Origin of the sequence: Tepidimonas aquatica (assembly GCF_007556585.1) — a bacterium.
Classification (GTDB): domain Bacteria; phylum Pseudomonadota; class Gammaproteobacteria; order Burkholderiales; family Burkholderiaceae_C; genus Tepidimonas; species Tepidimonas aquatica.
Window position 1 is genome coordinate 57,672 of sequence record NZ_VJNA01000007.1, and the last position, 53,267, is coordinate 110,938.

General features: G+C 67.3%; 52 protein-coding genes and 3 pseudogenes (1 of these 55 only partly in view). 25 read left to right on the forward strand and 30 right to left on the reverse strand.

Going from position 1 to position 53,267, the window contains the following annotated elements; translation table 11 throughout:
- From cas1 to Taqua_RS03780, 3 genes are all read left to right on the forward strand, one after another.
- A protein-coding gene (gene cas1, locus Taqua_RS03770; protein ID WP_246094609.1) for a type II CRISPR-associated endonuclease Cas1 crosses the window boundary here: on the forward strand, positions 1-311 show its 3' end. The gene continues 592 nt to the left of window position 1, outside the view; 311 of the gene's 903 nt are visible here — the last part of the coding sequence; its start codon lies off the left edge, out of view; it ends in the stop codon at positions 309-311.
- Between the two features lie 23 nt (positions 312-334).
- Positions 335-643 carry a CRISPR-associated endonuclease Cas2 gene (gene cas2 / locus Taqua_RS03775; protein ID WP_144324872.1) on the forward strand — a complete coding sequence of 103 codons (309 nt, stop codon included), beginning with the start codon at positions 335-337 and terminating at the stop codon, positions 641-643.
- Positions 644-1,143: 500 nt separating this feature from the next.
- The gene (locus Taqua_RS03780; protein ID WP_144324874.1) at positions 1,144-1,917 is read left to right on the forward strand and encodes a class II aldolase/adducin family protein; all 774 of its coding nucleotides are present in this window, start codon (positions 1,144-1,146) and stop codon (positions 1,915-1,917) included.
- On the opposite strand, the gene Taqua_RS03785 is transcribed toward Taqua_RS03780, so the two are convergent.
- The 4 genes from Taqua_RS03785 to Taqua_RS03800 all read right to left on the reverse strand — a co-directional run bounded on the left by Taqua_RS03785 (position 1,895) and on the right by Taqua_RS03800 (position 6,178).
- A complete protein-coding gene (locus tag Taqua_RS03785) occupies positions 1,895-2,671 on the reverse strand; it encodes a nitrilase-related carbon-nitrogen hydrolase (protein ID WP_144324876.1) in 777 nt (258 codons plus the stop codon). The two genes, Taqua_RS03780 and Taqua_RS03785, sit on opposite strands and share 23 nt — an antisense overlap.
- Before the next feature lie 52 nt (positions 2,672-2,723).
- Positions 2,724-4,412 carry a flavin monoamine oxidase family protein gene (locus Taqua_RS03790; protein WP_281287762.1) on the reverse strand — a complete coding sequence of 563 codons (1,689 nt, stop codon included), beginning with the start codon at positions 4,410-4,412 and terminating at the stop codon, positions 2,724-2,726.
- A gap of 24 nt (positions 4,413-4,436) precedes the next feature.
- Positions 4,437-5,072 carry a LysE/ArgO family amino acid transporter gene (locus Taqua_RS03795; RefSeq protein WP_144324878.1) on the reverse strand — a complete coding sequence of 212 codons (636 nt, stop codon included), beginning with the start codon at positions 5,070-5,072 and terminating at the stop codon, positions 4,437-4,439.
- Positions 5,073-5,164: 92 nt separating this feature from the next.
- Positions 5,165-6,178 (reverse strand): helix-turn-helix domain-containing protein, encoded by a 1,014-nt coding sequence (locus Taqua_RS03800; RefSeq protein WP_185969547.1) that lies wholly within the window; start codon positions 6,176-6,178, stop codon positions 5,165-5,167.
- A 245-nt stretch (positions 6,179-6,423) separates the two neighbouring features.
- On the opposite strand from Taqua_RS03800, the gene eat reads away from it, so the two are divergent.
- From eat to Taqua_RS03885, 17 genes are all read left to right on the forward strand, one after another.
- Positions 6,424-7,896 (forward strand): ethanolamine permease, encoded by a 1,473-nt coding sequence (gene eat, locus Taqua_RS03805; RefSeq protein ID WP_144324882.1) that lies wholly within the window; start codon positions 6,424-6,426, stop codon positions 7,894-7,896.
- A 5-nt stretch (positions 7,897-7,901) separates the two neighbouring features.
- Complete coding sequence (locus Taqua_RS03810; protein ID WP_144324884.1) at positions 7,902-9,299, forward strand: ethanolamine ammonia-lyase subunit EutB; 1,398 nt, start codon at positions 7,902-7,904, stop codon at positions 9,297-9,299.
- Positions 9,296-10,117 carry an ethanolamine ammonia-lyase subunit EutC gene (gene eutC / locus Taqua_RS03815; RefSeq protein ID WP_144324886.1) on the forward strand — a complete coding sequence of 274 codons (822 nt, stop codon included), beginning with the start codon at positions 9,296-9,298 and terminating at the stop codon, positions 10,115-10,117. The genes Taqua_RS03810 and eutC overlap by 4 nt, the downstream gene beginning before the upstream one ends.
- Before the next feature lie 144 nt (positions 10,118-10,261).
- The gene (locus tag Taqua_RS03820) at positions 10,262-11,341 is read left to right on the forward strand and encodes an extracellular solute-binding protein (RefSeq protein ID WP_144324888.1); all 1,080 of its coding nucleotides are present in this window, start codon (positions 10,262-10,264) and stop codon (positions 11,339-11,341) included.
- Between the two features lie 6 nt (positions 11,342-11,347).
- Positions 11,348-12,460, forward strand: a complete 1,113-nt coding sequence (locus Taqua_RS03825) for an ABC transporter ATP-binding protein (protein WP_144324890.1) — start codon at positions 11,348-11,350, stop codon at positions 12,458-12,460.
- On the forward strand, positions 12,457-13,329 hold the full coding sequence (locus Taqua_RS03830; protein WP_144324892.1) for an ABC transporter permease: 873 nt from the start codon (positions 12,457-12,459) through the stop codon (positions 13,327-13,329). The genes Taqua_RS03825 and Taqua_RS03830 overlap by 4 nt, the downstream gene beginning before the upstream one ends.
- 89 nt (positions 13,330-13,418) lie before the next feature.
- A complete protein-coding gene (locus Taqua_RS03835) occupies positions 13,419-14,180 on the forward strand; it encodes an ABC transporter permease (protein ID WP_246094610.1) in 762 nt (253 codons plus the stop codon).
- 21 nt (positions 14,181-14,201) lie between these two features.
- Positions 14,202-15,125, forward strand: coding sequence for an HTH-type transcriptional regulator ArgP (gene argP / locus Taqua_RS03840; protein ID WP_144324897.1), 924 nt, complete (start codon positions 14,202-14,204; stop codon positions 15,123-15,125).
- Between the two features lie 48 nt (positions 15,126-15,173).
- Positions 15,174-15,554 (forward strand): DUF2237 family protein, encoded by a 381-nt coding sequence (locus tag Taqua_RS03845; protein WP_144324899.1) that lies wholly within the window; start codon positions 15,174-15,176, stop codon positions 15,552-15,554.
- A gap of 44 nt (positions 15,555-15,598) precedes the next feature.
- The gene (gene speB, locus Taqua_RS03850) at positions 15,599-16,582 is read left to right on the forward strand and encodes an agmatinase (protein ID WP_144324901.1); all 984 of its coding nucleotides are present in this window, start codon (positions 15,599-15,601) and stop codon (positions 16,580-16,582) included.
- Positions 16,583-16,616: 34 nt separating this feature from the next.
- Positions 16,617-18,290, forward strand: a complete 1,674-nt coding sequence (gene argS / locus Taqua_RS03855; RefSeq protein ID WP_144324903.1) for an arginine--tRNA ligase — start codon at positions 16,617-16,619, stop codon at positions 18,288-18,290.
- Between the two features lie 23 nt (positions 18,291-18,313).
- Complete coding sequence (locus Taqua_RS03860; RefSeq protein WP_144324905.1) at positions 18,314-18,955, forward strand: SPOR domain-containing protein; 642 nt, start codon at positions 18,314-18,316, stop codon at positions 18,953-18,955.
- A 69-nt stretch (positions 18,956-19,024) separates the two neighbouring features.
- Positions 19,025-19,654 carry a thiol:disulfide interchange protein DsbA/DsbL gene (locus Taqua_RS03865; RefSeq protein ID WP_144324907.1) on the forward strand — a complete coding sequence of 210 codons (630 nt, stop codon included), beginning with the start codon at positions 19,025-19,027 and terminating at the stop codon, positions 19,652-19,654.
- 53 nt (positions 19,655-19,707) lie between these two features.
- Positions 19,708-20,328, forward strand: a complete 621-nt coding sequence (gene lptA, locus Taqua_RS03870; RefSeq protein ID WP_342780895.1) for a lipopolysaccharide transport periplasmic protein LptA — start codon at positions 19,708-19,710, stop codon at positions 20,326-20,328.
- The gene (gene lptB, locus Taqua_RS03875; RefSeq protein ID WP_144324911.1) at positions 20,325-21,095 is read left to right on the forward strand and encodes an LPS export ABC transporter ATP-binding protein; all 771 of its coding nucleotides are present in this window, start codon (positions 20,325-20,327) and stop codon (positions 21,093-21,095) included. Before lptA ends, lptB begins: the two co-directional genes overlap by 4 nt.
- A 2-nt stretch (positions 21,096-21,097) precedes the next feature.
- Positions 21,098-22,681 (forward strand): RNA polymerase factor sigma-54, encoded by a 1,584-nt coding sequence (rpoN, locus tag Taqua_RS03880; protein WP_144324913.1) that lies wholly within the window; start codon positions 21,098-21,100, stop codon positions 22,679-22,681.
- Positions 22,682-22,687: 6 nt separating this feature from the next.
- Positions 22,688-23,890: a THUMP domain-containing class I SAM-dependent RNA methyltransferase gene (locus tag Taqua_RS03885; protein ID WP_144324915.1), complete on the forward strand. Its 1,203-nt coding sequence runs from the start codon at positions 22,688-22,690 to the stop codon at positions 23,888-23,890.
- A gap of 196 nt (positions 23,891-24,086) precedes the next feature.
- Here the strand turns inward: Taqua_RS03885 and pcaF are convergent, their stop codons facing one another.
- From pcaF to flhD, 16 genes are all read right to left on the reverse strand, one after another.
- Positions 24,087-25,289, reverse strand: coding sequence for a 3-oxoadipyl-CoA thiolase (pcaF, locus tag Taqua_RS03890; RefSeq protein WP_144324917.1), 1,203 nt, complete (start codon positions 25,287-25,289; stop codon positions 24,087-24,089).
- Positions 25,290-25,375: 86 nt separating this feature from the next.
- Positions 25,376-27,424 (reverse strand): phenylacetic acid degradation bifunctional protein PaaZ, encoded by a 2,049-nt coding sequence (gene paaZ / locus Taqua_RS03895; protein ID WP_185969548.1) that lies wholly within the window; start codon positions 27,422-27,424, stop codon positions 25,376-25,378.
- A 31-nt stretch (positions 27,425-27,455) separates the two neighbouring features.
- The gene (locus tag Taqua_RS03900; RefSeq protein ID WP_144324919.1) at positions 27,456-28,202 is read right to left on the reverse strand and encodes an ABC transporter ATP-binding protein; all 747 of its coding nucleotides are present in this window, start codon (positions 28,200-28,202) and stop codon (positions 27,456-27,458) included.
- Positions 28,199-30,073, reverse strand: coding sequence for a branched-chain amino acid ABC transporter ATP-binding protein/permease (locus Taqua_RS03905; protein WP_144324921.1), 1,875 nt, complete (start codon positions 30,071-30,073; stop codon positions 28,199-28,201). The genes Taqua_RS03900 and Taqua_RS03905 overlap by 4 nt, the downstream gene beginning before the upstream one ends.
- Positions 30,070-31,098, reverse strand: a complete 1,029-nt coding sequence (locus tag Taqua_RS03910) for a branched-chain amino acid ABC transporter permease (protein ID WP_144324923.1) — start codon at positions 31,096-31,098, stop codon at positions 30,070-30,072. Before Taqua_RS03910 ends, Taqua_RS03905 begins: the two co-directional genes overlap by 4 nt.
- Before the next feature lie 94 nt (positions 31,099-31,192).
- Positions 31,193-32,341 carry an ABC transporter substrate-binding protein gene (locus Taqua_RS03915; protein WP_144324925.1) on the reverse strand — a complete coding sequence of 383 codons (1,149 nt, stop codon included), beginning with the start codon at positions 32,339-32,341 and terminating at the stop codon, positions 31,193-31,195.
- 91 nt (positions 32,342-32,432) lie between these two features.
- Positions 32,433-33,530 carry a 1,2-phenylacetyl-CoA epoxidase subunit PaaE gene (gene paaE, locus Taqua_RS03920; RefSeq protein ID WP_132962323.1) on the reverse strand — a complete coding sequence of 366 codons (1,098 nt, stop codon included), beginning with the start codon at positions 33,528-33,530 and terminating at the stop codon, positions 32,433-32,435.
- Positions 33,531-33,552: 22 nt separating this feature from the next.
- Positions 33,553-34,101: a 1,2-phenylacetyl-CoA epoxidase subunit PaaD gene (gene paaD / locus Taqua_RS03925; RefSeq protein ID WP_144324927.1), complete on the reverse strand. Its 549-nt coding sequence runs from the start codon at positions 34,099-34,101 to the stop codon at positions 33,553-33,555.
- Between the two features lie 14 nt (positions 34,102-34,115).
- Positions 34,116-34,919: a 1,2-phenylacetyl-CoA epoxidase subunit PaaC gene (gene paaC, locus Taqua_RS03930; protein WP_144324929.1), complete on the reverse strand. Its 804-nt coding sequence runs from the start codon at positions 34,917-34,919 to the stop codon at positions 34,116-34,118.
- Positions 34,919-35,236, reverse strand: a complete 318-nt coding sequence (paaB, locus tag Taqua_RS03935) for a 1,2-phenylacetyl-CoA epoxidase subunit PaaB (protein ID WP_144324931.1) — start codon at positions 35,234-35,236, stop codon at positions 34,919-34,921. The genes paaC and paaB overlap by 1 nt, the downstream gene beginning before the upstream one ends.
- A gap of 52 nt (positions 35,237-35,288) precedes the next feature.
- Positions 35,289-36,296: a 1,2-phenylacetyl-CoA epoxidase subunit PaaA gene (gene paaA / locus Taqua_RS03940; RefSeq protein ID WP_144324933.1), complete on the reverse strand. Its 1,008-nt coding sequence runs from the start codon at positions 36,294-36,296 to the stop codon at positions 35,289-35,291.
- A gap of 18 nt (positions 36,297-36,314) precedes the next feature.
- The gene (gene paaK / locus Taqua_RS03945; protein ID WP_144324935.1) at positions 36,315-37,640 is read right to left on the reverse strand and encodes a phenylacetate--CoA ligase PaaK; all 1,326 of its coding nucleotides are present in this window, start codon (positions 37,638-37,640) and stop codon (positions 36,315-36,317) included.
- A gap of 29 nt (positions 37,641-37,669) precedes the next feature.
- Complete coding sequence (paaI, locus tag Taqua_RS03950) at positions 37,670-38,155, reverse strand: hydroxyphenylacetyl-CoA thioesterase PaaI (RefSeq protein ID WP_132962317.1); 486 nt, start codon at positions 38,153-38,155, stop codon at positions 37,670-37,672.
- A 95-nt stretch (positions 38,156-38,250) separates the two neighbouring features.
- Entirely contained in the window at positions 38,251-39,252 is a 1,002-nt protein-coding gene (gene paaX / locus Taqua_RS03955; protein WP_185969549.1) for a phenylacetic acid degradation operon negative regulatory protein PaaX, read from the reverse strand.
- A 42-nt stretch (positions 39,253-39,294) separates the two neighbouring features.
- Positions 39,295-39,852, reverse strand: coding sequence for a flagellar transcriptional regulator FlhC (flhC, locus tag Taqua_RS03960; RefSeq protein WP_144324937.1), 558 nt, complete (start codon positions 39,850-39,852; stop codon positions 39,295-39,297).
- A 69-nt stretch (positions 39,853-39,921) separates the two neighbouring features.
- Positions 39,922-40,287: a flagellar transcriptional regulator FlhD gene (gene flhD, locus Taqua_RS03965; protein WP_144324939.1), complete on the reverse strand. Its 366-nt coding sequence runs from the start codon at positions 40,285-40,287 to the stop codon at positions 39,922-39,924.
- A gap of 257 nt (positions 40,288-40,544) precedes the next feature.
- On the opposite strand from flhD, the gene Taqua_RS03970 reads away from it, so the two are divergent.
- Entirely contained in the window at positions 40,545-40,964 is a 420-nt protein-coding gene (locus Taqua_RS03970) for a type II toxin-antitoxin system RelE/ParE family toxin (protein ID WP_144324941.1), read from the forward strand.
- A gap of 1 nt (position 40,965) precedes the next feature.
- The gene (locus Taqua_RS03975) at positions 40,966-41,238 is read left to right on the forward strand and encodes a helix-turn-helix domain-containing protein (RefSeq protein ID WP_246094611.1); all 273 of its coding nucleotides are present in this window, start codon (positions 40,966-40,968) and stop codon (positions 41,236-41,238) included.
- Between the two features lie 60 nt (positions 41,239-41,298).
- Here Taqua_RS03975 and Taqua_RS03980 read toward each other — a convergent pair whose 3' ends face one another.
- Positions 41,299-41,862: a cob(I)yrinic acid a,c-diamide adenosyltransferase gene (locus Taqua_RS03980; RefSeq protein ID WP_144324945.1), complete on the reverse strand. Its 564-nt coding sequence runs from the start codon at positions 41,860-41,862 to the stop codon at positions 41,299-41,301.
- A gap of 68 nt (positions 41,863-41,930) precedes the next feature.
- On the opposite strand from Taqua_RS03980, the gene Taqua_RS03985 reads away from it, so the two are divergent.
- A complete protein-coding gene (locus tag Taqua_RS03985) occupies positions 41,931-43,352 on the forward strand; it encodes an FAD-binding oxidoreductase (RefSeq protein WP_144324947.1) in 1,422 nt (473 codons plus the stop codon).
- Positions 43,353-43,777: 425 nt separating this feature from the next.
- A complete protein-coding gene (locus Taqua_RS03990) occupies positions 43,778-44,584 on the forward strand; it encodes a GGDEF domain-containing protein (protein ID WP_144324949.1) in 807 nt (268 codons plus the stop codon).
- On the opposite strand, the gene Taqua_RS03995 is transcribed toward Taqua_RS03990, so the two are convergent.
- From Taqua_RS03995 to mnmG, 5 genes are all read right to left on the reverse strand, one after another.
- Positions 44,521-45,345: a class I SAM-dependent methyltransferase gene (locus Taqua_RS03995; protein ID WP_144324951.1), complete on the reverse strand. Its 825-nt coding sequence runs from the start codon at positions 45,343-45,345 to the stop codon at positions 44,521-44,523. The genes Taqua_RS03990 and Taqua_RS03995 overlap by 64 nt on opposite strands.
- Positions 45,346-45,351: 6 nt before the next feature.
- Positions 45,352-46,338 (reverse strand): ParB/RepB/Spo0J family partition protein, encoded by a 987-nt coding sequence (locus Taqua_RS04000; RefSeq protein WP_144324953.1) that lies wholly within the window; start codon positions 46,336-46,338, stop codon positions 45,352-45,354.
- A 4-nt stretch (positions 46,339-46,342) separates the two neighbouring features.
- Entirely contained in the window at positions 46,343-47,113 is a 771-nt protein-coding gene (locus tag Taqua_RS04005) for a ParA family protein (RefSeq protein ID WP_144324955.1), read from the reverse strand.
- Positions 47,114-47,177: 64 nt separating this feature from the next.
- Positions 47,178-47,867 carry a 16S rRNA (guanine(527)-N(7))-methyltransferase RsmG gene (rsmG, locus tag Taqua_RS04010; RefSeq protein ID WP_185969550.1) on the reverse strand — a complete coding sequence of 230 codons (690 nt, stop codon included), beginning with the start codon at positions 47,865-47,867 and terminating at the stop codon, positions 47,178-47,180.
- A 5-nt stretch (positions 47,868-47,872) separates the two neighbouring features.
- Positions 47,873-49,870 (reverse strand): tRNA uridine-5-carboxymethylaminomethyl(34) synthesis enzyme MnmG, encoded by a 1,998-nt coding sequence (gene mnmG / locus Taqua_RS04015; protein ID WP_144324957.1) that lies wholly within the window; start codon positions 49,868-49,870, stop codon positions 47,873-47,875.
- A 235-nt stretch (positions 49,871-50,105) separates the two neighbouring features.
- On the opposite strand from mnmG, the gene Taqua_RS04020 reads away from it, so the two are divergent.
- A complete protein-coding gene (locus Taqua_RS04020) occupies positions 50,106-50,315 on the forward strand; it encodes a YgaP family membrane protein (protein ID WP_144324959.1) in 210 nt (69 codons plus the stop codon).
- An 85-nt stretch (positions 50,316-50,400) separates the two neighbouring features.
- Here Taqua_RS04020 and Taqua_RS04025 read toward each other — a convergent pair whose 3' ends face one another.
- The 4 genes and pseudogenes from Taqua_RS04025 to Taqua_RS13450 form a co-directional block, all read right to left on the reverse strand.
- Positions 50,401-52,227 (reverse strand): putative bifunctional diguanylate cyclase/phosphodiesterase, encoded by a 1,827-nt coding sequence (locus tag Taqua_RS04025; protein ID WP_144324961.1) that lies wholly within the window; start codon positions 52,225-52,227, stop codon positions 50,401-50,403.
- A 12-nt stretch (positions 52,228-52,239) separates the two neighbouring features.
- Positions 52,240-52,617: pseudogene (locus Taqua_RS13695) on the reverse strand (methyl-accepting chemotaxis protein); the annotation flags it as partial.
- A gap of 3 nt (positions 52,618-52,620) precedes the next feature.
- Positions 52,621-52,875 (reverse strand): annotated as a pseudogene (locus tag Taqua_RS13700) (PAS domain-containing protein); the annotation flags it as partial.
- A gap of 260 nt (positions 52,876-53,135) precedes the next feature.
- Positions 53,136-53,267: pseudogene (locus tag Taqua_RS13450) on the reverse strand (IS481 family transposase); the annotation flags it as partial.

Consider the following 53,267-nt stretch of genomic DNA (forward strand, 5'->3'; position numbering starts at 1 on the left):
TCGGGCTGTTTCACGATAGCGAACAAAATGCCTTCAACCTGGCGGACGATTTGATCGAGCCGTTTCGGCCTCTTGTCGATCTGCATGTGGCGCAACACCCGGCGAGCACCACCGGAGATCTGACCCCAAGCGACAAAGAGGCCCTGGTGGCGCTGCTCAATGTGGATGTCGACATGCCTCAAGGGCAAATGTCCGTGCTGTCTGCCATCGAATATGCGGTCGAGGGCTTGGTCCGGGTCTATGAGGGCAAAGCCAAAGGTCTGGATCTACCCCGGCTGCTCGGCTTACAGCGTCACCGGCTGGAATACTGATGAGCGGCGAGACGAGGCGATACATGCGGCTGCTCGTCTTTTTCGACCTGCCCATGGTGACCAAGACCGAAAAGCGCGCCTACGTGCAGTTTCGTAGATTTTTGCTCAACGACGGCTACGACATGATCCAGTGGTCGGTGTATGGCAGGATACTGAATGGCATTGATGCAGAGAGCAAACACCTGGCACGCCTGATACAAAATCTGCCATCGCGCGGCTCGGTCCGGTGCATGACAGTAACGGAACGACAGTACGCCGGCATACGCTTGCTTGTTGGCAAGCCAGTTTCTCAAGAAAAAAACGTTACTGCCTCTCAGCTACTCCTTTTTTAGAAAAATTGAACAACGGCGCAAACTGGCTAAGTCACGCCCTGACAACGAGTTACGTGACGGGTATTGTAGCCATCCGGGGTGAGAGAGGGAGCTACAACAAGCGGGGCCGGGCCGTGCTGCCTTCTGGCATTGTAGCCATCCGGGGTGAGAGAGGGAGCTACAACCATCGACGGCACAAGCCGGGACAACGGCCGATTGTAGCCATCCGGGGTGAGAGAGGGAGCTACAACCGTCTCGCCGTAGCGGATGCGCTCGCGGCTATTGTAGCCATCCGGGGTGAGAGAGGGAGCTACAACAGATTTTCACCTGGCCGGACGATTGATGAATTTCAACCGTTTGCAGCACTCATTTTACCTTCGCACGCTTCAAACCATCGTTCTGCTTGTGATTTGCAATATGGCAACCACTTGCGCTGCCACAGAACAGCCGAATATCGGTCTACACGAAACGTGTCGCAAAGGCGATAGTCGATCGTTGTGCGTCGGCCTATCGTGGTGGACATGAACACCCCCCTCGCCATCCCCAGCCGCCAGGGCCAGGTCAGCGACGCCGAATGGCAGGTACGCATGGATTTGGCAGCCGCCTACCGGTTGGTGGCCGCCTTTCACTGGGACGACCTGGTTTTTACCCACATCACGGCGCGCGTACCGGGGACGGACGACCAGTTTTTGATCAACCCGTATGGCCTGCTGTTCGAGGAGATCACCGCGTCCAGCCTCATCAAGATCGACCTGCAGGGCAACAAGCTGGACGACAGCCCTTACCCGGTCAACCCGGCCGGCTTCACCATCCACAGCGCCATCCACGCGGCACGCCACGATGCGCAGTGCGTGCTGCATACGCACACGCTCAACGGCGTGGCGGTTTCGGCGCAAAAACAGGGGGTGCTGCCGCTGTCGCAGCAGTCGATCTTCGTGCTGGCCAGCCTGGCCTACCACGACTACGAAGGCGTGGCGCTGCGCGAGGACGAAAAGGCCCGGCTGGTGGCAGACCTGGGCGATGCGCATTTTTTGATGCTGCGCAACCACGGCCTGCTGACGCTGGGGCCGTCCGTAGCCGATGCCTTTCTGTCGATGTACCTGTTCGAAGCGGTGTGTGCGATTCAGGTGCGGGCGCAGGCGGGCGGCGGCGAGCTGATCCCCATCGACCCCGCCATCATCGGCACCGCCCAGGCCCAAGCCCGGCAGGTGACGCGCGGCCAGGGTGCGGGGGCGCTGACGTGGCCGGGCTTGTTGCGCCGGCTGGATCGGATCAATCCGGGCTATCGCCAATGAGCAGCGCCTCGCCGCGCCCCGCCGCAGCCACCACCCGCCCGTCCGCCGCCACCAGGCGGCTCAGCCCCCCATACCGCGTGTCGCCTTCCGCCCCGCAGGCGTTGGCGTAGGCGATGACCACGCGCGACTCGGCGGCCAAGCGCGGCAGCGTCAGGCACGGCGCGTCGTCGTAGGGCAGCATGTTGGCCGTGGGCACCAAAATCACGCGCGCCCCCTGCGCCGCTAGGGCGCGAACAGCGGCACGCTGCTCTACGTCGTAGCAGATCAACAGGCCGATGCGCCAGCCTTCCCAGTCAAACGGGGTACCCACTTCCTCGCCCGGCGAGAAGCGCTCGGCGTCTGCCGCGCCGAAAAGGTGCACTTTGCGGTGCACCCCCAGCCGCCGCCCGTCGGGGCCGATGGCTTGCGCTGCGTTGTAGGGTCGAGCGCCCGCGGGGTGCGACTCGGGCCAGCCATAGACGATGCCCAGGCGATGGCGCTGTGCGATGGCCGCGACCGCCTGCGCCCAGGGGCCGTCAGCCGGTTGCGCAAGCGCAGCCAACTGCGCGGGATCGATCATGTAGCCCGTCATCAACATTTCGGGCGTGACCAGCCAGTGCGCGCCGTGTTGCGCGGCTTGTGCTGCTGCGGCATCCAGGCACGCCAGTGCATGGCCGGCGTTTCCAGGCGAGGGGTGGGGCGTTTGCCAGAGGGCAATACGCAGCGATTGCGCTGGCCGCGCGTGGTCGTTCTCCGTTTGCATCCGTGCGTCCATGTCTGCAAGCGTAGCGCAACCTGTTTCCGGCAGATTCCCTCCGTGCACGGTGTCAATCCGGCAGCGCCACGGGCCCGATGTGGGGGTACCAATCGCCAGGGCCGGGGTTGTCCGGATGGCTGGCGCCCCCCAGGTGGCGCACGATGCCCCACACCGCGTTGAGGGCCGTTTGCACCGCGCCTTCCACCCACGCCGGCGTGAAGGAAATGTCGTCGCCCGCCAAGAAAATACCGCGCTCGCGCTCGGGCAGCGCGTCCTGCATGAAATGCCCGTACATCCGGTGGTTGTAGCGATAGTGGCCGGGTAGCGCCCCTTTGAAGGCGCCCAAAAAGTAGGGGTCGGCTTCCCACGAAATGGTGATCGGGTCACCGATGATATGGCTGGCGATGTCGACGTCGGGGTAGATCTTGCGCAGCGCGTCGAGCGCGAGTTGCACGCGCTTCGTGCTGTCGTAGGGCAGCATCTTGAGCGCGTCGCTCATCCACGCATACGACAAGCAGATGACGCCGGGCTTATCGGGCCCGTTGTCGAACAGATAGGTGCCGCGCGTGAGGCGGTCGGCGAGCGTCATGCCCATCACCGGCCAGCCGTTGGCGCGCAGGTCGTTCCAAAACGGGCGATCGACCATCACGAAGGTCTTGGACGACTGCATGTAGCGCGTGCGGTCCAGCGCCATCCAGAGTTTGTGCGAAAACAGCGACTCCTCGCACGCGATCTGTGTCGTGAGCAGCCAGCTCTGGCACGTGACCAACACCGCGTCGTAGCGGCGCGTCGTGCCCCAGGTGTCGGTCACTTCCAGCTGGCCGTTGCCCCCACGCTGGATGGCGCGCACTCCCGGGCGCGGTGCCCCGTGGTGCAGGCGGGCCAGCGTGGTGCCCTGCGGCCAGTGCTCGATGCGCGCCGGCGCGTGCTGCCAAAGGCCCATGGGCACCTGTTGCACACCGCCGACGATGTAGTGTTGGTTTTCGTCGCAACCGGTGAGCACGACGCGCAGGATTTCGAGCATGGAGTTGGGAAAGTCCGAATCCCACCCCCCGGTGCCAAAGCCCACCTGCCCAAACACCTCGCGGTGGTGAAAGCTCAAGCGACGAAACGCACTCGATTGCGCGACAAAGTCGTAGAACGTGCGGTCGTCCCAGCGCGGCACCAGCGCATCCCACAGCGCCTTGACCCGCTCCACGTCACGCTCGCGCATGGCGGTTTGCAGCGCGGTAAAACCCGCGCCCTCCTCCAGCGCGTCGGCCCAGGCTTGCGCCACCTCCTGGAACAGCGGTGGCAGATCCTGCAGCGTGCGCGCCCAGTGGGTCTGGCCCTCCAGATCGATAACGGTGCAGTTGGCCGCGGGCGTCAACGGGTTGGGGAACGGCCGGCTGCCCAACCCCAACAGATGGACGTAGTGGTAAAAACCCGTGGAGGACAGCGGGAAACGCATGCCGCCCAGCTCGGCAATCGCGCCCTGCCCGCCCTCGAAGGGCTGCGAGCGCAACCGCCCGCCCATGCGCGAGGCCTCGTACACCACGGGCTTGAGGCCCAGCTTCATCAGCTCATACGCCGCGGTCAGCCCCGCCATGCCGGCGCCGACGACGGCCACCTCGGTGCCGTAACGGCTAACCGGGACGCGGCCCAAACCGGCGTGGTGAGTGAGCCATTCGTCATAGGCGAAGGGAAAATCCGGGCCGAAGATCGTGATCGGTGCGTCGGGCGCGCGGCGCTGGGGCACGCGCAGGGTCATCGTGGACATGGGTCGTCTCCTCCTCAGATTCCATCATTCGAACAGGCTGATGAACAGGGCCGCTGCCGTGCCCCACATCATCAGGGCCACAAGGCCGTCGAGTGCGCGCCAGACCTTGAGCGAATTCAGCCGCCGCCCGAGCCAAAACGCCGCGCCGCCCAACAGCAAGAACCACACCACCGAGCCGGTCGCTGCCCCCAGGCCGAAGATGGGCTGCTGCGCGCCCCACGCCAACGACGCGGTACCGATGAGGACGGCCGTGTCCAGCCAGGCGTGCGGGTTGAGCCAGGAAAACGCCAGCGCGGCCCCGACGGCCTGCAGCGCACTGGTCGGCTGCGCGGCCGGCGTACCGATGGCGGGCACCTGGGGTGCCGCCGGCCCATACCAGAAGCGCCGCGCCGCTTGGTAACCATAGACGAGCAGGAACAAGATCCCCGCCCCGATCAACGCGCCGTGCAGCTTGTCCGACAAGCCGCCCAACTGCGCCAGGCCGGCCACGCCCAGGGCGATGAGCACGATGTCGGCCACCGCGCACGTGGCCACGGTCAGCCACAGGTGGCGCCGCTGCAAGCCGGTACGGATGACATGCGCATTTTGCGGGCCGATGGCCATGATGAGCGACAGGCTCATCACCAGGCCGGCGGTGAAGCTGGGGGCAGTCAAGATCATCGGCAGCACTCCTCTCGTTACACGCGAGTGTGCTCCCGACGCGCTACGGCATTAAGTATTTCAAAACGAACTTTACCTCATCAAGTTATTTTTTATTTGACCTCAAGCCACGCCGCGCGGGTTTGGGAGGGCGTCTCGCCGAAGAGCGTCTTGTACTCCCGTCCGAAGTGGCCCATGTGCCAAAAGCCCCAGCGAGCAGCGATCTCGGTGATGGTGTGCTGCGCCTCCAGCGGGCTTTGCAGGGCACGGCGGACAGCGTTGAGGCGGACCTCGCGCAGGTATGCAGCAGGGCTGATACCCATGACCTCGTGAAAACAGTTCTGCAACGTGCGCCGCGTCACGTGAAGAGCAGCGCACAGCGCTGTCAAATGGCTGAAGTCCTGCGGTCGCTCCAATATCAGCTCGCGCGCGCGCCGCACGAGAGTAAGGCGACGATGATGTCGCCCCACCATCACGGGCTGGACCTCTCGGGGTACCGCCAAGTCGCAGACAACCGTGAGCACCGCATGGTGTAACGCCTGGCGGCTGGCGTCGTGGCTCAAAACCTCTGGCGTACGTTCGACATTACTGAGCACCTCGCGCAGCAAACCGGTCAATCGCTGGCGCTGGGCAATGGTGAGGTGCTGCAACTGCATGCCAGACCATCCCGTGCTCGCAAACGACTGGCCGGTGCCGCACTCACCTCTCCCATCTCGCCAGTGCAGATGGCGCATCATGTCGCGGCCGTCCAAGACCACTCCGTAAAGGCCAACCCCTGCCGGCACGAAAAGGTCGAAAACCTGGTCATCGTTCGCCCACATCCACTGTTGGCTATCAACACTGCGGCCCATGTAGCGCAGACCCTGGGTATCCTCTGGCACGGGCATGCCAATCCACACCCCGCCCGACCAGGGGCGGCAATGCTGGGCCGTCGCGCAAGAAGCCCATTCTTCGAACACCTGCAGCCCAGGGGCGGCGACCTCCCGCACGACACCGCTGAAAACCCCGCGCGACACTTGCTCGTACTGCTGCTCCCAGGCGGACAGGTGGCTTGCATGCACATGCACGTCACTTGTGCGCTTGACACAAAACTGTGCAACCGAACTCGGCCCGGCCTCTTGGCTCACCCTGGCGTGCTCCATAGTGGTGCGATCTTTGGCAGATGAGCTCAAAGTATCAAGAACCATGCCAGACCCTGCGTAAGGGATAACCCTTAGCAACACTATCCCGTTTCGGAAAATTTTCGGCCACATCGTGTTTTTGCTCAAACGGGATACCGTCGTCGCGACTCCCTAGACCATGATCTGTCTCGGACGTCGTCGGGGACACTAGCAGATGCCCCCGCCCCCTTATTATCAATGTGAGGTTTGTCATGGCATCACCACATACACCGTCTGTCCATGTCTCGCGCGAGCTCAAACCCGTACTCGGCGTGTTTTCACTTTGGGGTATCGCCGTTGGCTTGGTTATATCGGGTGAGTACTTCGGGTGGAGTTACGGTTGGGCTACCGCGGGCACGCTGGGATTCTTGGTCGCCACCGCCTTCGTAGCCCTGATGTACACCACCTTCATTTTCAGTTTTACCGAGCTATCGACGGCCATCCCGCACGCGGGTGGTCCGTTTGCCTACGCCCGACGGGCATTTGGCCCCGCTGGTGGCTACATCGCTGGGTTTGCCACTCTGGTGGAGTTCGTATTCGCGCCGCCCGCGATCTCACTGGCTATCGGCGCCTATCTCAACGTGCAGTTTCCCGCGCTTGACCCCAAAATCGCTGCGGTAGCCGCTTACGTCGTCTTTATTACGCTCAATGCCATTGGCGTGGGGATCGCCGCCACCTTTGAGCTATTTGTTACCCTACTTGCGGTCATCGAGCTGCTGGTTTTTGCGGGCGTCGTGGCCCCTGGATGGTCGCTCACCAATTTTGTCGCCAACGGCTGGGCTGGCAGCGATAGATTCACCTGGGCGACAGTCGGCGGCATATTTGCAGCGATTCCTTTTGCGATTTGGTTTTTCCTTGCAATCGAAGGCGCGGCCATGGCAGCCGAAGAGGCCCGCGACCCCCAACGGACCATCCCGATTGCTTATATCGCGGGCATCCTGACGTTGGTGGCACTCGCCTTTCTGGTCATGATCATGGCCGGCGGCATTGGTGATTGGCGAACTCTATCAAACATCAACGATCCGTTGCCGCAAGCCATGAAAATCGTGGTTGGCGACAACAGCGCATGGCTGCACATGCTGGTTTGGATCGGCTTGTTCGGATTGATCGCTTCCTTTCACGGCATCATACTGGGATACTCGCGGCAAATATATGCCCTCGCGCGCGCTGGTTTTCTTCCACCGTTTTTCGCCAAGGTGCACCCTCGTTTTCGCACACCCGTTCGAGCCTTGATCGGTGGGGGTGTCGTGGGCATCTTAGCGGTATTCAGCGATGAATGGATCACGTTTGGTGGGCAGCCACTTACTGCGAACATCGTAACGATGGCGGTTTTGGGCGCCTTGGTTATGTATATCGTTTCTATGGCGAGCCTGTTCAAGTTGCGTTCGACCGAACCCGGATTGCATCGAACCTTTCGGGCACCATTTTATCCGATTTTCCCAGCGCTCGCCCTCGGCAGCGGAATCATTTGCCTAATCGCAGTGATTTATTACAACCCGGCCCTTTCACTGCTTTTTACTGTACTGGCGGCGGCTGGATATGTTTATTTCCGTTTTACTCAGAACCAACGCCTCAACGCCGCTTATGATGAAATGCTGGTCGGCACCAACGAACGTCTCGACACCGACAGCGCTGCCACCGACATTGGCGACATCGCTTTACCCAACGCCCAAAAGGTTCGGTGATCGTCATGCACTACCAGGTCGATCTTGCGGGTGTTCGCTATCGCTTCGCGTCCTTGCGCGAGGTCATGGCGAAGGCGAGCCCACCGAGATCTGGAGATCAACTGGCCGGCGTGGCAGCGACGAGCGAACAGGAGCGTATGGCGGCGCGCTGGGTGCTGTCTGAGGTGCCCCTGCGGCAATTTCTCGAAGAACCACTGATCCCCTATGAGTCGGATGAGGTCACCCGGCTGATCATCGATACACACGATGAATCAGCGTTCGAGCCCGTCTCGACACAAACGGTTGGTGAATTTCGGGATTGGCTGCTCAGCGAGGCGGCGACACCAGTGGCGCTAAAAAGGCTTGCACCTGGTCTTACGCCCGAGATGGTTGCCGCAGTTAGTAAGCTGATGCGCAATCAGGATTTAATGATCGTCGCGAAGCGCTGCTCCGTCGTCACCCGCTTCCGAAACACATTAGGGTTACCCGGACACCTGGCAGTGCGACTGCAGCCGAATCATCCGACCGATGATCCCGCGGGCATTTTGGCCAGCATCATCGACGGGTTGCTGCTTGGCGCCGGCGACGCCGTCATTGGCGTCAATCCCGTATCGGACAGCATCGCCGATTTGGTACGGTTGCAACACATGTTGGCAGAAGTCATCGAACGTGGCAACATCCCCACCCAGAGCTGCGTATTGACCCACGTCACCAACACCATGCAAGCAATACAGATGGGCGCTCCCGTGGACTTGGTGTTTCAGTCGATTGGCGGCACAGAGCAGACGAACCGCTCCTTTGGAATCGATCTGGCTCTGCTCGACGAGGCGCATTCCATGGCGCTGGCGCTGCGGCGCGGAACGGTGGGAGATAACGTCATGTATTTTGAGACCGGGCAAGGCAGCGCACTCTCTGCCAACGCCCATCATGGCGTCGATCAGCAAACGTGCGAAGCACGTGCGTATGCAGTAGCGCGGCGCTATCACCCACTGCTCGTCAACACGGTTGTTGGATTCATCGGGCCCGAATACCTCTTCGACGGCAAGCAAATCATTCGTGCCGGACTCGAGGATCATTTTTGTGGGAAATTACTCGGCCTCCCCATGGGCTGCGATATCTGTTATACCAACCACGCAGAGGCGGATCAAAACGACATGGACAACCTGCTCGTGTTGTTGGCTTGCGCTGGGGTCCATTTCATTATTGGCGTACCCGGGGCTGATGACGTGATGCTGAACTACCAAAGCACATCGTTCCACGATGCTCTGGCCGTGAGAGATTTACTGCAACTGCGGCGTGCCCCGGAATTCGACGAATGGCTACGCAACATGGGCGTCGTCGACGAGACCGGGCGCCTTTTGCCCGCGCGCGTCGCGCCTGCGCTTGCACAAACGTTGTGGACCTTGCCTCAACCCGACCGATGACAGCCCCCCCATCACGTCCCGAGCTCTCTTCGAGCATCGTCGCTACGGACACGCCGTGGGAGGTGCTCAAGCGTTTCACCCCTGCGCGTATCGCATTGGGGAGGTGCGGGTCCAGCCTACCCAGTCGGCAGGTCTTGGCGTTTGGGCTGGCGCATGCTCAAGCTCGGGATGCCATACACTTGCCCTTGGACGTCAAGGCACTGGCGGCTGCGCTCACCACAGACGGCTGGCCCGCGCCGCTGTGCGTGCACACCCGCGCGCCCGATCGCCAAAGCTACCTTTTGCGTCCCGATTGGGGACGCCGACTTGACGACGCGAGCGTGGGAGTCTTACAAGACGCTCGCCGCCGTACCGAGGCCTCGGACTTGGTGCTCGTGATAGGGGATGGGTTATCGGCGCTGGGCGTACAACGGTACACCCCCGCGCTACTGAGGGCAATACGCGACGCACTGGACCGCACTTGGCGAGTCGCGCCCTTGGTCATCGTCCAACAAGCGCGCGTTGCCGCCGGCGATGAAGTTGGCGAGTTGCTCGGCGCAGGGATGGTGGCGATGATCATCGGTGAACGTCCTGGTCTGAGCTCGCCCGACAGCGTAGGAATCTACCTCACCCTTCGGCCACGCGTGGGCTGCACCGATGCGCAGCGCAACTGTATCTCAAATATACGTGTCGGTGGTCAGGACGTCGTAACCGCCGCACGACGATTTGCCTGGCTGGCTCAAGAGGCGCGCCGGTTACAAACTACCGGCGTTGGATTGAAGGATCACAGCGGATTGCCACTGATAGGTGTCTTCAGCGAAGAGCCGCGGCGTGCATGACGAGCCGTTTGCGCCTGTGCTTGTCGCGCTCGATCGGACACGATTGCGCCCCGTCGTCACATAACTGTCACAACACTACTTTACCCTACATTATGTGATCACTTGCGTTCGGTTTTGCCGACTTCAACCGCTCAGGAGACCAACATGCCCAACAGACGCTCATCACTGAAACGCCTAGTATGGCTCGCCGCCATCTGCCTGTCACCCATGGCCGCATCGGCCAACGAAAAGGTCCTGCGCCTGCTCACTTGGGCCGACTACGCCCCCAAAGAAGTGGTCGAGCAATTCACCAGAGAAACGGGCATCAAGGTTGAGATTACACTATCCAACAATGAGGAGATGATTTCTAAGCTACGTGCAACAGGGGGGGCGGGATTCGATCTTGCCCAGCCAAGCCAGGATCGCGTTGCTGGCCCACAAGCGGAGTTCGGACTTTACAAACCGCTGGATCTATCCAAAATCCAGACGGATCGCTTCATTCCAGCCATGCTGGAGGCAACCAAAAAGAACACCACGGTTCAAGGTAAAGTTTATGCAGTTCCTCATATTTGGGGCACTGATGGCCTGGTGGTAAATACCAAACTTGCTCCGCAGGTAAAAGACTATGCCGACCTGTGCCAAGAAGCGTACAGCGGCAAGGTTTCAATGCGGCTCAAGCGCCCGACACTGATCGCGTTTGCGTTTGCTTCAGGCAGAGATCCATTTGCTCTTTACAGCGATCCCAAAGCATACTCGGTGCTCATGGATGAAGTCGGCAAAACCCTCATGGCGTGCAAAAAGCATGTCAAGTTTTACTGGGATAACAAGGACCAATTGCTGACTAGTATGCGCTCCGGAGAGCTGGTCGCTGCCATGATGTGGGATACTGGCGGCTGGGCCCTGAATCGTACCCAACCCGACATCCGATACCTTGCGCCCAAATCCGGCGCCCTCGGCTGGATCGACACGTACGCCATCCCCGCCAAGGGCCGCAATGACGAGGCTGCGTACGCTTGGATCAACTTTAACATGCGGCCTGAAATTGCCGCCAAAGTAGCGCGCTCGGCTGGTAATTTTACAGCTGCAAAGGGAGGTGACACCGACGTCGATCCGGTTCTAAAGCGGCAGTTCAACGAAAGTTTCCCGGAAGCTGCGTTGCAGAACATCAAGTGGTATCCAGCGGTCCCTGCCGGACTGGAGGATATCGAGGGACGTGTTCTTGACCGCATCAAAGCTGCGCGTTGAGGCGCCATGACAGAAAAAGATTCGAGGACCATCTGCGATCTCGAGGTACGCGCCGTAGGCAAGAAGTACGGCGCGTTTGTTGCTGTTCGAGACGTCAGCTTCACAGTGCCGAAGAGCGAGTTTTTCTCCATTCTGGGGCCCTCGGGTTGCGGAAAAACGACGCTGTTGCGAATGATCGCTGGCTTCGTCGAACCCGATACTGGTGACATTCTGATCAAAGGGCAGTCCATGCGTGGCGTAGCGCCGAATCGGCGACCTGCACACATGGTGTTTCAACATCTCGCGTTGTTTCCCATGATGAGCGTGGGAGAAAACGTCGCATACGGACTACGCCGGCGGGGTTTATCGGCAAGAGAAGCCCGCCAGCGCTCGGCTTCGATGCTCGCCCGGGTCGGATTACCGGGCAGCCAGGACAAGCGCGTTGATCAGCTCTCCGGCGGCCAAAAACAACGGGTGGCATTAGCCCGCGCACTGGTGCTCGAACCAGCGTTGTTGTTGCTCGATGAGCCATTGGGCGCACTCGATATGCAGTTGCGCGAATACATGAAACTGGAGCTCAAGCAATTGCAAGCGGAGGTGGGAACTACGTTCGTCTACATCACACACGATCAAAGCGAAGCACTGGTCATGTCTGATCAGGTGGCGGTCATGAGGCGCGGACAGTTCGAGCAAATTGGCACCCCACGACAACTGTATTTCGAACCCCGAACCGCATTCGTTGCCAGTTTCGTCGGCCACAACAATCGGCTGCGAGTCGAGGTCGTGCAGCAGCATGGTGATCTGGTGCTCTTGCAGCATCCCGAGGGCTGTCAGTCCTGGGCGCGAGCAATGCAGTCGCTGTATCCTGGGCAAGCGGCTTGGACGTTTGTGCGGCCGGAAGTGATCGAACTGCTGAACTCGCCTCCCGACGGGCGACCATTTTGGCCGGTTCAGGTTCAAATGGTTTGGTTCGACGGCAACAACACCACCGTCGAGGTACGGCACGAAAGTGTGGACGTGTCACTGCGAGTGGCGTTACCCATGACCGGTCAGTGGAACAATTTGAGGCCCGGGGCGTCCCTATTCGTCGCTTGGCGCCCAGAGAACGCGTGGGCTTTTGCTCGCGGAGGCGACGAATGACAAAGCCCGACTGGAGCGGATTGACAATCGGGCTGCTACTTGCCCCGGTGTTGTTGTGGTTGGTGGGGCTGCTCGTTTTGCCCCACATAGAATTGCTGATTCTATCGTTGCAGGCCCGCGTCGCCCCAGGAGAATACGTCTGGAGTCTGCAACAGTACGACACTTTTTTTTCCGAACCGTTATATTGGCACACATTTATTCGGACAGCGGTCATGTCGTTATTAGCGACAGTATTGACACTGTTACTGGCATTCCCGGTTGCATGGATGATCGCCAAAGAGGTTCGCCCCGATACGCGTGCGGGTCTCACGTTGCTCGTGCTCACTCCATTTTGGGTCAGCGAGCTGGTTCGAACCATAGGCTGGCTCATACTGCTGCATCCCAAGGGTGTCGTTGCCCAAGGTGTGCGTGCGCTAGGATTGACTGAACAACCTCCGGAACTGCTATACCGTGATATCACGATTTTACTGGGTTTGGTTTATGGCTCTTTACTGTTTATGGTGGTTCCACTCGTCAACAGTTTAGGAAATCTGGACGACAGCATAATTGAAGCGGCCTACGATCTGGGCGGCTCGCCAATCAATATCCTGTGGCAGATCGTTTTGCCGCATGCCGCACCGGGCATTACGGCAGGCTCTATCGTCGTGTTCATGTTGTGCTTGGGGAATTATCTAACGCCTACCTTGCTTGGCGGCAAAGATGCGCTGTGGTTTACCGAGCAGATTTATACCCAGTTCATCACCCGCTTCAACTGGAATCAGGGAGCTGCTTTTGGATTTTTGCTGCTTGCACTGTCGACCACCATGGTGTGGCTAGGCCTGCGCCTGACGGGGCAGCGTCTCAACTACGTCATGCAGACTCAAAAATGATCCCGACTCTCCCCGCCGCTTGGCGCTGGCGCTGGGCCTTGTCTGTTTACACAGCAGCATTCTTGATATTCCTATTGCTGCCACTGTGCGTGGTGGCCTTGTTTGCGTTTAATGATGCGTCGCACCCCAGCCCTCCATGGATGGGATGGACACTTGACTGGTTCATCGGACAAGGGGGCGAACGCGTCGGCCTCTTGAACGATCGAGAATTGCTGCGTGGGCTGGGAGTCAGCACCTGGGTAGCAACCTGGGTGTCGCTGCTATCCGTCATCGTCGGTACTTGCAACGCGTGGGTGCTGGAACGCGTGGCGCTGCCGGGCAAAGCTGCTTTGGGATTGTTGACCTTGGCACCTTTGGTCATACCGGGTGTCGTGCTAGGTATCTCTATACTTGCCCTCGCCAGCCGAATCGCCAACGCGCTGGAGGGATGGATGGGCTGGGAGATCGAATGGCTACGGCCCGGATTACCTTTAGTCATCCTGGGGCAATTTAGCTATATCACGACCATTGCAACACTGACCGTGGCCGCGCGCCTGCGGCGCATGGATCGCACATGGGAGGAAGCGGCGCACGATCTAGGAGCAACCCGGTGGGCGGTGTGGTGGACAATCACGTTTCCGTACTTACGCCCAGCCATGCTGGGGGCTGCTGCGATGGCGTTCGTGATGTCGTTCGAGAACTTCAACACCACGCTCATGCTGGTGGGCTCTGAGCCGCCGCTGACTATTTTGATGTACGGGCGCATGCGCGAAGGTTCTACCCCGGTGCTCAACGCGGTCAGCCTCCTATTGATGTTGGGCTCAGCGGCTGTGGCACTTCTTTCGTTTGGTCGCAGCCGAAGTAGCGCGTAAAGCCCCGTTCATCCGCATGACATGCTCGACGCTCGCCAACTGCAAGCCCTATCCGCCGTGGTCGAACACGGCAGTTTTTCCGCAGCGGCCAAGGCCCTGGCCCTGACGGTGGCGGCGGTGTCGCTGCGCGTTCGCGCGCTGGAGACCCAGCTGGGCCAGCGGTTGGTGGTGCGCGGCAAACAAGTGCGCGCCACCCCGGCTGGCCAGGCGTTGCTGGCGCACGTCAAGCAGGTGCAGCTGATGGAGGCCGACTTGCTGGAGCGGCTGCGCGGCAGCGACGACCAGCGCTGGCAAAGCGTGCCGGTGGCGATCAACGCCGACTCGGCAGCCGCGTGGTTCCTGCCCGGCGTGGCCGATCTACTGGCGCGCCAGCGTCTGTTGCTCGATCTGACCATCGACGACCAGGACCACACGCACGAGCTGCTCAAAAACGGCACCGTCATCGGCTGCGTGACCACACGCGCCGACCCCATGCGCGGCTGCGTCGCCGAACCGCTGGGCATCATGCGCTACCGCTGTGTCGCCGCACCGGCGGTGGTCGCGCGCGCCCGCACGCCGCAAGGGCGGTTGACGCCGCACCGGCTGCTGGCGCTGCCCGCCGTCATCTTCAACCGCAAAGACGCGCTGCAGGACGTGTGGCTGGAGCGCCACTTCGGGCTGCGGCAGGCACGCTACCCCCGCCACTTCACGCCAGCGGTGGACGCCTTCGAGCGCGTCATCGAGCTAGGCCTGGGCTGGGGCATGGTGCCCGAACTGCACTTGGCCCAACGCACGGGTAAACCCCCGCTGGAGGAGGTCATCCCCGACGCGGTGGTGGACGTGGCGCTTTACTGGCAGCACTGGGAGCGCGAGCCCCCCACCGCGCAGCGGCTCACCCGTGCAATCCGTGACGCGGCGCGCGCGGCGCTGCTGCCACTGCCCGCGCCCCATGAGACACAAGGTTGATGCCACCGCGCTACAGTGCAGGCTTGTCTCATCGACGACGCACCGACCATGGAACCGACCGCTCGCAATGTGCTGGGAGGGCCGCTGCGCGCCTGCTCCTACGACCCGCTGACGGGCTATTTTCGCGATGGCTGCTGCCACACCGGCCCGCACGATGCGGGCCGTCACGTCATCTGCGCCAAGGTGACGGCCGAGTTCCTGGCGTTTTCCCTGGAACGCGGCAACGACCTCGTCACCCCACGGCCCGAATGGCGCTTCGCCGGCCTGAAGCCGGGCGACCGCTGGTGCCTGTGCGCGCTGCGCTGGAAAGAGGCGCTGCAAGCGGGCGTGGCGCCGCCGGTCATCCTCGAAGCAACCCACGAAGCCGCGCTGCAGGTGGTCAGCCTGGCCGAGCTGCAGGCCCACGCCTGGCACCCGGCCGGCACCTGAAGGCGGCCCCGCGCAGGCGCCGCCGTTGCGCTAGCATGGCGGCGATGGAGACCTCACCGCCCCCCACCGAAGCGCCGCTGGCTGGCGATGGCGCGATCCGTCGCCCGGGCCTGCACGGCTCGTGGCCCGAGATGACCTACGCGGGCGTGCTCAGTTTCATGCGCCGCACCTACACGCGCGAGCTGGCCGGCGCCGACGTCGTCGTCAGCGGTGTACCGCTGGACATTGCCACCACCTACCGCCCCGGCGCGCGGTTGGGGCCAGCGGCCATCCGCGCCGCCAGCGTGCAGCTGGCCGAGCTCAAACCCTTCCCGTGGGGGTTCGACCCGTTCGAGACGCTGGCGGTCGTGGACGCGGGTGACTGCTGGCTCGACCCGCACCACCCGCACACCGTGCCGGGCGCCATCCGCGACCACGCGCGGCGCATCCTGGCCAGCGGCGCGCGCATGCTGACCTTCGGCGGCGACCACTTCATCACCTACCCGCTGCTGCAGGCCCACGCCGAGCGGCTGGGTCAGCCGCTGGCGTTGATCCACTTCGACGCCCACTGCGACACCTGGCCTGACGACAGCCCCGACGCGCTCAACCACGGCACGATGTTTTACAAGGCGGTGCGCGAAGGGCTGATCGACCCCGCGCACTCGGTGCAAATCGGCATCCGCACCTGGAACGACGACTTCATGGGCCTGCACGTCCTGGACGCGCCCACGGTGCACGCGCGCGGCGCCGACTGGACGCTGCGACAGGTGCTGGCCATCGTCGGCGATCGTCCAGCCTACGTGACCTTCGACATCGACTGCCTGGACCCCGCGCACGCGCCCGGCACGGGCACGCCGGTGGCCGGGGGGTTGAGCAGCGCGCAGGCGCTGCACATCGTGCGCGGGCTGGTGCCGCTGCATTTGGCGGGCATGGACGTGGTGGAAGTGGCCCCGCCGTACGACCACGCCGACATCACCGCGCTGGCCGCGGCCCACGTGGCGTGCGATCTGCTGTGCGTGCTGGCGGCGCAGCGCCGCGCGCGCGGCTGAACGCCCCACGAGGGGCGGCCTACAATCGGCCCCCATGCTGCACGTCCACAACGAACTGCTGGCGGCGCTGGCCGACACGCTTGACGCCCTGCACCCGGGCGCGGGCCAGCGCGCCGCCTTCGAACAACCCAAAGTCGCCGCGCACGGCGACCTGGCCATCACGGCCGCGCTGCAACTGGCCAAACCGCTGGGCACGCCACCGCGCGCGCTGGCGCAAACCCTGGTGCAGCGGCTGCAAGACACCCCCGCGTTCGCCCGCTGGGTGGCAGCGCTGGACATCGCCGGCCCAGGCTTCATCAACCTGCGCCTCAAGCCGCAGGCCAAACAGCAAACGGTGCGCGAGATTTTGCGCGAGGGCCCGCGCTGGGGCTGCCAGCCGCCCCGCGGCGAACGCGTCATCGTCGAATTCGTCTCGGCCAACCCCACCGGGCCGCTGCACGTGGGCCACGGGCGCCAAGCCGCGCTGGGCGACGCCATTTGCAACCTGCTGCAGACCCAGGGCTGGCAGGTGCACCGCGAGTTTTACTACAACGACGCTGGCGCACAAATCGACAACCTCACGCGCTCGGTACAGGCGCGCGCGCGCGGCCTCAAACCCGGCGACCCCGGCTGGCCCGAAGCGGCCTACAACGGAGACTACATCCAGGACGTTGCCGACGCGTTCCTGGCGCGCGCCACCGTGCAGGCGGCGGATCGCACCGTCACCGCCAGCGGCGACGCCGAGGACTGGGACGGCATCCGCGACTTTGCCGTGGCCTACCTGCGCCGCGAGCAGGACCTGGACCTCCAAGCGTTCGAGGTGCGCTTCGACCAGTACTACCTCGAGTCCAGCCTGTACAGCAGCGGGCGCGTGGCGCAGACGGTGCAGCGGCTCATCGAATCCGGCCACACCTACGAGGCCGACGGCGCGCTGTGGCTGCGCACCACCACCTGGGGCGACGACAAAGACCGCGTGATGCGCAAGTCCGACGGCAGCTACACCTACTTCGTGCCGGACGTGGCCTACCACGTCACCAAGTGGGAGCGCGGCTTTGCCAAAGCCGTCAACATCCAGGGCACCGACCACCACGGCACCATCGCGCGCGTGCGCGCCGGGCTGCAGGCGCTGGGCCTCGGCATCCCCCAGGGCTACCCCGACTACGTGCTGCACACCATGGTGCGCGTGGTGCGCGGCGGGCAAGAGGTCAAGATCAGCAAGCGCGCCGGCAGCTACGTGACGCTGCGCGACCTCATCGAGTGGACCAGCAAGGACGCGGTGCGCTTCTTTTTCCTCAGCCGCAAGCCCGACACCGAGTACACCTTCGACGTCGACCTGGCCATCCAGCAAAACAACGACAACCCGGTGTACTACGTGCAGTACGCGCACGCGCGCATCTGCTCGGTGCTGGCGCAGTGGGGCGGCGACGAAGCCACGCTGGCCGACGTGGCGCTGGACGCGCTGGCCAGCGCCCCCGCGCAGGCGCTGATGCTGGAGCTGGCGCGCTGGCCGCAGGTGATGGCGGCGGCCGCGACCGACTTTGCCCCGCACGACGTCACGTTCTACCTGCGCGAGCTGGCCGCCGCTTACCACCGCTACTACGATGCCGAGCGCATCCTGGTGGACGACGAGCCGACCCGCCTGGCCCGTCTGGCGCTGGTGGCGGCCACCGCGCAGGTGCTGCGCACCGGCCTAGGGCTGCTGGGCGTCAGCGCCCCGCGTTCGATGTGAGCCTTCGCAAGGAAACGACCGCCATGCCACGCGTCCCCCCGCGCCCCCACGTTCATGGCCCCCAACGCACCCGCGGCGGCACGCTGCTGGGGTTTTTCCTCGGCCTGCTGGTGGGCGTCGGGGCCGCTTTGGCGGTGGCCTTGTACGTGACCAAAGTGCCCATCCCGCTGGTGGACCGCGGCGTGCAGCGCAAGCCCATCCAGCCCGACACCGAAGCCGAGCGTCTGCGCGGCTGGAACCCCAACGCGGGGTTGAGCAACACCAAACCAGCGGCCAGCGCCCCGTCCGATGCGCCCACCGACACCCCCTCCGGCCCCGCTCGCGACAACGCCGGCGCGCCGGCGACCGACGCCACCCGCGACCCCATCGCCGAATTGATCCGCCAGCGCACCCAGGGTGACGGCGGCAGCGCCGCCGCGGCGGCCGACCCGTTTGTGTACTACGTGCAGGTGGGGGCGTTTCGCTCCGCCGACGAAGCCGAGGCGCAGCGCGCGCGGCTGGCGCTGCAGGGCTTCGATGCCAAGGTCAGCGAGCGCGAGCAGGGCGGCCAGCGCGTCTGGCGTGTGCGCCTGGGGCCGTTCAACACCAAGGTCGACGCCGAGCTGATGCAGGAAAAACTGCGCGGCAAGCAGTTCGAAACGGCGCTGGTGCGCGTGCAGCGCTAAAAGCGCGGCGGAACCTGCGCGCGCCCGGCGTGCTCCAACCCTACCATCGAAACGACCACCTCAACCACCATGCAGCGACGCGACTTTCACCGTTACACCCTGGCCGGCGCCGCGCTGACCGCCACCCCGCTCGTCTGGGCCCAGTCGGGCACCCTGCGCGAAGGCACCGACTACCGTACGCTGGGCAAACCGGTGCCGGTCGACACCGGCCCTGGGCAGGTCGAGGTGCTGGAGTTTTTCTCCTACAGCTGCATCCACTGCTACCGCTTCGAGCCGTTGATGACGGCCTGGATGCGCAAGCTGCCCAAAGAAATCGTCGTGCGGCGCGTGCCGGTGGGCTTCAACGCCGCCTTCGAGCCGCTGCAACGCCTGTATTACACGCTGGAGGCGCTGGGCCGTCTGGGGGACTTGCACGAGGCCGCGTTCAAGGCCTTTCACGACGAGCGCGTGCGCTTCAACGGTCTGGACGTGGCCGCCGACTGGGCCGCGCGCCGTGGCGTGGACCGCCAAGCGTTCACGCAGACCTGGCAGTCGTTTGGCGTCAGTGGCAAGGTCAAGCGTGCGCTGCAACTGCAAGATGCCTACGAGGTCGACGCCACCCCGTCGCTGGGCATCGCGGGGCGTTACCTGGTGCCCGGCCAGGCCGAGCGCACCCTCATCATCGCCGACGCCCTGATTGCGCGCGTGCGGCAGGCTTGATGGCGGCGGCGGGCATGGCACAATCGGTCGGCCACGACCGAGGAGCAAAAACCGTGCCCACCGTGCCCCCGCCACGCCGCTGGCTCGTGCTGCTGGCCCTGTGCGCCGCCTGCGGCGCCCGCGCCGAGCTGGCCGACCGCCAGGCCCCGATGAACATCGAAGCCGATGCGCTGCGCTACGACGAAGCGCGCCGCGTCAGCCTGTTCAGCGGCAACGTCGCCATCAGCAAAGGCACGATCCGCATCCGCGCCCAGCAGGTGGAAGTGCGCCAGGACGACCAAGGCCTGCAGCACGGCGTGGCGCTGGGCGCCCCGGGCCAGCGGGCGTTTTACCGCCAAAAGCGCGAAGGCGTCGACGAATGGATCGAGGGCGAGGCGCAGCGCATCGAGTACGACGGCGCCGCCGACCGCGTGACGCTGCGTGGCGACGCCGAGCTGCGCCGCTACCGTGGCACCGTGCTGGCCGACCGCAGCAGCGGCGCCGTCATCGTGTACGACAACCGCGCCCAGACCTTCAGCGTCGACGGTGCGCCCGCCGGCGGCGGTGGCAGCGGGGCGCGGGTGCGCGCCACCCTGACCCCGCGCAGCGCCGACGTGGCCGCGCAACAACCCGCGCCCAGCGGCGTCGTCCCGCCCGCGCTGCAACCCAGCACCGCGCCGGAGCGCCGCCCATGAGCAGCAGCCCGCCCAACCACGGCGCCGCATCGCTGCTGCGCGTGCAGGGCCTGCGCAAACGCTACCGCGCGCGCACCGTCGTGCACGACGTCTCGCTGCAGGTGCGCGCCGGCGAAGTGGTGGGGCTGCTGGGCCCCAACGGCGCCGGCAAAACGACGTCGTTTTACATGATCGTCGGGTTGGTGCGCGCCGACGCCGGGCAGATCTGGATCGACGACCAGCCGGTGCAGCACCTGCCCATCCACCGGCGCGCGCGTCTGGGGTTGGGCTACCTGCCGCAAGAAGCGTCGATTTTTCGCAAGCTGACGGTGGAGCAAAACGTGCGCGCGGTGCTGGAACTGCAGCGCGACGCCGACGGCCGTCCGCTGCCCGAGGCCGAGTTGCGCCAGCGGCTGGACACGTTGCTGGCGGAGCTGCACGTGGACCACCTGCGCGACGTGCCGGCGCCGGCCTTGTCCGGCGGCGAGCGCCGGCGGGTCGAAATCGCCCGCGCGCTGGCGGCGCAGCCACGCTTTATCCTGCTGGACGAGCCGTTTGCCGGCGTCGACCCGATCGCCGTCATCGACATCCAGCGCGTCATCGGGTTTCTCAAAGCGCGCGGCATCGGCGTGCTGATCACCGACCACAACGTGCGCGAAACGCTGGGCATCTGCGACCACGCCTACATCATCAGCGAAGGGCGGGTGCTGGCGCACGGCACGCCCGCGCACATCGTCGACCACGCCGACGTGCGCCGCGTGTACCTTGGCGAGCACTTCCGTTTGTAGCGATGGTGACGCGCGGCACCCTTGGGCTGCGCATGGCGCAGCAACTAACCCTGACACCGCAGCTGCAACAATCGCTGCGGTTGCTGCAGCTGTCGGCGCTGGAGCTGGCGCAGGAAGTCGAACAGATGCTGGCCGACAACCCGCTGCTGGAGCGGGCCGACGACGACGTGCACGACGCGGCGCCCTCCGACGACGCCGCGACCGAGGCGGCGGCGCCCTTGCAGGACGACGCCACCGAACCCGAGACCGCGGCGCTGCCGCACGACAGCGATGCCGGCGACCCGCTGGACAGCTACAGCGTCATCGAGGCCGACGTGCCGCTGGCCGAGGCCGACTGGAGCACGCAGCTGGACGACGACAGCGGCGGCTGGCGCGCTGACGACCCCGCCGACGCACCCGCGCCCAGCCCCCTTGCCACCGAGGCGGGACCAGGCCGCGACGGCCGTTGGGACGACGACGAGCTGCCCAGCGCCGCCGAGCGCACCCCCCAGCCCGAACGGCTGCAAGACCACCTGCACACGCAGGCGTTGGCGCTGCACCTGACGGCCGAGGAACGCGCCGCGCTGCATTTTTTGATCGAATCGCTCAACGACGACGGCTACCTCGACGAACCGCTGGAGGCGCTGGCGGCGGTGCTGCTGGCGCGCGGCGGCCACGACGACCCCGAGCAGGCCGACGCGCTGCTGGCGCTGCTACGGCGCGCGCTGGGTTGGCTGCAGGCGATGGACCCGCCGGGTGTGGGCGCGCGCGACTTGGCCGAATGCCTGCGGCTGCAACTGCGCCAGCAACCCGACGACCCCGCCACGCGCGCCGCGCTGGCGCTGTGCGCGCAACCGCTGGAGTGGATCGCACGCCGCGACCTGCGCCGCCTGGGCAGCGCCACCGGACTGCCCCCCGAGGCGGTGCGCGCCGGCCTGCAGCGTCTCGCGCAGCTGGAACCCAAGCCGGGGCGGCGCTTTGCCGACGTCGAGCGGCTGGCCATCGTGCCGGACGTGCTGGTCACCGTGCAGGGCACGCGCTTTGACGTGCAGCTCAACCCCGCGGTGCAGCCGCGCCTGCGCATCCACGACGCCTACGTGCGCGCGCTGCGTCAACACCGCCACGGCGACTTGCAGCAGCGCTTGCAAGAGGCGCGCTGGTTCATCAAAAACCTGCAGCAACGCGGTGAAACGCTGCTGCGCGTGGCGCGCGCCATCGTGCAGCAACAGCGCAGCTTCTTTTTGCACGGCGAAGTCGGCATGCGCCCGCTGGTGCTGCGCGACATCGCCACCGAGCTGGGCTTGCACGAATCCACCGTCAGCCGCGTCACCACCGCCAAATACATGGCCACGCCGCGCGGCACGTTCGAGCTGAAGTATTTCTTTGGCTCGGCGCTGGGCACCGACAGTGGCGACGGCGCCTCCAGCACCGCGGTGCGGGCCCTCATCCGCCAGATGATCGCCGACGAAGACCCGGCCCACCCCTTGAGCGACGCCCAAATCGCCGAGCGGCTCAAGGAGCACGGCATCGAATGCGCGCGGCGCACGGTGGCCAAATACCGCGAGGCGCTGCGCATCCCCACCGCCACGCTGCGCCGCGCGCGCTGAACCTGCATGTCCACCCTCAACCTGTACCTGAACGCCCCGGGCGGCGCCGCCGAGCTGCTGGCGCACGAGACCGCCACCCTGACCGGCCAGCCGCTGGCGGCGCTACACGTGCAGCGCAGCGGCGTGGCCCTGCGCGCCGACTGGGACGCGGTGATGCGGCTGAACCTGCACAGCCGCATCGCCCAGCGCGTGCTGGTGCAACTGGGCCAAGCCCCTTACCGCAGCGAAGACGACGTCTACGCCGCCGCCGCCAGCGTCCCCTGGGAAGACTGGTTCACGCCCCGCCACACGATCAAGGTCGAGGTCACCGCGCAGCGCAGCCCGCTGCGCAGCGTGCAGTTTGCCGCGCTGCGTGTCAAGGACGCGGTGTGCGATCGCCTGCGCCAGCGCTGCGGCGCGCGCCCCAGCGTCGACACCGCACGGCCCGATGTGCGGCTGCATCTGCACCTGCAGGCCGAGCAGCTGACCTTGCTGCTGGACACCTCGGGCGAGCCGCTGTTCAAGCGCGGCTGGCGCGAGGACAAAGGCGACGCGCCGCTGAAGGAAACGCTGGCCGCGGCGGTGCTGGCGGCCACGGGCTACACCGCGGCCTGCGCGTCGGGCGACCCGCCACCGTTGGTGGACCCATTTTGCGGCAGCGGCACGCTGCCGATCGAGGCGGCCCAGATCGCGCTGCGCATGGCGCCGGGGCGTGCGCGCCGTTTCGCCTTCGAGCGGCTGCTGCCGCACGACGCGGCGCGCTGGCAAGCGTTGCGCGAGGCCGCCCGCGCCGCCGAGCGCGCGTGGGACGGCGCGCTCGGCCCACTGGTGTGGGGCAGCGACGTGGCCTTCCGCATGGTGGATTTTGCACGCCGCAACGCCGCCCGCGCGGGCGTGGCCGACGCGGTGGCGCTGCGCGGCGGCGACGCGCTGCAGCGCCTGCCGCCCACCGCCACGCCGGGCCTGTTGGTGCTCAACCCGCCCTACGGCGAGCGCATCGGCGCCGCCGGCGTGGCCGGCGCGCTGGGCGCGGACGTGTTTTTCGAACGCCTGGCCGCGCAATGGAAGACGCATTGGGGCGGCTGGACCGCATGGATCCTCAGCGCCGACCGCGACCTGCCACGGCGGCTGCGCCTGCAGGCCAGCCGGCGCATCGTGCTGTTCAATGGCCCCATCGAGTGCCGGCTGATGCGGTTCGACCTTCAGGCCAAAAAAGCTAAAAATGATTGAGCACGAGATGACACTGCCAGAACTGTTGCCATCATACGACACCGCCTGTCCCCGAGTCAGGCAGCGCTGTCAGCTTGTGGTAAATTAATGGGTGAGGCCTACGCGCCTCCCCGCTTTTCCTCCCTGAGCGGGTGCCTTTGTGTGTGACAGCATAAGGCTTGAACCCCCGGCTGCAACCGCATCCGGGGGTCTTTTTTCACACGCGCTCCAGCACCAACGCGATGCCTTGACCAACCCCAATGCACATCGTGCACAGCGCGTAGCGCCCGCCGCTGCGGTGCAACTGGTTGACCGCCGTCGTCACCAGGCGGGCGCCGCTGGCCCCCAGCGGGTGCCCCAGCGCGATCGCCCCGCCGTTGGGGTTGACGCGCGGGTCGTCGTCGGGCAAACCCAGCAGGCGCAGCACCGCCAGCGCCTGCGCCGCGAAGGCCTCGTTGAGCTCGATGACGTCGATCTGATCCAGCGTCAGGCCCGTGAGCGCCAGCACCTTACGCGTGGCCGGCGCCGGGCCGATGCCCATGACGCGCGGCGGCACCCCCGCCACCGCCATGCCCACCACGCGCGCGCGCGGCGTCAAGCCGTGGCGGGCCGCCGCGGCCTCGCTGGCCAGCAGCAACGCGCAGGCGCCGTCGTTGACGCCGCTGGCGTTGCCCGCCGTCACGGTGCCGTCGGGTCGCACCACGCCTTTGAGCTTGGCCAGCGCCTCCAGGCTCGTGTCGCGCGGGTGCTCGTCGTGCGCCACCACGGTCGGCTCCCCCTTGCGCGCGGGGATCGTCACCGGCACGATTTCTTGTGCCAGCACCCCGGCTTGCTGCGCCGCCAGCGCCTTGCGCTGCGACGCCAGCGCAAAGCGGTCCTGATCCTCGCGCGCGATGCCGAACTCCGCGGCGACATTCTCCGCCGTCTCCGGCATCGAGTCGGTGCCGTGCAGAGCCTGCATGCGCGGGTTGACGAAGCGCCAGCCGATCGTCGTGTCGTAGACCGCATTCGTGCGGGCGAACGCCGTCTCGGCCTTCGGCATCACGAACGGCGCGCGGCTCATGCTCTCGACACCGCCGGCGATCATCAGTTCGGCCTCGCCGGCGCGGATGGCGCGCGCGGCGCTGCCCACCGCATCCAGGCCCGAACCGCACAAACGGTTGACGGTGGCGCCGGGCACCTCGACCGGCAGGCCCGCCAGCAACGCCGCCATGCGCGCGACGTTGCGGTTGTCTTCGCCAGCCTGGTTGGCGCAGCCGTAGATGACGTCGCCCAGCGCGCCCCAATCGACGCGCGGGTTGCGCGCCATCAGCGCCTCGATCGGCTTGGCGGCCAGGTCATCGGTGCGCACACTGGACAGCGCGCCGCCGTAGCGGCCAATGGGGGTGCGGATGGCATCGCAGATGAAGGCATGGGTCATGGCACGGATCTCGGCATGGGGACGGTGGATGGAAATCAACCCACGCCCGGGCATCGGCACCGCACGGCCCGGCGCGCGGGTGGCGTTCAGGCGCGTTTGGCCACCAGGGTCAGGATGTCGTAGCTGGCCACCAGCTCACCGTGCTGGTTGGTCACCTCCACATCCCAAGCGACAACGCCTTGGCCGCGGCCCTGGGCGTCGGTCTTGGCGCGGTCGATCTTGCGCTTGCAGGTCAGGCGCGCTTGGATCGTGTCGCCGATGGCCACCGGCTTGACGAAACGCAGCGTGTCCAGCCCGTAGTTGGCCAGCACCGGCCCGGGCGCGGGCGACACGAACAGGCCCGCCGCCGCCGACAACACGAAGTAGCCGTGCGCGATGCGGCGCCCAAACGGCGACTCCTTGGCGGCGATGTCGTCGAAGTGCATGTAGAAGTAGTCGCCCGAAATGCCGCCAAAGGCGACGATGTCGGCCTCGGTCACGGTGCGGCGGTGCGTCAGCAGGCTCTCACCGACGCGCAGGTCTTCAAAGTACCGGCGGAACGGGTGCACGTCGGTCTCGATGCGCGCGGCGCCGCGCACGTACTCGCCGCTGATGGCCGCCAGCATCGTCGGCGAACCCTGCACCGCCGTGCGCTGCAGGTAATGCTTGACGGCGCGCAGGCCGCCCAGCTCCTCGCCGCCACCGGCGCGCCCGGGGCCGCCGTGCTTGAGGTGCGGCAGCGGCGAGCCGTGGCCGGTGGACTCGGGAGCCGCCTCGCGGTCCAGCACCAACAACCGACCGTGCCAGGCCGCCACCAGCGGCACCGCCCGCGCCGCGGTCAGCGGGTCGCGCGTGACCAGCGTGGCCACCAGGCTGCCGCGCCCGCGCGCGGCCAGCGCCAGCGCCTCGTCCAGGTCGTCGTAGGGCAGCAGCGTGCTCACCGGGCCAAAGGCCTCGACCTCGTGCACAGCGTCGTGGGCGTACGGGTCACGCGCCAGCAGCAGCGTCGGCGGGAAAAAGGCGCCGTCGGCCGTGCCCTCACCCTGCGGCGCAAAGTCGGGGCCGCCGTCCCACACCACCTCGGCGCCGGCGCGCAGCAGCGCCACGCGCTCGGCCACGTCGCGCTGCTGCGCGCGCGACGCCAACGCGCCCATACGCACCTCGGGCAGCGCCGGATCCCCCACCACCACCTTGGCCAGCCGGGCGCGCAGCCGCTCGGCCACGGCGTCCAGGTGCCGGCGCGGCACCAGCGCACGGCGGATCGCGGTGCACTTTTGGCCCGCCTTGACCGTCATTTCGCGCACAACCTCCTTGACGTAGAGGTCGAACTCCTCGTCGTCGGGCGTGACGTCGGGAGCCAGGATGGCACTGTTGAGCGAATCGGCCTCGGCGTTGAACGGGATGCTGCGCTGCACCAGGTTGGGGTGGGCGCGCAGCCGCGCGGCGGTGTCGGCGCTGCCGGTGAAGGTGACAACGTCTGGCTCCTGCAAGCGGTCGAGCAAGTCGCCCGTGCCGCCGATGATGAGCTGCAGGCTGCCTTCGGGCAGCAGGCCGCTGGCGACGATCAGCCGCACCAGCGCTTCGGTCAGGTAGCTGGTGGCGGTGGCGGGTTTGCCAATGCAGGGCATCCCCGCCAAAAAGGTGGGGGCGAATTTTTCCAGCAGGCCCCACACGGGGAAATTGAAGGCGTTGATGTGCACCGCCACGCCCGCACGCGGCACCAGCACGTGCGTGCCGGCAAAATGGCCTTGCTTGCCCAGCGGCACCACCGGGCCTTCGTGCAGCAGGTTGCCGCTGGGCAGCTCGTTGCTGCCTAGGCCAGCATAGGCGAACAGCGTGCCGATGCCGCCTTCGATGTCGATCCAGCTGTCGTTGCGCGTGGCCCCCGTGTAGGCCGACCAGGCGTAGAGCTGCTCCTTGTGCTCCATCAGGTATTTGCCCAGCGCCTTGAGGCGCTGGGCACGCTGCTGGAAGTCCAGCGCCAGCAGCGCGCCTTGCGCGCCGCGGGCGTGCGCCAGGGCCTCGGCAAAGTCGAGGGTCTCGGCGTGGGTGGCGGCCACCGGGCGGCCGTTGATGGCGCTGGCCAGCGTCTGGGCCGGCTGCACCCCCTGCCAGCGGCCGCCAAGGTAGCTCTGCAAAACGGGGATGGTGCTCATGGGGTCTGAGGTGGAGGGTTGACAAGCAAGATCAGGCCGCCGCGGCCGCACGCTGGCCGCCGATGCCCAGGTAGGTCTCGACGATGCGGCGGTCGTGCAGCAAGTCGGCGGCAGCGCCGTGCAGCGCGATGGCGCCCATCTCCAGCACGTAGCCGCGGTCGGCGATGTTGAGCGCCGCGCGCGCGTTTTGTTCGATCAGCAGCACCGACACGCCCAGCTCGCGCAGCCGTGCCACCGTGTGCAGCACCTCGCGCACGATCAGCGGCGCCAGCCCCAGCGAGGGCTCGTCCAGCATCAGCAGGCGCGGCTTGGCCATCAGCGCGCGGCCGATGGCCAGCATCTGGCGTTCGCCGCCCGACAACGTCGCGGCCAACTGCGCGCGGCGCTCGCGCAGGCGCGGGAAGATGGCAAACACCTCCTCCATGCGCTGGCGCTGCGTGCGGTCGCCCCGGCGCCAGCGGGCAAAGCCCCCCAGCAGCAGGTTGTCCTCGACCGACATCTCGCCAAACAGCTCGCGCTTTTCGGGCACCAGCGCCACCTCGCGCGCCACCATGCGCTCGACGCTGGGGCGCGGCACCACCTCGCCGTCCACCGCCAACTGGCCGCGCGAGGGCAGCAGGCCCATGGCGGCGTTGAGCAGCGTGGTCTTGCCCGCGCCGTTGGGGCCGATGACGGTGACGATTTCGCCTGGGTGCACGTCCAGGTCCACCTGGTGCAGCGCCTCCACCGGCCCGTACGAGACGCTGAAGCCGCGCAGTTGCAGCAGCGGGGTGCTCATGCCGCACCTCCGCTGAGCGCGTCGTCACCAAGGTAAGCCTGCAGCACGCGCGGGTCGCGCTGCACCTCGGCCGGGGTGCCGTGCGCGATGACGGTGCCAAAGTCCAGCACCGTGATGCGGTCGGCCAGGTTCATCACGAACTCCATGTCGTGCTCCACGATCAGGATGCCCAGGCCTTCGCGGCGCAGCTGGTCCAGCAGTTTGGCCAGCGCCTGTTTTTCCAGATGGCGCAGGCCCGCCGCCGGCTCGTCCAGCAACAGCAGCGCGGGCTGCCCGGCCAGGGCGCGGGCGATTTCGACGATGCGCTGCTGCCCCAGCGCCAGCGCCCCCGCGGGGGTGTGCGCGTGTTCGGTCAGGCCACAACGTTCGATCTGGCGCAGCGCCTCGGCCTGCAGCGCGGCTTCCTCGCGCCGGTCCAGCCGCAGCATGCTGGCCAGCCAGCCGCGCCGCCCGCGCAGGTGCGCGCCCAGCGCCACGTTGTCGAGCACGCTGCGCTGCCCCAGCAGGCGCACGTGCTGGAACGTGCGCCCCAGGCCGCGCGCCGCGAAGTCGCGCGACGGCCGCCCGGTCATGGGCTCGCCCAGCAGCCACACCTCGCCCTCGGTGGGGTCGTCCACCCCCGAGATCATGTTGAAAAACGTGCTCTTGCCCGCGCCGTTGGGGCCGATCAGCGCATGCACCTCGCCAGCGCGCACCTCCAGCGACACCTGGCTGTTGGCCACCAGACCGCCGAAGCGCTTGGTGACGTCGCGCGCCTGCACCAGCACCGTGCCCGGCGGCGGCAGCGTGCGTTGCGGCAGCGCGCTGGGTGGCGGCAGCCGCACCGGCGTCGGGTGCACCCCCAGCCGCCGTGCCCAGCCCGCCAGCGTGGGCCACAGCCCGTCGGCGTAGCGCTGCAGCACCACCATCATCAGCAGGCCAAAGATGATGATTTCGAAGTTACCGCTGGCCCCCAGCAGCCGCGGCAGCCAGTCCTGCAGCTGCTCCTTGAGCAGCGCGATCAGGGTGGCGCCCACCACCGCGCCCCACAGGTGGCCCGAGCCGCCCACCACCGCCATGAACAGGTACTCGATGCCGATGTTGATGTTGAACGGCGTGGGGTTGACGAAGCGCTGCAAGTGCGCGTACAACCAACCCGACAGCGCCGCCAGCAGCGCGGCGAGCAAAAACACCTGCGCGCGCAGCCGCCCGGTGTCCACGCCCATCGATTCGGCCATCAGGCGCCCGCTTTTGAGCGCGCGCACCGCACGGCCGGTACGCGAGTCCAGCAGGTTGTGCAGCGCCCACAGCGCCAGCAGCACCACGGCCCAGATCAGCAGCCCCAGCTCGCGCGGGTCGGCCAGTGTCCACGGCCCGACCTGCAGCGCGGCAATGCCGGTGATGCCCGTGTGCCCGCCCAAAAAGCCAAGGTTGCCAAACAGGAAATACAGGCTCAGCCCCCAGGCGATGGTGGCCAGCGGCAGGTAGTGCCCGCCCAGGCGCAGCGTCACCGCCCCGAGCGCCCCGGCCACCAGCGCCGTCAGCACCAGGCCCAGCGCCAGCCCCAACCACGGCAGCCACGCCGCCGGCACGCCTTGCAGCGCGGCGGCCACCTCCGGCGCGGCGCACACCCACGCGGTGGCGTACGCGCCCAGCCCCACGAACGCGGCCTGGCCGAACGAGGTCATGCCGCCCACACCGGTCAGCAGCACCAGCCCCAGCGCCACCAGCGCGTGCAGCCCGATGTAGTTGAGCAAGGTCACGGTGAAGGGGGACAGCCCACCCCACAGCGCCAGCAGCACCACCACCGCGGCCACCGTGACGGTGCGCGTGGTCAGCCAGGCGGGGCCGTTGCCGGTGGCCGCCGGCGCACGGGTTGCGGGGGCGCTCATTCTTCCTCCTCCACGTGGTGGCTGCGCAGCGAGCGCCACAGCAGCACCGGAATGATCAGCGTGAACACCAACACCTCCTTGAAGGCGCTGGCCCAAAACGAGGCAAACGCCTCCAACTGCCCCACCAGCACCGCCCCCAGCAGCGCCAGCGGGTAACTGGCCAGCCCGCCGACGATGGCCGCCACGAACCCTTTGAGGCCGACCAAAAAGCCGGTGTCGTAGTAAATCGTCGTGATCGGCGCGATCAGCAGCCCCGACACCGCGCCGATGAGCGCGGCCAGCGCAAAGCTGAGGTCGCCCGACAGTTCGGTGGGGATCCCCATCAGGCGCGCGCCGACGCGGTTGATGGCGGTGGCGCGCAGCGCCTTGCCCAGCAGCGTGCGCTCGAAAAAGGCAAACATCGCCAGCACCAGCAGCACCGTGACGCCCACCACCACCAGCGCCTGGCCTGGCACCGGGATGCCGGCCAGCTCCAGGCGCGCCTCGGAAAACGCCGGGGTACGCGAGCCTTCGGCGCCAAAAAGCCACAGCCCCAGGCCCATCAGCACGCCGTGCAGCGCCACCGACACGATCAGCAGCACCAGCACCGTGGCGTGCGCCAAGGGCCGAAACGCGAGCCGGTACGTCAGTGGCCCCAGCGGCGTGACCAGCAGCAGCACCGCCACGGCCTGCCCCAGCAGCGAGGTGGGCCGCCACCCCAGCAGCAGCGCCGCCGCCAGCCCCGGCAGCACCACGCACCACAGCGCGGTGGCCCACGGGTCCACCGTGGCGCCGCGGCGCCAGCGCCACAGCTCCAACAGCAGCACCGCCGCCGCCATCGCCAGCAGCAGCCACAGGATGCCCGGCGTGGCGCCGGCCTGCAGCGCCGCCATCGACAACGCCGCGTAGGCGACCAATTCCCCCTGGGGCACGAAGATCACGCGCGTGACCGAAAACACCAGCACCAGCGCCAGCGCCATCAGCGCGTACACAGCCCCGTTGACGATGCCGTCCTGGGCCAAAAAAAGGGCGATTTGCAAGTCCATCGGGCGACAGCCTCGGGGTCATCGAAAGGCGCGCCGCTGCACCGGCGCGGGACGCACCACCACGCGCGCGCAGGGCAACCCGCTGCGCCGCGGCTCAGGGCGTGTATTTCCAAGTGCCGTTTTCGATCTTGACCATCACGCGCGCGCGCTGGTCCAAGCCGGCGTGGTCGGTGGGCGACATGTTGAAGATGCCATGCACGCCGGCCACGTTGCGGACGTTTTCCAGCGCGTCGCGCAACGCGGCGCGGAATTCGGCCGTGCCGGGCTTGGCCTTTTTGAGCGCTTCGGGCACCGCCGCCTGCAGCAGCAAGCCGGCGTCCCAGGCGTGGCCGCCGAAGGTGGTCACGCTGCCCTTGCCATAGGCGTCCTCGTAGGCCTTGACGTACGCTTGGGCCGACTTCTTGACCGGGTGGTCTTGGGGCAGTTGGTCGGCCACCAGCATCGGGCCGGCGGGCAGCCACGTGCCCTCACAGTCCTTGCCGCACACGCGCAAAAAGTCGTTGTTGGCCACGCCGTGCGTTTGGTAGATCTTGCCGGTGTAGCCGCGCTCTTTGAACGTTTTTTGCGGCAGCGCCGCCGGCGTACCAGAGCCGGCGATCAGCACCGCGTCAGGCCGCGCCGACACGATCTTGAGCACCTGGCCGGTGACCGAGGTGTCGGTGCGGTTGTAGCGCTCGTTGGCCACGACCTGCAGCTTTTTCAGCCCGGCGGCCTTGGCAAACTCCTGGTACCAGCCTTCGCCGTAGGCGTCGGCAAAGCCGATGAAGGCCACGTTGCGCACACCGCTGTCGGCCATGTGCGTGGCGATGGCCACCGCCATCAGGATGTCGTTTTGCGGCGTCTTGAACACCCAGCGCTTTTTGTCGTCCAGCGGCTCGACGATGCGGGCCGAGGCGGCCAGCGAAATCATCGGCACCTTGGCCTCGGCCACGGCGTCGATCATAGCCAGCGAGTTGGGCGTGGTGGTGGAGCCGACGATGACGTCAACCTTGTTTTCGCTGATCAGCTTGCGCGTGTTGGTGATGGCGGCGGTGGTGTCGCTGGCGTCGTCGAGCACGACATAGTTGATTTTTTCACCGCCGATGGTTTTGGGCATCAGCGCCACGGTGTTTTTCTCCGGGATGCCCAGCGACGCCGCCGGCCCGGTGGTGGACAGCGTGACGCCGACGTTGATGTCGGCCCAGGCCGCGGTACTCAGGCCGGCGGTGGCCGCCAACGCGAGCAGGGTTTTGCGCAGTTTCATCAGAGGTCTCCTCAGGGGTGGCACGAAGTTGCACGAAGCAGCCGACTGCCTCGCATGGTTATGCGCCATAATATGCATGATAGTGCATGTCTCAGCGCTCGTCAAAGGTTAGCACGAGCCGCGGTGTGCAGGCCCGCGCCTGGCAGGTCAACACAAACCCGGCCGCCACCTCGGCGTCGGTGAGGCCGAAGTTGCGCTCCATCGTAACCTCGCCCTCCAGCACCTTGGCGCGGCAGGTGCTGCACACGCCGCCCTTGCACGAGTATGGCAGGTCCAGGCCCGCTTCCAGCGCCGCGTCGAGCACGGCTTCGCCGGCGGCCAGCGGCACCTCGTGCTGCTTGCCATCCAGCACCACGATGGCCTGCGCGGCGGCGTGCGCGGCGCGGCGCGCCTCGGCGGCGTCGACGTCGGCCTGCACCTTGGCCGCCTGCGCGGGGTCGGTGGTGAAGCGCTCGGTGCGGATCGCCTGCGCCGGCACACCGGCCTGCAGCAGCGCGCGCTCGGTGGCCTGGATCATCGCCTCGGGGCCGCAGATGAACACCTCGTCCATGCTGGCCGGCGGCAGCAGCGCGTCCATGATGGCGCGCACCTTGGCCTCGTCCAGCCGCCCCTGCAGCAGATCGACCTCCTGCGCCTGGCGCGACAGCACGTGGATCATCGTGAAGCGGTCGGGGTAGCGGTCCTTGAGGTCCTGCAGCGCCTCGTTGAACATGATGGTGGAGGTGCGCCGGTTGCCGTAGACCAGCGTGAACTTGGTGTGGGGCTGCTCTTCCAGCGTGCTGGCGACGATCGACAGAATCGGCGTGATGCCCGAGCCGGCCGCAAAGCCAACGCGGTGCAGGGCGCGCGGGCGCTGCACGGTGAAGCGCCCCTGCGGCGGCATCACCTCCAGCGTCTGGCCGGGCTGCACGGCGCGCACCGCCCAGTTGGAAAAGCGCCCACCCACCACCGGGCGGATGCCGATGTCGAGCTCGCCGGCGTGCTGCAGGCGCGAGCGCGGGCTGCAAATGGAGTAGTTGCGGCGCAGCTCCTGGCCGTCGACGGTGGCGCGCAGCGTCAGGTACTGGCCGGGCTCGAAACGGAAGGTTTCGCGCAGCGCGGGCGGCACCTCCAACGTGATGGCCACCGCACCGCCCGCTTCGGGGCTGACGCGCTTGACGGTGAGGGGATGAAAGCGGGCGATGCTCATGGCAGCCTCGGGCGGGGGGAGGTCAATGGGGTTTGAAATGGTCGAACGGCTCGTGGCAGTCCAGGCACTGCCACAGCGCTTTGCACGCGGTGGAGCCAAAGCGCGACACTTCGCGCGTGCGCGTCGAGCCGCAACGCGGACACGGCACGGGCGCGGGCGCACGCGGCACGAAACGCAGCACCTGCTCGCCCGCCGTGGGCGTGTCGGCGCAGCGCCCCGGCGGGGCGATGCCGTAGGCACGCAGCTTGGCGCGGGCCTGCTCGGTCATCCAGTCGGTGGTCCACGGCGGGGCCAGTTGCGTGGTGACGCGCGCCCGCACGCCCAGGCGCTGCAGCGTGGCGCGCACATCGTCTTCGATCTGCGCCATGGCCGGGCAGCCGCTGTAGGTGGGGGTGATGACGACCTCGACGCAGGTCGGGTCGTCGGCGGCGGCACGCACGGCGCGCACGATGCCCATGTCGGCCAGCGTGACGACCGGGATTTCGGGGTCGGTCAGCTCGGCCAACGCCGCGTGCACACGCACCAGCAGCGCGTCGTCCACGGGGGGCAGGGCGTTGGTGGGTGGCGCCATCGCGTGCCCTTGCCTCACCACTGCGCACCGGGGTGGGCGCGCGCCACCACCTGCAGCTCGCCCAGCAGGTAGCTCAGGTGCTCCGAATGCACGCCGAGCTTGCCTTGCGGCACGTGGCCTTGGTCGCTGGGCACGCGCAACGTGGCCTCGGCCAGGGTGGCCTCGACCGTGGCCTGCCACGGGGCGCGCAAGGCTGCCACGTCCACGCCCACACCGGCTTGCACGGCGGCGCGCTCCACGTCGCTGGAGGTCCAAAACTCCTGCGTGTACGGCATCAGGTGGCCCAACGCCGCCTGCATGCGTGCGTGCGACTCGTCAGTGCCGTCGCCCAGCCGCACCACCCACTCGCTGGCGTGGCGCAGGTGGTAGCGCGCCTCCTTGAGCGACTTGGCGGCGATCGCGGCCAGCGGCTCGTGGCGGCTGCCCTGCAGCGCGTCCCACAGCGGCACCATCAGCGCGCTGTACAGGAAGTTGCGCGCCAGGGTCACGCCCCAGTCCATGTCGCCCTGCGCGTAGCCGACGCGCGCCAGGCTGGCCGGCAGCTCCAGCAGCACGTAGTTGCGGAACTGGTGCGCGTCGCGCCAGTAGGCGTAGGTGTCTTCGGTGGCGTCGCCGCCTTGCAGGCGCGCCACCTCCTGGTACAGCAGCCGCGCCTGGCCGATCAGGTCCAGACTCTGGTTGGCCAGGGCCAGGTCTTCTTCCAGCACCGGCCCCACGCCGCACCACTGGCAGTTGCGTTGCGCCAGCACCAGGGCGTTGTCGCCCAGGTGCAGCAGGTACTCGGTCAGCACCGAGGTGTCCACGGCCAGCGTGTCCATCACATGTGCCCCACTTCGTCGGGGATGTCGTAGAAGGTCGGGTGGCGGTAGATCTTGTCCGCCGCCGGCTCAAAAAACTCACCCTTGTCGTCCGGGCGGCTGGCCACGATCGCGGCCGAGGGCACGACCCAGATGCTGACGCCTTCTTGGCGCCGGGTGTAGATGTCGCGCGCCATTTGCAGCGCGTGCGTGGCGTCGGCGGCGTGCAGGCTGCCGCAGTGTTTGTGTTCCAGGCCCTGCTTGCTGCGCACAAACACTTCCCACAGCGGCCAGTCTTTCAGCGCCGGGGCGGTGGTGTTGGGGGTGGTGTCGCTCATGGTGGGGGCGTCCTTGGGCGGGATGGGGGAATGAAACGCGGCAGCCCAGGGTTCACGCCGCGGCTTTCAGGGCGCGCTCGCGCTGCTTGCGCGCATGCGCCAGCGCTGCTTCGCGCACCCAGGCACCGTCGTGGTGGGCCTTGATGCGGGTGCCGAGGCGTTCCTTGTTGCACGGGCCGTGGCCGTTGACGGTTTGCCAGAACTCCTCCCAGTCGATCTCGCCGAAGTCGTAGTGCCCGCGCTCGGGGTTCCATTTCAGCTTGGGGTCGGGCAGCGTCACGCCCAACACTTCGGCCTGCGGGACGGTGGCGTCGACAAACTTTTGCCGCAACTCGTCGTTGCTGATGCGCTTGATGCCCCAGCGCATGCTTTGCTCGCTGTGCACGCTGGCGCTGTCGGGCGGCCCGAACATGGCCAGGCACTTCCACCACCAGCGGTTGACGGCGTCTTGCACCATGCGGCGCTGCTCCTCGGTGCCGCGCATCATCGTCAGCAGCAGCTCGTAGCCCTGGCGCTGGTGGAAGCTTTCTTCCTTGCAGATGCGAATCATCGCGCGCGCATAAGGACCGTAGCTGCAGCGGCACAGCGGGATCTGGTTCATGATCGCGGCGCCATCGACCAGCCAGCCGATCACGCCCACGTCGGCCCAGTTCAGCGTCGGGTAGTTGAAGATCGAGCTGTATTTGGCGCGACCGCTGAGCAGTTGCTCGATCAGCTCGGCGCGACTCACCCCCAGCGTTTCGGCCGCCGAGTACAGGTACAGGCCGTGGCCGCCCTCGTCTTGCACCTTGGCCAACAGGATGGCCTTGCGCTTGAGGCTGGGCGCGCGCGTGATCCAGTTGCCCTCGGGCAACATGCCCACCACCTCGCTGTGGGCGTGCTGGCTGATTTGGCGGATCAGCGTTTTGCGGTAGGCCTCGGGCATCCAGTCCTGCGGCTCGATGCGGCCGTCGGCGTCGATGCGGGCCTGGAATGCGGCCAGCTTGGCGGCGGGCTCGTCAGCCTGAAGCGGCTGCACGTTGCCCTTGGGGTCGGGGATGCTCAGCGCTTGGGTGTACATGGCGGGTCTCCGGGGGGATCAAAGGGAGCGTGGGCGCTCGTCCTGCACGCGCTTGGCCTTGCCGGTCTGGGTGCGCGGCAGCGTGTCGGCGTCCAGCACCGTGACGCGGGTGCTGACGCCGATGAAGGTCTTGATGCGGTGCTGCAGTTCGCGCGCGATGGTGGCGCGCTCGGCGTCGCTGAGCCGACCGCTGAGGGCGCGTTGCAGCTCGCAGCGCACTTCGAGCTGGTCCAGATGCCCCTCGCGCGTCAGCACCAGCAGGTAGTGGCCCGACAGTTGCGCGTCGCGCAGGATCTGCTCCTCGATCTGGGTCGGGAAAACGTTGACACCGCGCAGGATGATCATGTCGTCGGTGCGGCCGGTGATGCGGCCCATGCGCCGAAAGCTGCGCGCGGTGGGGGGCAGCAGCCGCGTGCGGTCGCGCGTGCGGTAGCGGATGATCGGCATGGCCTCCTTGGTCAACGAGGTGAAGACCAGCTCGCCCTCCTCGCCGTCGGGCAGCACTTCGCCGGTGTCGGGATCGATGATTTCGGGGTAAAAGTGGTCTTCCCAGATCACCGGGCCGTCCTTGGTCTCGATGCACTCGTTGGCCACGCCCGGCCCCATTACCTCCGACAGGCCGTAGATGTCCACCGCATCCAGTCCCAGCTTGCGCTCGATTTCGGCGCGCATGCCTTCGCCCCAAGGTTCCGCCCCAAAGATGCCGACTTTGGGCGGTATCCGCTCCGGCGCGATGCCCTGGCGCTCGAACTCCTCGGCCAACACCAGCGAGTACGACGGGGTGACCATGATGATGTCGGGCTTGAAGTCCATGATCAGCTGCACCTGGCGCTCGGTCTGGCCGCCCGACATCGGGATCACCGTGCAGCCCAGGCGCTCGGCACCGTAGTGCGCCCCCAGCCCCCCGGTGAACAGGCCATAGCCGTAGGCCACGTGCACGATGTCACCTGGGCGGCCGCCGGCGGCGCGGATCGAGCGCGCCACCAGGTTGGCCCAGGTGTCGATGTCGCGTTGGGTGTAGCCCACCACGGTAGGCTTGCCGGTGGTGCCGGACGAAGCGTGGATGCGCACGACGCGCTCGCGCGGCACCGCGAACATGCCAAATGGGTAGTTGTCGCGCAGGTCGGCCTTGGTGGTGAAGGGAAATTTGGCCAGGTCGGCCAGCGTCTTGAGGTCGTCCGGGTGGACACCGGCGGCGTCGAACTTGGCGCGGTAGTGCGGCACGTTGTCGTAGGCGTGGCGCACGCTCCACCGCAGGCGCCCCAGTTGCAGCGCCGCGATTTCGTCGCGGCTGGCGGTCTCGATCGGCTCCAGGTTCCCGGGGCGGGGGGCTTTGACGGGCATGGTCAGGGTCTCCTCGAATCGGGGTGGTGTCAGGTGGCGGCGCCGCGCGCGGCGGCGGCCTGCTCCAGCCCGGCGATGACTTCGCCGCTGAGGCGGTAGCTCTTGCCGCGGAACAGCGCCACCGTGCGCCCACCACGCACGCGCACCGTGATGTCGTACACACCGGTGCGACCGCTGAGCGAGCGCTCGACGGCCTCGGCCTCCAGCACGTCGCCCGCGCGCGCCGGGGCCAAAAAGTCGATGTGGCAGGCCGACGCCACCGTGTTGTGGTTGTGGCTGTTGCAGGCGTAGGCAAACGCGCTGTCGGCCAGCGTGAAGATCAGCCCGCCGTGACACATCGCGTGGCCATTGACCATGTCCGGGCGCACGGTCATCGACATCACCGCGCGACCAGGGCCAATGGCTTCCAGCCGCATGCCCAGCGCCTGGCAGGCGTGGTCGCGCGCCCACATCGCGGCCGCCGCCGCTTCGGCCAGGGCTTGGGGGTCGGTTGGGGGCGGGGTGTGGGCGCTCATCGTGATACAAAAACATCGTGCTTCTTGATGTTTTCAGTATCACGCGGGGGCAAGCCCATGCCTATAGGGGTTTTCCCGGGGGGGATGCGACGGGTTCAGGCCGTCATCGGCGGCCCCAGCGAGCACTCGTCGTCCAACGGCTCGAAGCGCTGCCACAGCCACGGCGCGGCGGCCGGGGTGTGGCCATCGGCCAGGCACAGGCGCGCGTCCAGGTGCCGCTCGGCCGGGGCCAGCAGCAGGCGGTACAGGCGTCGGCACACCTGGCGCGCACGCTCGCCGGGCCACTCGCGCGGCAGCAGCTCGGCGGGCAACTGCGGGTCGCGCAGCAGCAGGCGCCGCCAGTCGTGGATCAGCAGCGTGCGCGCGCAAAACGCCAACTCCGGCGGCGGCGCGCTGGCGGCGCTGCGCAGCGCCGCTTCGATGGGGGCGTACTGGGCCACAAAGTCGGCGTAGTGCTGCGCCAGCGCCGCCAGGTTCCACGCCTGCTGCACCAGCGTGCGGTTGGGGGTCACGCCACGCAACGGCAGGCGCTGCGCACGCAGCGGCAGCAGCGCCCCGGCCCACGCGCCCAGCCCGTCGGCGGCCAGCGCCTCCAGGGTGGCGTCCATGTCGGCGCTGGGGTGCACGAACACCCCGCCCGGCAGCTCGCCGTAGCCCTGCCAGAACAACGAGCGGCGCAGCCGCTCGCGCACCCGCGCCGGCAGCGCCTCGGTCACCAGCAGCATGCGCCAGTGCAGGTCCCAGCTCGGGGCCCGCGCGGCGTAGATCTGCCGCGCCGCCTCGTCCACGCGCGCCAGCCCCGCGTCGGTCAGCAGGTAGTCGGTGCGTCGCCCGTGCGCCCGTGTGGTCAACCAGCCTTCTTGCACCAGGCGGTACACCGCGGTGCGCACCAGGCGTTCGTTGACGCCCAGCGGCTGCAGCAATTGGATCAGGCTGCCCAGCCACAGGCACGCGCCGCGCGGCAGCACGGCGTCGCCGAACACGGTGACGATCAGCGAGCCGGCCTGCACGCGGTCCTGGCTCGAGTGGGCGTCGATGCGCGCGCGCAGCAGCGCCAGCGCGTCATCGGGCGACGGTGGGACGGGGGGCACGACCATGGGCGCGATGGTAGCGCCCGCGCGCCCGTGCCACCGTGGGGGTCACTCGTGCGCACGCAGCGCCCCCGCAGCCTGGCCCTTGCCGGCCCGCGCGGGCGGCTTGCACAAGCCACACACGTAGTGACGTTTGTTGACGTAGGGGTCGGCCACGAAGTGCCCCCCGCAGCAGGTGCAGCGGGTGCGTACCAGCATGCCCGCGTCGATGAAGCGGGCCAGACGCCACGCCCGCGTGAAGCTCAGCAGCGGCTCCAGCCCACACGCGTGCATCTGCTCGGCGTACAGGCGCCAGGCGCGCATGATGGCGTCGATGTTGTCCACCGCGACGCTTTTCAGGATGGACTGCCGGATGTTTTCAAACAGCGACGCGTGGATGTTGGGCTGCCACTGCAAAAAGTAGTCGGTCGAAAACGGCAACTGCCCCTTGCTGGGCGAGCGTCCGGTCACCTCTTTGTACAGCCTTAGCAGCCGCTCGTACGACAGGTTGGTTTCGCTCTCCAGCACCTGCAGCCGCGCGCCTAGGCGGATCAAATCGATGGCGCGCTGCACGTCGCGCGCTTCGGCCAGCAGGCTTTTGGTGGCGGGCTTGGTGGTGGTGCTCATCGGACGGCTCCTGGCTGGGGTTGCGGCTGCGTTAGGGGGCGTGGCGTTGTTGAGGGTGGACCGGCGGTGTCAGGCAGCCTCGGCCAGTCGGCTGGCCAGCAAAATGCTGCCGTGCAGGCGCTGCGCCGCTTCGCCCACCGAGCGCTGCGGGGCGTGCGATCCGGCCAGCAGCGCAAACACCATGTCGTCGCCGGCCGCAAAGCGTGCCAGCAGCGTGTTCTGGCTGGCCAGTTTGACCACCTGCGCGGTGCTCAGCGCCGCGATCAGCTCGGCCGCTTCCTCGCTCAAGCCCAGCCGAAAACACGCCTCGACCTTGTCGGCACGGATCAGGCGCTGCGCCAGCATCAGGTAGGTGAGGTTGGCCTCGCGGATCTCGGCCAGCAGTTGCTCACGTTCAGCGTCGGTGCCGGGCAGTTCGTGGGTGGCGGCGGTCATGGCAGCTCTCCTTTTCAGGTTCTGGCGCTGCCGGGCTGCAACCTTTACCACACCCCGCACAGCGCTGTTGCGTTGAAAAGGATTGTCAAAACCGCCCTGCTTTTCTTGAATCGGAAGGTGTCTGTTCGCGCCGTCGGAGGTCCGCCGGCAGCGTGTCAGGCAAATTCCTACAGCGGCATGGCGGTGCGCCGCTTGCCGCAGTGGGGTCGGCGGCGCGCATGCATGGACGCCGGACATGCTTCACCAGGTGATATACTTTGGCCACGCGTCGCGTGTTCCGGACCCGCAGCTTTACCCGCTGGATGCGCAAAGCGGGGCTGACCGATGAGGCGCTGTGCAATGCCGTTGTGGAGATGGCGCAAGGGTTGATCGATGCCGACCTCGGCGGTCATCTGCTCAAAAAGCGCCTTGCACTGCCCGGTCAAGGCAAACGGGGAGGTGCACGCACCATCGTGGCCACGAAGACGGCAGACCGCTGGTTCTTTGTGCTGGGCTTTGCCAAGAACGAGCGAGCCAACCTCGACGCGGCAGAGCTCAAAGCGTTGCAAGAGCTGGCCAAGCATTACTTGGGGTTCGATGATCGACAGATCGCGCTAGCGGTCGGCAGCGGAGTACTGACGGAGGTGTGTCATGACGAGGAAAAAGCGCAACAGCCGGATCCTGCAAGAGGTCCATGAAATGGCCTCCGATCTGCACCGAATCGGTCTGATCGACAAGCGCCGTATGCGCGAGTTCGATGCGCTGTGCCACCTCGACGTTCACGAGATGCCGCCACAGAAAATCAAGTCGCTGCGTCAGCAAGCCCGCGTTAGCCAGGCGGTGTTTGCGGCCTTGCTCAACACCAGCGTGTCGACCGTTCAGAAGTGGGAGATCGGCGACAAGAAGCCGAGTGGCCCGTCGTTGAAGCTGCTCAACCTCATCGAACGCAAGGGCCTGGAGGCCGTGCTTTGAAGCTGACCAGGGCCGGTCACGGCGTGGCCTCCGGCCCCATGCCGCCGCGTCGCCGCCCGCTCAATCGCCTTGTTGCTGCAAGCGCTCGCTTTGCCAGTACACGTCGTCGCCGCCGGCAGCGCGGTTGAGCACGCGCGCCAGCACGAACAGCAGGTCGCTCAAGCGGTTGAGGTACTGGCGCGGCGCGTCGTGGATGGCCTCTTCCTGCCCCAACGCCACCAGGCTGCGTTCGGCGCGGCGCGCCACCGTGCGGCACACGTGCGCCAGCGCCGCGGCGCGGCTGCCTCCGGGCAGGATGAACTCCTGCAAGCGCGGCAGCCGCGCGTTGTAGTGCGCCAGCGCCTCGTCCAACGCCAGCACCGCGTCGGTCTGCAGCAACTGGTAGCCGGGCACGCTCAGCTCACCGCCCAGGTTGAACAGCTCGTGCTGGATGCGCTGCAGCAGCGCGCGCACATCGTCCGGCAGAGGCTCGGTCAGCAACAGCCCGAGGTTCGAGTTGAGCTCATCGACATCGCCCATGGCGTGCACCCGCAAGCTGTTTTTGCTCACACGCTGGTTGTTGCCCAGACCGGTCGTGCCGGCATCCCCGGTGCGGGTGGCGATCTGGGTGAGGCGGTGTCCCATGCATTGTCTCCCGTGGCGTGGCTGCGGATAATGCGCAGCATTATCGGCCACACCCGACCCCGCCCCACATGAACGTCGCGCTCACCCCCACGCTGTTGCCGCACATCGACGTCCAACCCACGCCGCCCGAAGCGCTGGTGGCGCTGCAGGCGCGCTTTGGCGCGCAGCTGTCCACCGCCTGGGCCGTGCGCGAGCAGCACGGCCGCGACGAGTCGGCCTTCACCCACGTGCCGCCGCCGGCGGCGGTGGTGTTTGCCGAGTCCACGCAGGACGTTGCCGACGCCGTGCGCATCGCCGCGCAGTGGCGCGTGCCGGTGATCCCGTTCGGGGTTGGCTCCTCGCTGGAAGGTCAACTGCTGGCGGTGCGCGGCGGCATCAGCCTGGACGTCAGCCGCATGAACCAGGTGCTGGCCGTGCACGCCGACGATCTCACCGCCACCGTGCAGCCCGGGGTGACGCGCAAGCAACTCAACGAGGCCATCAAGCACCTCGGCTTGTTTTTCCCCATCGACCCCGGCGCCGACGCCTCGATCGGCGGCATGACCGCCACCCGCGCCAGCGGCACCAACGCGGTGCGCTACGGCACCATGCGCGACAACGTGCTGGCGCTGGAGGTGGTCACCGCGCGTGGCGACGTCATCCGCACCGGCACGCGGGCGCGCAAAAGCAGCGCCGGCTACGACCTGACGCGCCTGTTCGTGGGCAGCGAGGGCACGCTGGGCATTTTCACCGCAATCACCGTGCGCCTGTACCCGCTGCCCGAAGCGGTGTCGGCTGCGGTGTGCTCGTTTCCCAGTGTCGACGCCGCCGTGCGCACGACGATGGCCATCATCCAGATGGGCGTGCCCATCGCCCGCTGCGAGCTGCTCGACGCGCGCACGGTGCGCGCCGTCAACGCCCACAGCAAGCTGGGCTTGCGCGAAGCGCCGATGTTGTTGATGGAATTCCACGGCTCGCCAGCCAGCGTGCGCGAGCAGGCTGAAACGGTGCAGGCGCTGGCGCATGAACACGGCGGCCAGGATTTCGGGTGGGCCACCACGCCCGAAGAGCGCACACGCTTGTGGACGGCACGCCACAACGCCTACTTCGCCGCCGTACAAAGCCGCCCAGGGTGCCGCTGCATCACCACCGACGCCTGCGTGCCGATCAGCCAACTGGCCGAACAGGTGGGCGCCGCCGTGGCCGAGGCCGACGCGGCGGGGTTGCCCTACTTCCTGGTCGGGCACGTCGGCGATGGCAACTTCCACATGGGCTACCTGATCGACCCCGACGACGACGCCGAGCGAGCGCGCGCCGAAGCGCTCAACGCCGCGCTGGTGCAGCGCGCGATCGACTGCGGCGGCACCTGCACCGGCGAGCACGGCGTGGGCCTGCACAAAATGGCGTTTTTGCACGCCGAGGTCGGCGACGGCGCCTTGGCGCTGATGCGCGCCATCAAAGCGGCGTTGGATCCGCTGGGCATCCTCAACCCCGGCAAGGTGTTGGCGTGATGGGGTCAGCCGCTGTGCGCCCGTTCGGTCGTTTGGTGGTGTTGCTGGCCACCCCGCGCGCGGCACGCTGGGTGATGGCCGGCTTCATCGTGTTGCTGGTGATGTAGACGTTGCTGGTGCAGCAAGGGTTGCAACGGCTGCGTGACATCGGCACGATGTTCGACCACGTTGCACGCACGGCGCTGCCAGCGCAGCAGCACGCACACGAGATGCGACGCGCCGCCCAGGCGCGCATCATGCTGTTGCTGCGCAGCTGGCGCAGCCCGACCCGTTCGAGCGTGAGGCGGATGCGCAGGCGTTCGCGCAAGAAGAAGGTTTGGCTTTGGGGCGCGCCCGCGACGCGCTGCTGGCCCTGGCCTTGGACGACGCCACGCAAATCCAGCTGCAGCACTTGCAGCAGCAAGCGGTGGCCCTGAGCCAGCGCCATGAGTGAGGCGCTGCTGGAACAGCAGCGCTTGTTCGACGTGCAACGTGAGCTGGCGCTGGAGCTGCAAGCGCTGGCGCAGCGCATGCAGCAGCAGGTACAGGCCGATCAGCAGCGTGCCCTGGAAGCGCAACGCTCGGCTGAGCGCATTGTGCTGATGTTGGGTGCGTCGCTGTTTGCGCTGGGGGTCGCCATCGGCGTGGCGGTCACGCGCCTGGTGGCACGCGCCGAGCGGTTGTTGCTGTTGGACAAGGAGCGCGCCGAGGCGGCCGCGTGCCGTGACCCGCTGACGGGTCTGTACAACCGCCACGGTTTCGAGCAGGCGCGCGAGCTTCTGTTGCGCGCCAGCCCAAACGGCACGCCGCACAGCTTGCTGCTGATCGACCGGGATCATTTCAAACCCGTCAACGACACCGCCGGGCACGGTGCCGGCGACGCCTTGCTGTGCCGCCTGGCGCAGCTGTTGCGCGAACAGGTGCGCTCGCAGGACATCGTCGCGCGGCTGGGCGGCGATGAGTTCGCCGTCGTGCTGGTGGGGTTGGACGCCCAGCGGGCAACGGATGTCGGGCAACGCATCCGCGACGCCGTGGCTGACTTCAGTTTCGCTTGGGGCGGCCGCACGTTTCGGCTCGGCACCAGCATCGGCGTGGCCACCTTCGTTGCGGGTCAGGCCGAGGCGGCCTGGTCACAAGCCCTCAAAGCCGCCGATGAGGCTTGCTACAAGGCCAAACGACGCGGCCGGGGTCAGGTCGTCGTGGGCGCGGCGGCGGCTGCCGAGCAGGGTTGGACAGCACCCGCCAGCGCTTGAGCTGGCATACGGTAGGCCCACAGCCAGCGACCGTCCGGGCAGCGCCAGCGCAGCGTCGGCCGCCAGCCGGGCACCTCAAACTCCAGGCTGGCCAGCCAGGCGCCCGGGCGCAGCTCGGCCGCGGCTTTGGCCGCCGCGTGCGGCATCGTCTCGGGGCGCTGAAACAGGTACACCAGGTCGTACGGCACCCAATCGGTGCGCCACAAGTCGCCGTGGCGCACACGCGCGCCCACCGGCGCGCGCAGGCGCGCCAACAGCACCCACGGCCAGGCGCGCTCGACGCCGTGCAGCTCGGCGTCGGGGTAGGCGCGCGCCAGCGCGCGCAGCCCGTCACCCGCGCCGCAGCCCGCGTCCAGCACGCGCGCGCGCGGCGGCAGCCACAGGGCCTCGCGCAGGCCGTCCAGCGCCCCAACGGGGGTGGGGTACAGGGGCGCGTCGCGCCACGCCCGCCAAGGGTACAGCGCCAGCACCAGCAGCGCCAGCAGCGCCCACACCCACACGGGCGGTGTCGGCACCAGCCCGGCCGCCAGCACCCACGAAACCGGAAACCCCGCCGCCAGCACCATGCGCCGCAGCGGCGTGTCGCCCCGGCGCAGCGCCCACACGATGGCCAGCAGCGCCACCACCCCAAACGATTCGGCCACCGGCCGCTGCAGTCCGACGCGCAGCACCACGTAGCCAGCCCAGGCCGCCAACCACGCCAGCAGCGCGGGCAGCGGCCAGCGGTCGTGCGGCGACGGCGGGGCGGCGCGGCGGCGCATCGGGGATCAGCCGTCGGCCAGCGCGCGCAAGCGTTGCAGCAGCCCATCGAGCTCGTCCAGCGAGCCAAACGCGATGGCCAGCTCGCCCTGCTCGTCGACGCGGCCTGCACGCTTGATGCGTTTTTTGACGCGCACCTCCACCTGCGCCGCCAGCAGGTCGGACAGCTCCTCTTCCAGCCGGCGCGCGTCATGCGATTTGTCGCGCTTGGGGCGCGGCGGCGTCAGGGCAAACTCGGCGCCCAGCCGCTTGGCCAGCGCCTCGGCTTCGCGCACCGACAGCCCCTTGGCGGCGATCTGGTTGGCCGCGGTGATCTGCGTGGCCTTGTCCAGGCTCAGCAGCGCGCGCGCATGCCCCATGTCGAGGTCGCCGGCCAGCAGCATCGTCTGCACCGGCTCGGCCAACTGCAGCAGGCGCAGCAGGTTGGTGGCGGCGCTGCGCGAGCGCCCGATGGCTTGCGCCGCCTGCTCGTGGGTCAGCCCAAAGTCACGGATCAGGCGCTGCAGCCCTTGCGCCTGTTCCAGCGGGTTGAGGTCTTCGCGCTGGATATTTTCGATCAGCGCCATCGCCGCCGCCGCTTCGTCGCTGACGTCGCGCACCAGCACCGGCACCGACTCCAGCCCGGCCAGCCGCGCCGCCCGAAAACGCCGCTCGCCGGCGATGATTTCGTACACCGGACGCGCACCGCGCGGCACGCTGGGCGCAAACGGCTGGCCGGCGGCGCTCGTGTGCCACGCCTGCAAACGCGCTTCGGCCACCTCGTCGGGCAAGCGGCGCACCAGCACCGGCTGCATGATGCCCTGGGCACGGATGCTCTCGGCCAACTCGTACAGGGCGCCCTCGTCCATGCGGGTGCGCGGCTGGTACTGACCTGGCACCAGGTCGGTCAGGGGCAGCTCGCGTGGGGTGTCGCCGCTGGCGTCGTCGACGCTGGGTCCGAGCAGCACGTCCAGCCCGCGGCCCAGGCCTTTGGGTTTTTTGTTCGCTTGTGTCATCGGTTCACATCCGCTCGACGCGCGCCACCATTTCGCGCGCGAAATCCACGAACGCCTTGCTGCCGCGCGCCGCCGGGTCGAACACCACGCCGGGCACACCGTAGCTGGGCGCCTCGGCCAAGCGCACGTTGCGCGGGATCACGGTGTCGAACACCTTGTCGCCAAAGTGCCCCTTGAGCTGCTCGCTGACCTGCTGCTGCAGCGTGATGCGGGCGTCGAACATCACGCGCAGCAGGCCGATCAGCTTGAGGTCGCGGTTGAGGTTGGCGTGCACCTGCTTGATGCTGTTGACCAGGTCGGCCAGACCCTCCAGCGCGAAGTACTCGCACTGCATTGGCACGACGACACCGTGGGCGGCGCACAAGCCGTTGAGCGTCAGCAGGCTGAGCGACGGCGGGCAGTCGATCAAGACGAAGTCGTAGTCGCCCTGCACCGCGGCCAGCGCCTGGCGCAGGCGGTGTTCCCGGCGCGGCAAACTCACCAATTCGACCTCGGCGCCGGCCAGTTCGCGGTTAGCCCCGAGCACGTGGTAACCAACGCGCTCGCTCGGGCGGACCGCTTCGGCCACGCTGGCGCTGCCCAGCAGCACCTGGTATACGGTGGGGGTCAGGGTGCGCTTGTCCACCCCGGAGCCCATCGTCGCGTTGCCCTGCGGGTCCAGGTCCACCAGCAGCACGCGCTGCCGCAGCAGCGCCAGGCCCGCGGCCAGGTTGACCGCGGTGGTGGTCTTGCCCACCCCGCCCTTTTGGTTGGCCACGCAAAAAACTTTCGCCATTGCCGTCACTACTTCCTTTGCCGGTGCCGCACCCACCCGCGGCTGCGTTGCGCAAGGCTGCAGTTTACGTTCTCTGCACGGCACGCTGGCGCATCCAAACTAGGCAGCGCTCGGCGTTCAGCCCAGGCACGCTCAAAGGTTCCACGTGAAACACTTCGATGACCGGCGGCAGTGCGGCCATTTCGTCGTGCGGCACGCGGCCCTTCATCGCCATCCACACCCCCGCCGGCGCCAACGCCGCGAGTGACCACGCGGTGAAGTCCGCCAGCGTCGCCAAAGCGCGCGAACACACCACGTCGTAGCCGGCTTCTTGCAGCGCTTCGACACGCGCGTGCACGCTGCGCAGGTTGGGCAGCGCCAGCGCCGCGGCCACTTGGGCGACGAAGGCGGCCTTTTTGGCCACCGTGTCCACGCACGTCACCTGCCACGCAGGGCACGCCATCGCCAGCAACGCGCCCGGCAGGCCACCGCCCGAGCCGACGTCCAGGATGCGCACCGCGGCCGCCTCCCCGCGGCCCATCCGCTGCAACTGCTGCTGCAGCGGGCGCACCACCGCCAAGCAGTCCAGCAGGTGGTGCGTGAGCATGTCGGCCGGGTCGCGCACCGCGGTCAGGTTGTACACGCGGTTCCATTGCTGCAGCAAATCCAGGTACGCCAACGCGCGGCGCGGCAGCTCGGTGTGCGCCGACAAGCCCAGCGCGGCCAGCCCGGCGGCCAGCCGCTTGGCCAGGGCGTCGTGGTCGGCAGCGCGCAGGCCGCTCACGCCGCCTCCGCGCGCGGGGTGTCGCACTCGGCCGGGGTGTCGAGGTCGGCAAAGCCTCGGAAACGCCCGCGCTTGAGGTGGATCAGCAACAGCGAAATGGCCGCCGGCGTCACACCCGAGATGCGCGCCGCCTGTCCCAGCGTTTCGGGCCGGTGCTGCTGCAGTTTTTGGCGCACCTCAATGCTGAGCGCCTTGACCTGCATGTAGTCCAAATCCGGCGGCAACTTCAGGTGTTCGTAGGCCGCCGCTCGTTCAACCTCCTCGCGCTGGCGCTCGATGTAGCCGGCGTATTTGGCGCCGATTTCCACCTGCTCGATGACGGCGCCGTAGTCGTCGCCCAACGTTTCACGTGAAACACCGTCGGCGGCCGGCGCAAAGCGGCCACCCTCCAGCGACATCAAGGCCTCGTAGCGCACGCCCGGGCGGCGCAGCAGGTCGAACAGCGTGTGCTCGTGCGCCAACGGCTGCCCGAGCACACGCTCGGCCTCGGCCGCGCTGACGTTGCGCGGATGCGCCCAGGTGGCCTTGAGGCGAGCCGTTTCGCGCTCGATGGCGTCGCGCTTGCGCGCAAACGCTGCCCAGCGCGCATCGTCCACCAGGCCCAGCCGCCGGCCGATTTCGGTCAAGCGCAGGTCGGCGTTGTCCTCGCGCAACTGCAGCCGGTACTCGGCGCGGCTGGTGAACATGCGGTACGGCTCGGTCACGCCCTTGGTGATGAGGTCATCCACCAACACACCCAGGTAGGCTTGGTCACGCGTCGGCACCCACGGCTCGCGCCCCAGCACCTGCAGCGCCGCGTTGATGCCGGCGTACAAGCCTTGGGCGGCCGCCTCCTCGTAGCCGGTGGTGCCGTTGATCTGCCCGGCAAAAAACAGCCCGCCGATGGCCTTGGTCTCGAACGTCGAGCGCAGCGCGCGCGGATCGAAGTAGTCGTACTCGATGGCGTAACCAGGGCGCAGGATGTGCGCGTTTTCCAACCCCGCGATCGAGCGCACCAGCGCGTACTGGATGTCGAACGGCAAGCTGGTCGAGATGCCGTTGGGGTACACCTCGTGGGTGTCCAACCCCTCCGGCTCCAGGAAAATCTGGTGGCTGTCTTTGTCGGCAAAACGGTTGATCTTGTCCTCGACGCTGGGGCAGTAGCGCGGCCCCACGCCTTCGATCTTGCCTGTGAACATCGGGCTGCGGTCAAAACCGGAGCGGATGATTTCGTGCGTGCGCGGGTTGGTGTGCGTGATCCAGCACGGCAGCTGGCGCGGGTGCATCTCGGGCCGACCGATGAAGCTGAACACCGGCACCGGCTGGCCCTCGGTGTCGGACCCCGGCATGCCGTCGCCCGGCTGCACGGTGCAGCGGCTCCAGTCGATGGTGCGGCCATCCAGGCGCGGCGGCGTGCCGGTCTTGAGCCGACCCTGCGGCAACTTGAGCTCTTTGAGCCGCGCGGACAGCGCCACCGCCGGCGGGTCACCCGCACGCCCACCGCTGTAGTGCTGCAAGCCGACGTGGATCTTGCCGTCCAAAAACGTGCCCGCGGTCAACACCACCGCGCGTGCGCGGAAGTGCACACCGATCTGCGTCACCGCCCCGGCCACGCGGTCGCCTTCCAGGATCAGGTCGTCCACCGCCTGCTGAAACAGCCATAGGTTGGGCTGGTTTTCCAGCCGGCGGCGAATGGCCGCCTTGTACCGCTGGCGGTCGGCCTGCGCACGCGTGGCCCGCACCGCGGGGCCCTTGCTGGCGTTGAGGATGCGAAACTGGATGCCGGCCTCGTCGGTGGCCAAGGCCATCGCGCCGCCCAGGGCGTCGATTTCCTTGACCAAATGCCCCTTGCCGATGCCGCCGATGCTGGGGTTGCAACTCATCTGCCCCAGCGTTTCGATGTTGTGCGTCAGCAACAGCGTGCGGCAGCCCATGCGGGCCGCCGCCAACGCCGCCTCGGTGCCGGCGTGTCCGCCGCCCACCACGATGACGTCAAAGGGCTCCGGGTACCACATCGCGCTTCACCACCACGAAAAAGTGTGCATTGTCCCACGTCCCGCTCCGCCTTGCAGGGCGGGGCACACCCAGGCGCCACGTCAGCGTAGGTTTCACGTGAAACGCAGCCCATCGATACCCCGCCCCCCTTGCTCCACATCAAGGCGCTGGCATACATTACCTGTACAGTCAACAGGCGGCCCAAGTGGGGCCAACGCGCTGGCTTTTGCAACACCTTCCGCACAGGAGCACACCATGACCCGTAACGTCGGCGGCATCGACCGCGTCATTCGCATCGTCGTGGGCGCTGCGCTGATTCTGGGCGCCGTCACCGAAACGATCGGCGTATGGGGCTGGATCGGCATCGTGCCGCTGGCCACCGGCCTGATCGGCTGGTGCCCGCCCTACGCCATCTTTGGCATCAACACCTGCAAGGCCCATTCGGGCGACAACCCTACCCACTGACTGTGGTTGAGCCTCGCGGCGCCCCAGGCAGCTGGGTGCGCAGGAGGCAGCCCCAGCTGCCTGGGGCGCCGCCGAACGGTTGCGCTCATGCCCCTACGGCACCCTTAAGGGCCAACTGCGCCCTTGTCCAAGCCAAGTCATCGGCGGCGATCCAACGCTGAACGTCGTGCGCCGGCAGCGCCGGCGCCAACAGCCAGCCCTGCATGGCGTCGACACGGCTGCGACGCAAGTGGTGCGCCTGCGCCGGTGTTTCCACCCCTTCGGCCACGGTGCGCAGCCGCAACAGCCGCGCCAAGCGCGCCACGCCGCGCACCATCGCCGCGTCGGTGGCGTTGTCGGGCAGCTCACACACAAACTCGCGGCCGATTTTGATGCAGTGCAACGGCAGCCGCTTCAGTTGGGCCAGCGACGAATGCCCGGTGCCGAAGTCGTCCAGCGCCAGCTGCACCCCCTGCGCCATCAAATGCTGCAACGTGGCGCGCGCCTGCTGCGGGTTGGCCATGGCCTGCGTCTCGGTGATCTCGAGCTCCAGCGCATCGCCGGGCAGGCCGTGGCGGCGCAGCGCGCCCTGCACCCGCTGCGGCCAATCCGACAAGCGAAACTGCTGCGCCGACACATTGACCGCCACGCGCACCTGGGCGCCCTGCGCCCGCCAGCGCGCCGCCTGGGCGCACGCCTCGTCGAGCACCCAGTCGCCCAGGGCGACGATCAGCCCGGTGCGCTCGGCCACCGCGATGCATTGCGCCGGCGACACCGCCCCCAGTACGGGGTCGTGCCAACGCAGCAACGCTTCCACGGCATCGACGCGTTCGCCGGCCACATGCCACTGCGGCTGGTAGTGCAGGGCCAGCCCCTGGCCATCGTGCAAGGCCTGCTGCAAGCGTTCGTGCAGGCGCACGCGCGCGTCCAACGCATGGCGCATGCGCGCGTCGTAGCGCACCACACCGCCACGACCACCGTCCTTGGCGGCGTACATGGCCAAATCGACGCAGCGCAGCAGCACGTCGGCATCGCGCGCATCGTCCGGGAACAGGGCCACCCCAATCGAGGCGTTGGTGCGCAGCTCGCAGCCGTCCACTGCGTAGGGTTGCTGCAGCGCCCCCAACAGTTTGCGCGCCACGGTCTCGGCGGCGGCATCGTGCACCTCCGGCAGCAGCACCAAAAACTCGTCGCCCCCAAGGCGCGCCACGAGGCCACTCTCGCGCAAGTGCGCGCGCAGCCGGCGCGCCACCTCGACCAGCAGGCGGTCCCCGGCGGCATGCCCGTACCCGTCGTTGATGGCTTTGAAGTCATCCAGGTCCAGCAGCAACACCGCGCCGCAGCGCCCGCTGCGCAGGGCTTGGCGCAGCGTCAGTTGCAGCAGCTCGTGCAGCTGGGCGCGGTTGTACAAGCCGGTCAGCGCGTCGTGCGCGGCCTGATGGCGCAACGCGTCGCCCAGGCGCCGGGCCTCGCTGACGTCGCGCATGAACACCACCGCACACGGTGCACCGGCCACCGTGCAGGCCCCCAAGGCGATGTCCACCGGCACCTCGTGGCCGGCGCGGTGGCGCAGCCGCAGGTTGGTCACCCGGCCCATCGGGCGGGTGTATGGTCGCTGAAAATACTGCGCCACCCACTGCCGGTGACGGCCCTGCAGCCCCTGCGGCAGCAAGATATCCAGCGGCTGATCGACCAACGCTTGTGGCGCGTAGCCCGTCAGCACGCCCGCTGCGGCGTTGGCCAGCACGATGGTGCCCTGCGCATCGACCAACAGCACCGCGTCGGGCGCGGCGGCCAGCATGGTCCGCTCGATACCCTGCCCGCCGGGGGCGTCACCGTCGGCCAGCGCATCTTGCACGGCACGGGCAAGTGCCAGCGCCGGCGTCGACGGCGCATCACCGACACCAGCGCTATGGGGCGGCTCCAACTTCATCGCCCACCCCGTTCAGGCCTCACGCCGCCGGGCCTGCGCCTGGGTCAGGCGCACTCGGCTGTTGGCGGCGGTGGTGTCCCAGCGGGCCGAGGCGGCCACCGTCGGGCGCGCCCCGCTGCGCCACACCTCGACCGCTTCGGCCAGCCGCTCGGACTGCTGGTGCAGCGTGCGCGCGGCTGCGCTCATTTGCTCCACCAAGACGGCGTTGCTCTGGGTGTTTTGATCCAGCTGCGCCACCGCCTCGGCCACGCTGCTGGGGATCAAGGTCTTGATTTCCTTGGCTGTGTCGGCGCTGCCCTGCGCAAGTGCCCACACCTCCCCGGCCACCACGGCAAAGCCGCGCCCCGCTTCACCCGCGCGGGCGGCTTCCACCGCGGCGTTAAGCGCCAGGTTGCGGCGGTTTTTGATCAACGCCGTCCACGACTCGCCGCCCTTGATCGTGCGCCACATGTCTTCGAACGCCTCCAGCGGCATGTCGGGGTGGCACACCATGTTGTGCGGCTGGCCGGTCAGTTCCTCCGCCTCACAGATGGCCACGAACGCCGAATTGGCGTACACGATGCGACCTTTGGGGTCGGTGGTGGACGGCAGTGTCTGGCGCCCGTCGAACGGGTACTCGCGCTGGGTGACGGGTTCGTTGATGCGCATCGGGTGTTTCCCAGATGGGCAAATGGAGAGCATGGGACTCACCTTCAGGATTTCGGAAGACAGCCGCTGCGTCAAGGGACTTTGACCTCAATCAAACAGCGTTTACGCACGTGGATGCCAAATGTCACCAGATGATGGGTTTATATGCTTATTTTGATGCGATGAGGAATGAGGCGTGGTCCGATGCGCACCCTGATGGCGTTGGTCATGACGGCGCCACGGGATCAAGTGCCGGACAGGATCCCACCCCCGGGTTTTCCCTAGGTGTCAGGTCCCGGACGATTGCGTGGCACTTTTATGAAAAGTTCCGGTTTTTCTTTGTACCATCTTTTCATGGCCTCGATGGGCGGGACATGTCCCAGGGCTTTCTGGGGGATGTGGTGATTGTACAG

What these genes read in the sequence shown, in the direction of transcription:
- cas2 (WP_144324872.1), top strand. Translation starts at nt 335, where the DNA reads ATGCGGCTGCTCGTCTTTTTCGACCTGCCCATGGTGACCAAGACCGAA.
- Taqua_RS03780 (WP_144324874.1), top strand. Translation starts at nt 1,144, where the DNA reads ATGAACACCCCCCTCGCCATCCCCAGCCGCCAGGGCCAGGTCAGCGAC.
- Taqua_RS03785 (WP_144324876.1), bottom strand. Translation starts at nt 2,671, where the DNA reads ATGGACGCACGGATGCAAACGGAGAACGACCACGCGCGGCCAGCGCAA.
- Taqua_RS03790 (WP_281287762.1), bottom strand. Translation starts at nt 4,412, where the DNA reads ATGTCCACGATGACCCTGCGCGTGCCCCAGCGCCGCGCGCCCGACGCA.
- Taqua_RS03795 (WP_144324878.1), bottom strand. Translation starts at nt 5,072, where the DNA reads ATGATCTTGACTGCCCCCAGCTTCACCGCCGGCCTGGTGATGAGCCTG.
- eat (WP_144324882.1), top strand. Translation starts at nt 6,424, where the DNA reads ATGGCATCACCACATACACCGTCTGTCCATGTCTCGCGCGAGCTCAAA.
- Taqua_RS03810 (WP_144324884.1), top strand. Translation starts at nt 7,902, where the DNA reads ATGCACTACCAGGTCGATCTTGCGGGTGTTCGCTATCGCTTCGCGTCC.
- eutC (WP_144324886.1), top strand. Translation starts at nt 9,296, where the DNA reads ATGACAGCCCCCCCATCACGTCCCGAGCTCTCTTCGAGCATCGTCGCT.
- Taqua_RS03820 (WP_144324888.1), top strand. Translation starts at nt 10,262, where the DNA reads ATGCCCAACAGACGCTCATCACTGAAACGCCTAGTATGGCTCGCCGCC.
- Taqua_RS03825 (WP_144324890.1), top strand. Translation starts at nt 11,348, where the DNA reads ATGACAGAAAAAGATTCGAGGACCATCTGCGATCTCGAGGTACGCGCC.
- Taqua_RS03830 (WP_144324892.1), top strand. Translation starts at nt 12,457, where the DNA reads ATGACAAAGCCCGACTGGAGCGGATTGACAATCGGGCTGCTACTTGCC.
- argP (WP_144324897.1), top strand. Translation starts at nt 14,202, where the DNA reads ATGCTCGACGCTCGCCAACTGCAAGCCCTATCCGCCGTGGTCGAACAC.
- Taqua_RS03845 (WP_144324899.1), top strand. Translation starts at nt 15,174, where the DNA reads ATGGAACCGACCGCTCGCAATGTGCTGGGAGGGCCGCTGCGCGCCTGC.
- speB (WP_144324901.1), top strand. Translation starts at nt 15,599, where the DNA reads ATGGAGACCTCACCGCCCCCCACCGAAGCGCCGCTGGCTGGCGATGGC.
- argS (WP_144324903.1), top strand. Translation starts at nt 16,617, where the DNA reads ATGCTGCACGTCCACAACGAACTGCTGGCGGCGCTGGCCGACACGCTT.
- Taqua_RS03860 (WP_144324905.1), top strand. Translation starts at nt 18,314, where the DNA reads ATGCCACGCGTCCCCCCGCGCCCCCACGTTCATGGCCCCCAACGCACC.
- Taqua_RS03865 (WP_144324907.1), top strand. Translation starts at nt 19,025, where the DNA reads ATGCAGCGACGCGACTTTCACCGTTACACCCTGGCCGGCGCCGCGCTG.
- lptB (WP_144324911.1), top strand. Translation starts at nt 20,325, where the DNA reads ATGAGCAGCAGCCCGCCCAACCACGGCGCCGCATCGCTGCTGCGCGTG.
- rpoN (WP_144324913.1), top strand. Translation starts at nt 21,098, where the DNA reads ATGGTGACGCGCGGCACCCTTGGGCTGCGCATGGCGCAGCAACTAACC.
- Taqua_RS03885 (WP_144324915.1), top strand. Translation starts at nt 22,688, where the DNA reads ATGTCCACCCTCAACCTGTACCTGAACGCCCCGGGCGGCGCCGCCGAG.
- pcaF (WP_144324917.1), bottom strand. Translation starts at nt 25,289, where the DNA reads ATGACCCATGCCTTCATCTGCGATGCCATCCGCACCCCCATTGGCCGC.
- paaZ (WP_185969548.1), bottom strand. Translation starts at nt 27,424, where the DNA reads ATGAGCACCATCCCCGTTTTGCAGAGCTACCTTGGCGGCCGCTGGCAG.
- Taqua_RS03900 (WP_144324919.1), bottom strand. Translation starts at nt 28,202, where the DNA reads ATGAGCACCCCGCTGCTGCAACTGCGCGGCTTCAGCGTCTCGTACGGG.
- Taqua_RS03905 (WP_144324921.1), bottom strand. Translation starts at nt 30,073, where the DNA reads ATGAGCGCCCCCGCAACCCGTGCGCCGGCGGCCACCGGCAACGGCCCC.
- Taqua_RS03910 (WP_144324923.1), bottom strand. Translation starts at nt 31,098, where the DNA reads ATGGACTTGCAAATCGCCCTTTTTTTGGCCCAGGACGGCATCGTCAAC.
- Taqua_RS03915 (WP_144324925.1), bottom strand. Translation starts at nt 32,341, where the DNA reads ATGAAACTGCGCAAAACCCTGCTCGCGTTGGCGGCCACCGCCGGCCTG.
- paaE (WP_132962323.1), bottom strand. Translation starts at nt 33,530, where the DNA reads ATGAGCATCGCCCGCTTTCATCCCCTCACCGTCAAGCGCGTCAGCCCC.
- paaD (WP_144324927.1), bottom strand. Translation starts at nt 34,101, where the DNA reads ATGGCGCCACCCACCAACGCCCTGCCCCCCGTGGACGACGCGCTGCTG.
- paaC (WP_144324929.1), bottom strand. Translation starts at nt 34,919, where the DNA reads ATGGACACGCTGGCCGTGGACACCTCGGTGCTGACCGAGTACCTGCTG.
- paaB (WP_144324931.1), bottom strand. Translation starts at nt 35,236, where the DNA reads ATGAGCGACACCACCCCCAACACCACCGCCCCGGCGCTGAAAGACTGG.
- paaA (WP_144324933.1), bottom strand. Translation starts at nt 36,296, where the DNA reads ATGTACACCCAAGCGCTGAGCATCCCCGACCCCAAGGGCAACGTGCAG.
- paaK (WP_144324935.1), bottom strand. Translation starts at nt 37,640, where the DNA reads ATGCCCGTCAAAGCCCCCCGCCCCGGGAACCTGGAGCCGATCGAGACC.
- paaI (WP_132962317.1), bottom strand. Translation starts at nt 38,155, where the DNA reads ATGAGCGCCCACACCCCGCCCCCAACCGACCCCCAAGCCCTGGCCGAA.
- paaX (WP_185969549.1), bottom strand. Translation starts at nt 39,252, where the DNA reads ATGGTCGTGCCCCCCGTCCCACCGTCGCCCGATGACGCGCTGGCGCTG.
- flhC (WP_144324937.1), bottom strand. Translation starts at nt 39,852, where the DNA reads ATGAGCACCACCACCAAGCCCGCCACCAAAAGCCTGCTGGCCGAAGCG.
- flhD (WP_144324939.1), bottom strand. Translation starts at nt 40,287, where the DNA reads ATGACCGCCGCCACCCACGAACTGCCCGGCACCGACGCTGAACGTGAG.
- Taqua_RS03975 (WP_246094611.1), top strand. Translation starts at nt 40,966, where the DNA reads ATGGCCTCCGATCTGCACCGAATCGGTCTGATCGACAAGCGCCGTATG.
- Taqua_RS03980 (WP_144324945.1), bottom strand. Translation starts at nt 41,862, where the DNA reads ATGGGACACCGCCTCACCCAGATCGCCACCCGCACCGGGGATGCCGGC.
- Taqua_RS03985 (WP_144324947.1), top strand. Translation starts at nt 41,931, where the DNA reads ATGAACGTCGCGCTCACCCCCACGCTGTTGCCGCACATCGACGTCCAA.
- Taqua_RS03990 (WP_144324949.1), top strand. Translation starts at nt 43,778, where the DNA reads ATGAGTGAGGCGCTGCTGGAACAGCAGCGCTTGTTCGACGTGCAACGT.
- Taqua_RS03995 (WP_144324951.1), bottom strand. Translation starts at nt 45,345, where the DNA reads ATGCGCCGCCGCGCCGCCCCGCCGTCGCCGCACGACCGCTGGCCGCTG.
- Taqua_RS04000 (WP_144324953.1), bottom strand. Translation starts at nt 46,338, where the DNA reads ATGACACAAGCGAACAAAAAACCCAAAGGCCTGGGCCGCGGGCTGGAC.
- Taqua_RS04005 (WP_144324955.1), bottom strand. Translation starts at nt 47,113, where the DNA reads ATGGCGAAAGTTTTTTGCGTGGCCAACCAAAAGGGCGGGGTGGGCAAG.
- mnmG (WP_144324957.1), bottom strand. Translation starts at nt 49,870, where the DNA reads ATGTGGTACCCGGAGCCCTTTGACGTCATCGTGGTGGGCGGCGGACAC.
- Taqua_RS04020 (WP_144324959.1), top strand. Translation starts at nt 50,106, where the DNA reads ATGACCCGTAACGTCGGCGGCATCGACCGCGTCATTCGCATCGTCGTG.
- Taqua_RS04025 (WP_144324961.1), bottom strand. Translation starts at nt 52,227, where the DNA reads ATGAAGTTGGAGCCGCCCCATAGCGCTGGTGTCGGTGATGCGCCGTCG.